Source organism: Alkalihalobacterium sp. TH-98, from assembly GCF_057473385.1.
The window spans coordinates 1-57,671 of sequence record NZ_JBYCKM010000039.1 but is presented as its reverse complement, the minus strand read 5'-3'; the positions used below and the strand labels follow the sequence as shown (position 1 = coordinate 57,671).

The window sequence follows — 57,671 nt, the reverse complement described above, 5'->3', positions numbered from 1 at the left end:
CCTTAAAAAATCGTAAACTAACATAATTCTGGTTGTTCAAACGAATAAATTCGCCTTCAAATACTTCTTTTTTATAAATAATCGGCTGATCAGAATGAAAGTATTCCACTTGTTCTTTTGATGGAAATGGGTAGATTGCTAGAATCGAACCTCCAACTACTAATAAAAAGAGGAAAGTACATCCTATAATATATATAAATTTTTTTTGATTTGATAGTCGACGCTCATCATTTTGTGACAAGAACTCCCCCTCCTTTTCTTATATCCATATTATAACGAACAAATAGAAGGTGTAGAGTTTGTAAATTATAGAAGGACAATGTATTGGGTGTCAAAGTTTAACTTTTAAGTCCAAAAAAAGCGATGGAATTTTCCCTTATATCCATCACTTTTGAATACATTTAGTTTCGTACTACCTCGTAATTACCTTTACATACGTACCTTCAGTGGATTTTTTCAAAGCAACATTGTTCATCATTTTAATTTTTTCAGATAAACAAGAGCCCTTCACTAATTGTCTTTCTATGTAAACAGATGGATCGATCAACCTTACTTTCTTTTTCATATGCACATGATAATCATCTTTATCTTCACAAACGTTAACTTGATCGTGAAGTTGCCCAATTAAAAGCTGTAATTCCTGGTCTGGAGATTTCTTCATTTTAGACATTATTTCTTCATCTGCACCTAACATATCATCTAAAGTTATTATGTTTTTCTTAAATGCGATCTTAATCACTTTCGTTAACAAGTCGTAACCGTAAACATTTAAAGGATCTAAAAAGAAATCGATGACTTCTTTGTAGTACGTTTCCACAAACCACTCAGCCGTTTCCAAATCGCGAATAAACATTTTTCCATTTACAACAGTAAGCTGTTGTAAAAAGCGTTCGATTTCATTACGGCTGATCTTCCCGTATTCAAACATATCTCGAAGTGTATAATCCACTCGATCTGCACAAAGCTCTGGAGCAGGCTGCTCAAGCAACGTCCATTTTCCATCATTAAGTAACAAGTCCTCATAATTGTACCCATGTCTCTTGAGAATTTTTGGAATATCAGAAGTTTCAACAACTTGATGAAATATTTTTTCGTGATAACTATCCTCTAATTGTTCAAGAACAAAATCAATCACATGAGAAAATGCGGTATGGGACACATCATGAAGTAAACCTGCGATCTGCTCTTCTATCGATCCTCCAAGCTTTCGAATGAGTAACATCACTCCTACCGAGTGGTCATACCTTGTCCCATTCCATTTAGGGTTAACCAAGTAACTAGCCCCACCTTGATGAATTTTTTTTAACCGCTGCACTGGACTAGAAAGAATGAGTTCTTCAAGGACTTTTTCTATTTCATAACTGCCGTAAATGGAGTCTTGAATAATCAAAATGCAATTCCTCCCCTCTTATTGCCTCATGTATCATAAATGAAAACAGCAATAATAACAATTAATTTACAACTTTATCCCTTGGGAATAATTTAAAGTGAAAGATGTCACACTAGAAAGATGAAAAGCACTTGGTTAAGCACGGGGGGATGTATATGAAATTTGTTGATGATCTATATGAGATGTATAAAAACCATTTAACAGGAGATGAGGAAGATGCCTACATTATTGTCGACGGCATCCTCCAGGAAATAAGCAAAGAAGATGTGAAGAAATTGATTGATGAGCTTTCAGATAACGAACGTTTTGAAATGTTTGGAATGTATTTATATGAAACCTTTCGCTTAAAAGTCGCACAAGAAGGAATCGGCGAGACCTTAAATGAAGACGATCAAGGAAAAGGTTACATTCATTAGACTATAATGTACGTCTACATATTTATTTAAATTGCCTCACGTAATCTTTGAGCGAACCCATGCTGAAAGTTGGGTAATATTCAATCCAACCGACATCGATTATCTCCTTACCTTCACCTCCATCAACGACAATTCTAACAGGGGATTGGAAAGTGGCCAACTGTTGGTAGCTTTCCATTTCCTTCGGTTGAATCGTAAAAGTAACTATTTCACCTTCTTCAAATTCTTTATTTTTTGAAGAACCTTCCCAGGCAAAAGTAAAGTAATCATAAACTTTATTTGGAAACGGAACAGCTAATGCCTCAATCATTTGAAATGATTTTTTTACTTTAAAGGTTAAACTATACCCACTCGCATCACTACTCCCACCTTGAAGTTCCATATACTTCGATGGATCTGTATTCAGTTCCGGCAATTCTAAATAATAGAATTGGCCATTATTTTGCAAACGATTACCGTTACTAAGCCTAAATTCACTGTTTAAAAGATCTTTTAATCCTTCGTGATCCCCTGTGCTGAAACGTAACTGACCAATCGCAAAATAGCCATCATAAAAAATCATACTTTCCTGTTCAAATTCCTTATAGAAGATAAATTGAGGTTCCATCTCATCAGGTTTACCGTTATGTACGTAGTAAACACTCGCATAATCGTCTCCAGTAGCTGCAATAAAAGCGGGAAGAAGTAACGGCTCCTCTAAACGCCATTGTTCAAGCCACAGCATACTTCCAGCCCATGATAAAATGATGACCACCAAAGCGGTTATCGATTGTTTCTTTCGTGTAACGTAAAATGGTTGGATCTGTTTCATTTCTTCTAATTCAACAAAAGCTTCCGTCTCAGCAATCTTTTTCATTCGATAAGCCGTCATTAAAACTCTAATAAACGCAATAAAGCTTAATAACAATAAAAAAATAAACAAGATCGGCAGCCAACCAGGAAAGAGAACTACAAATGGCATACTAAAAAGCAACAAACCATTTACTGCGACATAAAAATTCCTACGCCTAATAAAGGTCAAACCCCATTGTTCTTCACTCGAATGTTTAACCAATTGAATATAATAGTTCATTAACAATATTACAAAAACAAGGGTTAGTACCTGCTCCACACCATCTGCTATAAAGAATAGATCAATAATAGGTAAATCAATTGTAAGAAATCCAGCCTGTTGCTTCGAAGCCGGTACAGCATCGACTCTTATAAACGAAGAAAACCAGGCTATAGCCGATAAGACAATCAGGCCGTATGTCCATGGGACGAGTGAATTCATACCTTTATCTTGCTTTATTACCTCTCGAAGTCCTGATAATACGAGTAGAAATCCAACAAAGTTCGGTAATAACGATACCCCATTAATATCGAAGTTTAAGAATACAACTAAAAGTCCCCAAAAGATGGAAGATAGCCCCTGCTTATAATGAATCATTACTTACCTCCCCAAATTATAATTATTATTAATAAGTATTGATTATTTATTGAAACATGATATTATAATAAATATAAGATATATTTTTCTATTAAACTACTCTAATGAGCTAATCTTACCATTTTAACCCAGTAATGACACGAGCATATAAATAAACTCCATAAATTTAAAGAGGTGAACTCTATGCACAAAAAGCCCGTCTGCCCTAAATGCCATGCCGAAGTTAGACAGTTAAAGCATAGTACACTATGTAAATGCGGTGTGAAGTTTAAAAACATTAAAACCTTAGTTTAAGAATGCTTATCTTATATATTAAATTTAAAAATACATTCCTTGCCTAACAGGAAATTAAAAAAAGAACCTCGAGATATTTCTCGGGTTCTTTTTCATGCATATTATTAGCTATTATCGAGGCTAAGCCAGCATGTTCTCCTTTTAATACTATTTTATATTTCACTTTAACTAGCAACCGCACCTACTGTGGAAATGCCCCCATGAACAATCACACCTTCTCCAGGAGTGATGTCTTGGGAAGCAGTGATGGCGTCGATGCCAGTCACAGTGATGATGTCTGCGCCAGTGCCAGTCGCAGTGGTGATGTCTGTGCCAATCACAGTGATGGTGTCTTCTTCTACAATCACAATCGTGATGTCTTCTTCTACAATCACAATCATGATGGTGGTCTTTACAACATTCACATTTATCGTGATGCTTCTTATCCTTTTTATCGAAATCATCGATTCGTACTTCCTTACATTCACATTCAAGGCGAACTTTGTGCATATTAAAGCCTCCTTTCTATATTTATTATAAATTATTAAAAGCAAAGTATTTTTGTATGGTTAAACGAGGAGAAAGCTTGCCTATTTTATTTCTCTTTATATATTTTATAAATTACTGGACAGATAACTATCCGCGCCCTTCCTTAATTACATAGTTTAATATAGATGGAAAGGAGAGAATGATTTTGAAAACAATGGACGACAACTTGAGAATGACTGAAGGACGAGATGGACATTCAAAGATCATTAAGGGAATTTTATGTAATGCTGGTACTGATTTTATTGATGTTTTACTTAAAGATGATACGGTAGTAACTGTAATGAGGCATCATATTCGAAAGATTACTTGGCCTGATCCACATTGTAACCCTTGTGACTGTGGTACGTGTGATGATTGTAGAAAAGATTCCTCACCTTGTGTAGGTTTTGACTGCCGTTGTGATCGTTGTACCTCGAGGTCTCATCACTGTGACGAAGGACACCATGTCAGTCACTTGCATCATTGTGCTTGTGAAGGTATCGCCCCACACACATGTATCCCAGTATGTCGTGGTAGAGTTTCTCTGCGATTGGCTGGGTTAACACATCATCTAACATTCAATTTACATTCAAATTTAGGTTGCCCGGTTATTATCGAATGCTCTGCATAGTAAAAGTCAGTGAGATTTTTTTACTGCCCCTTACTTTTACTCTAAAAAAATAATCAAAAGCCAATCCCTATAAAATGAAGGGATTGGCTTTTGATTTTATATATCTATTTTATTTTTCTCTATTTTCAAGTAAGAGATTTCATCAAAGTTTATATGATCCTCTGTCTCTATCTTTTCAATACACAGCCCACCCTCGTTACTATCTACTAAGCAACCAACTACTTTCTCTCCATTGTCGAGAGTAATAACTAATTTACAGCCAACAAAATCAAGTAAAAAAACGTTTAAGTGTAACCCAAAAAATAAATTTAATAAAAATTGACTTTTAGAAACGACCTCCCCAAAATGTAGAACAAGATCTCTTCTAGAACACACATCAATTTCGGTTAGTTCACCCTCATGCAATTCATGAGCCTCATGATCTTCCTTGTGTTGAATGGAACATATCTTATCAAAGGAAATGAAGATGTAATAATCAAAATCATCCAACATGATAAAGTCTCTACCTACATCTTTCATAAGACCTTTTACCTTGGTCTCCTTATTCTCATTGCATAAAACTGTTATGCCTACATATTGACGTAATAGCGCTCGAAGTTTACGCCACAGCTCTAACCGATTATGCGCATCCGGCCTTCTCCCTAATGCAAGTAATAATTCATTGACTTCATGGATACACGCCTTTAACTCTTCATGCTCAATGTGCGGCAATACTCGCGTAGGTCCTGAGAATCGTGGTGTAGGAATCCGTTCTGGACACTCACAAGGTGTACAAAAATACTCATCATCACATGAATTGGAGGGAATACATAATGGGCAATGTTCATGAAAATGTTTTTTATGGCGATGATGTCCACTGTTATTCATCACAATCCCTCCAATTAACATTCATTAAAGGTGCTAAGCAAGGATCTTCTTCGCCTAATACACGCATGATCCCCCACATTCCAAGTTCGATATCCCACCGAACATTTCCAGAACGATACATATAGTCACCTGGGATATAAAATCGCCCGCCTGCACCATAGTGAAGTTCCAAATTGTCGTGGGTTCCGACAGTAACTCTTCCCCTAGCAGAAATCGTCTCAGATTGAACATCCTGAATACTTCGGTCCCAATGATGTCCATGAAGAACAATAGTATGAGCTCGCCCTTTGTCAGAAGGAAAGACGAACCTAATGGTTACTGGGTCCCCTTCATAAGCGTAAAATATTGGTGTTGCCGGATCCCCATGTACCTCAGAACTAAAGACCTTTGAAACATCAGGATTTCTTAACAATCGATGAATAAACCGTTCAGAGCGATAATTAAATCCTCTGGAACCTTGATCCTCAAAGTCGTCAATCTCTTCTTGTTCAATCCCAATCGGTTCTGGATCAAGGATAAGTTTTCCATCTTTGTCGACTAGACGAATCCCATCATGCATGACAATTACAAACTCACGAAACTCTCCTAATAAAGGATTAGAAATAATTACTTGTTCGCTGACGTTTTTTTCGTATCGAGTAACGGGATCTAAATAGACAGAGCCTTTTGGTTCTGTGATAAAAACACCAAATGCCCCGTGATGGCGGTGATTTCGAAGGTCGGCCATATCCCATAAATTACATGCTCCTACATGTTGGTCTACGTACCATCTGTAGGTTATACACTCACCTGGACCTATCGTTTGGTCTGGATTAAAGCCAACCGTCGCACCATCTGACCCTCTCACATCATAATTTAACAATTGTGGATGCAAGGAAATGCGGTTCGATGTTGGGAACGGCGCTTCGACCGGAACAAGTGGATACCCATGTTTCCCGTCATTGTGAAATGGGGCAAATAATTTATTATGAAGCGTAACCTCTATACAATCACCTACATTTCCACGTAAAATAAGTGGGTTTGGATTTAACTTCCCACTAAGGATTGCCTCTTCATCCTCAACTAAGGCAAATACGATTCCGTAAGGGTCATGATCACCCGCTTCGTTATAAGTGATATCTGTTTGGATCGCTACTACCTCATATTTTTTAATCGGTGTCCGTGGCGGACATGGCTCTCCTGGTGTTAATGCGACTGGTGGTAGATCACCAGTTACACAAGGTAGCGGCTTTGTTCGCGGCGGTGGACAAGGGCGGTCTGGTAGCGGCAATAAATGAGGTACTTCTTCTTGAAACGAACGAATGAGCCCCCACGCACCTAACCAAACATCATCTATACCACCATAGTGATACAACATATCGAAGTCACCTTTACCATCAATGAAAAACTCGGCAGTAAAGGCCTCAGAAATTCCAATATGTTGTTGCTGCGTAATTTCTGAATCTAGATCCGCTCGCTCACGGTTCCATCTTTGACGATGTAAATTAAAGCTATGCGATTCCTCATGTGCGCCGTCAAATAATCGTAAACGAACTGGATCCTGATTATACGTCTCTAGAATTGGTGTGACAGGATCGCCGTGTAAATAAGAACTAAATACGTAGGCTGGGTCGCACTCTGGTTTACTTAGTCTATATTGCAGCGGTTCATTTTTAAAGTTTACACCCATTACACCGGGGTCTTGTGCAGATCCAGGGAATGGGGGTGGATTGAGAGGACACCCGTTTTTATCAAAAAGAAGTGCAAAATCATAAATGAATAAAGCCATTTCACGGAAGTCCGGGATAAGTGGATTTGTTATAATAGCCTGCGTACCTACTTCTTTTTCTTCTCCTGTATACGGATCAAAAAACTTTGACCCTCGAGCCTGAATAAGAAGTCCTGCAAAAACCCCATGTTGTTGATGAGCGTTTGCAAATAAATGATCGTGGAAAAAGACTCCCTTTAATTCAACATCAGCAAGCCATTGGTACTCAATCGTTTGCCCAGGTAATACAGCAGAATCATAATTCCATCCAACATTTGCACCGTCAGCTACAACAACATCAAACTTAACAAAGTGCACATGCATTGCCGCTTCATACGTTCTATTAACTAGCTGAAATGCATTACCACCTAGTACTTCTGGTAATTTATTTGTAAATCGAATTCTTACACATTCACCAGCATTGGCACGAATAACTAACGGTTCTGGCTCTTTTTTTCCGGAACGAATATCTTCTTCATCTTCTGCCAATACATAAAATCGTGCTTCAGGGTCATTCCAACCGTCTTTATTATATTGGACAGGCATTTGCATCAAGACCACATCATAAAACCTCTCAGGCGTAACACCTTCAATACAAGGGTTGACATAAACTGCACCTGGGCGAGCATTTGGAGCAAATTGATTAACTTCCAATTCCGTAGGCTCTCGATCACATTCGATCCCTAACGGTGGACGCGGTGCTTTACAACCAACTATTCCTGGAATAAAGTTGGGATATCCTGGTCGCTCTGGTGTTGGTTCTGGTGGGAGCGGTCGTCCAGGCAATGGTTGAAGAGGGTCTATTGGTACACCATTTGGGTAACATTGACTCCCGTCTTGTAACGTATTAAAGGTTCTTTGCATTCCCCACATACCTTCTTCAAAGTGCGGATACAAATGACAGTGAATAATCGCATCACCAAATGAACCTTGAAAACTTCCTGCTCCATATAATGGAGAAATAGTATAAGAAGTTTGCGGGGAAATCGCTTGAGAATCTAATTGTTCTGAATCTTGATCCTCATTTTCAAACAGCCACTGATGAACATGGTAATGGAAGACATGAGTTTCTTTTACGCCTCCATGAATTAAACGAATTTTAATCGGGTCCCCTACATAGGCACGCAAAATAGGTGTTGCCGGATCACCAAAGGCCCAAGAGTCGTGGTGGACCTCCTCTCCTTCACAATCTCCACAGACCACCCCTGCTTCAATTAATCTTAATCGATTTCTCATGGGTTCTGCACGATAATTGATCGAGTGCTGCATATCCGGCATTAAAGTATGGGGATTGATCGGATGATTTCCTGTAATATCATTTGCCTCTTGTTCATCATGGAAAAACCAAGCATATTCGCGGAAGGAAGGTAAGAATGGATGATGAATATCCGCATATACCCCACTATTAATCTCTTCTCCCGTAATCGGATCAGTCCACCATGATCCTTTCGGCTGAACTAGCAATGCTCCGAACAAACCATGAACATTACTACCTAATTCACTTGATAATGGGTTTCCGAGGTCTGTAAAAAGATGAATTCCCTCAACTTCCACCTTCCACCGATATAACTGTGTACCACCTGGCGGACACGTTGGTGCAGTAGAGTCTTCATTACAACCTACAAACGCACCGTCTGACGTTTGTACATTGTATTCTGCCTTTTGAATGTGCATAGATGTAGCAAAATTCAATTGATTTTCAAATAGAACTTCAATCTCATCTCCAGCATTGGCGCGAATAGTAAGCGGTTGTACTAGATCTACTGTTGTAAAAGGATTACAGCGAACTTGTTCCTTAACAATCTCCTCTTTTTCTTTTAAAACATACATCATACCATTCGGATCATGGTCACCAAAATTATTAATGACAATCCGTATCGGTATGGCCACAATATGAAAGCATCTGCGCAATCTTTTTCACCTCACTATTAAATTTTTGGAATACATGGTCCTCCGTTCTCGATATAAAACACATCGATGTTCCCAATAAATAGATGCATTACTCTTCCCTCAAGTTCACTTATATGAGTTGTTTCTACACCAATGGAAACGAAATCTCCTTGTACATCAAGAATTTCACCTATATATAGAAAAGGAAATTCCGCTGTAAGGAAAAAAGCTCTCTGCCCAATATTATCTGATAATTCTTCTGCAACTTCTAATCGACGCAACGTAGCGATTGGTATAATAGTCTCATTTGTCATTTTAAACATCTCCTCTTTTTATGGAATTGGAAATTGAATGGAACAATCAAATGGAACAAAATTAGCTATTCTTTCAATTGGAAAGCTTAATGGCGTGGGAAACTTGTGGAAAGGCGCGTTGTTCATTTTGATAATAACTGGGTCTAACGTGATGAAGCCATTTGTAACCTCAACAACTCTTCCACAAAAAATAGGGCGAAACGTTTGGCCTAATAAATTCAGTTGGTCAGATCTTGTTGTCAGTAATATTTCCTCTCCAAGGACCTCAAGAAAAATTTGATTTTCAGGAAGAATACCCGCATCACTTCTACAATCCTTTTTATGCTCTTTTTTTATATCATCGTTTTTTTCAATATTGATATTTACATCGATTTCTTTTGAGAGGGGTTTTTGTTGTAACTCTTCTTTCTTTGAATCTTTTATGGATTTCCCCTCTTCTCTTAACATTTTTAGTTCTTTAACTAGTTCTAAGATGTTTACTGCTTCAGGCTTTGATAGATAAAATTCTTGGTTACTCAATTCTTATCACCTCTTAGGTCAGTACTTTTAGATACATAATAAAATATGGTCACATACCCTGATTGGTTAGCCCATATTTTTTCAAAAAAAAAGACTTACCTTCTACTAATGTAAAGGTAAGTCTCCGAGTTCCTTTTAATTGTTTTAACTATTGTAACTTAATCCCAACAAACTTAATGTCTGTCATATCTTCAACAGCATATTTTACGCCTTCTTTACCAACACCACTTAACTTAACGCCACCATATGGGTAGTTATCTTGACGGTAGGTAGACATTTCATTAATCCATACTCCACCCGTTTCTAACTCATCGGCCAAGCGCATCGCACGGTTAATGTCTTTTGTAAAGACACCTGCTTGAAGACCAAAGTCCGAATCATTCGCGTAACCTATTACTTCCTCTTCTGTTTCAAACGGAATAATCGATACGATTGGTGCAAATACTTCTTGACAAACGACTTTCATTTGTGGTTCAACATTTACGAGAACAGTTGGTTCAAATAAATTCCCTGAACGGGTTCCACCAGTTAAAAGTTTAGCTCCTTGACCTCGTGCTTCGGCTACCCACTCTTCTGCTCGAATGGCGGCCTCTTCAGTAATCATTGGTCCGATATCCGTTGTTTCCTCTTTTGGATTTCCTACTTTTAACTCTTTTACCTGTCTTACAAACGTAGTTTGAAATTGTTGAAACACGCCTTTTTGAACATATATTCGCTGAGCTGAAATACAAACTTGACCTGCAAAAGCAAATGCCCCTTTTACTAGACTAGTAGCCGCTGTTTCTATATCTCCATCACTAAATATAATATTAGGAGAGTTTGAACCTAATTCTAACGTTACTTTTTTAAGTCCCGCTTGGTTTTTAATCATTTTCCCTACTGTCGGGCTTCCTGTAAAAGTGATCTTACTAACACGATCATCCGTTACAAGCTTTTCACCCATCTCAGACCCGATACCCATTACAAGGTTTAATGCTCCTTTTGGGAGACCGGCTTCTTCAAATAATTTCGTTAACATATAAGAAGTAAACGGTGTTTTTTCCGCTGGTTTTAAAACAACGGTGTTCCCTGCTGCAAAAGCCGGGCCTAATTTGTGCAAGGCTAAGTTTAAGGGGAAATTAAATGGTGTGATTGCAACAACGACGCCTATTGGTATACGCCGAACCATACCGATACGGTTTTCACCGCCAACGGCACTATCCATTGGAACAAGCTCCCCTTCTATTTTTTTCGCTTCATCAGCAGCAAAGTAAAGTACCTGAACAGCACGGCCTACCTCACCACGTGCATCGCGAATTGGCTTACCGGCTTCTAGTGCTAAAACTTGGGCAAACTCCTCTGTTCTTTCTGCTAAAAGTTCACCTGTTCTCCTTAAGATTTCTGCACGGCGATGAGCAGGCATCCTTTTCATCGTACTTCGAAAAACATTTTGTGATGTTGCTAAAGCTAACTCAATATCTTCATCAGAAGCTAAGTCAATTGTTCCAATAACTTCACTATCAAAAGGATTTTTTACTTCTAAGCTTTTTCTACCCGAACCTTTTCGTTCTTCACCATTAATTAATGAGCCATAATGTAAAGGGGTACTAGGCATGTCTATCTCCTCCTAAACTTTTCTAATTTAAAAGAAAACCCGGCCTTTAACTATTTCAATTATCTACGCGTAAATCCTTTCCCTTCAATAAATTCCTTCATATATTGGCGCTTTGGATTAGACAGCATTTGTGCCATTTGTTCGGTCCACGTGTCCTTCCTCTTACCATTTGTCCTATTGTCATAATAGGAGGAAATTAACTCATTGTAATCTTTTAACTGGTCTTTTAAGACACTATTATTCTCATTATAGCTATCTTCATGATAAATATGTTCGAGCGGTAAGCGTGGTTTTACATCTGGAGATTGATCAGGATATCCAACCGCTAGACCAAACAACGGGATCACTTTTTTCGGTACATTCAAAAGTTGACACACCTCATTAAGATTATTCCGTATCCCACCAATGTACACGATACCAAGCCCCATTGCTTCTGCAGCAATAGAAGCATTTTGAGCAGCCAATGCTGTATCGATTAGAGAAACCATAAAGGTCTCTGTACTTTCTAGTGCGCCTGATAAATCTTTCCCTTCCATTTCACTAATAAGTTCATGGCGGTGTAAGTCAGCACAAAACACAAGGAAATGTCCGTTTTGGGCCACATACGCTTGATTTCCGGCCAATTCAGCTAACTTTTCTTTTTTTTGTTGATCTTTAACTCCAATGATTGAGTACGCTTGGATAAAGCTCGACGTAGAGGCTGCTTGAGCACTTTTTACAATCGTTTCAATTTGTTCTTTTGTTAGTGAACGCTCTTGAAACTTGCGGATGGATTTGTGATTAAGGATGGTTTCAATCGTTGAATTCACTTTGTTCAACTCCTTAAAATTAAATTGTAATGAACGACTTAACGGGATAAAGATACAAATACTCCTCCCCTGTTAATGAGGAGAGGAGTTCTCTGTTTAATCATTAGAATTGGTAAATTTCACCGTACTTTTTACGAAGATAGTTCACAAGATAACTTGAATTAATTCCTTCTCCAGTAATATCTTTTAAAATTTCAACAGGCTTTTTCATTTTTCCATATTGATGTACGTTATTCGTTAACCATTCTTTGATTGGTTGAATATTATTTTCAGCTAATAAATCCCCGTAATTAGGAAGGTCTTTATCCATTGCTGCTTTCATTTGTGCTGAGTAAATATAACCTAAAGCATAAGAAGGGAAGTAACCAAAAGCTCCACCTGACCAGTGCACATCTTGAAGCACACCTTCCGCATCATTCGTTGGACGGACTCCTAAGTACTCTTCCATTTTGTCGTTCCAAATTTGTGGAAGATCTTTCACTTCAATTTCATCACTGAATAAACCTTTTTCAATTTCATAACGTACAATAACATGAAGAGCATAAGTCATTTCATCTGCCTCAATACGAATAAGCGATGGGCCTGCCACATTAATTGCACGATAAAAATCTTCTAATGATACGTTATCAAACTGGCCATTTGAATGTTTTTGTAATAACGGGTAATTTGCTTTCCAGAAAGATGGATGACGTCCAATCATATTCTCAAAAAACAATGACTGCGACTCATGGATCCCCATTGACGTACCATCACAAAGCGGTGTGCCAATTAAATCTCTTGAAATGTTTTGTTCATACACCGCATGACCACATTCATGAATCGTACCAAAAATAGCAGTGCGGAAATCCTTTTCGTCATACTTTGTTGTTACACGAACATCATTAGGATTTAAACTAATTGCAAACGGATGTACAGTTTCATCCAGGCGCCCCGATTCAAAGTCATATCCTAAGTTATTTAAAATTTCCAGACTTAATTGACGTTGCTTTTCTTTTGGGAAATGTTCAAATAAAAAGTCTGTTTTCGGTTGCTGACTTGAGTCTTTTACAGCTTGAACTAGAGGAACTAATTCTTTACGTAAGTTTCCAAATACCTCATCTAGAATATCTACTGTAATCCCAGGCTCGTAATCATCTAATAATGTGTTGTATTTATGCCCTTCGTAGCCCCAATAGTCTAAAAAGCGCTTTTTCGTTTCCACAATTTTTTCTAAGTATGGTTGGAACATTGCAAAGTCAGACTTTGCTTTTGCTTGTTCCCATACGGCTTCAGACTTTGACTCAAGGATAACATACTCTTTATATTCTTTTTCAGGTATCTTTTTGTTACGGTCATAATTTTTCTTGCATTCCTCAACCGTTTTTCTTGTAATTTCTGAAACATCTTCACTTTCACTTAAGGCCTCTATGTATTCTTTCATTTGATCTGAAGTAGACATGTTGAAAATTTCAGTAGACAGTGTACCAATTACTTCAGAGCGTTGCTCGACACCTTTTCTTGGGGCTCCTGTGCGCAGGTCCCAAACCATTAACGAACGAGCCTCGCTAAAGTTTTCCATTTTTTTAACGTACTCTAAAAAATCTTTTTCGATTTCTGTTGTTGACATCTCTTATGCATCCTCTCTTATTTAACAATATTTCGAAAAATGAAATACACTTTTATTATAAATTTTCTTTTAACAAATGTTAACTATTTTCACTCGACAAAGAATTTTGTTATGATGTTCTGTATGAAAGAGGAGGTAACAACAATGAATGTAACTATTACACCTGAAGCGGCTCGCTTTTACAAACAAGAAGTTCTTTCAAATAAAAATCAACCACTACGACTTTTTGTCCGTGTTGGAGGAGTCGGCTCTGGCGGTTTTTCAGTAGGTGTGAGCAAAGAAAATCCGACAAGCAATTGCTATCAAACGACTATAGAAGGCATTACCTTCTTTATTACAGAAGATGATGCTTGGTACTTTAAAGGCATGACGATTGATTACAATGAAGATTTAAATATGATGATTTTTACTAATCCACAATTTGAAGATATTAACCACCCTAGACAATAGAAAGCGGCTGACTCATAATATCCCTTCTGTTCTATACATAGGTCTTTATTATGTATATACAGCGACGATGTTTAGAGTCAGCCTTTTCTAATTTATTTGTTTGTTGTAAATATTTGTCTTCTATATCATAAAAAAGGAGCACCAAAAAAAATGCTCCTTATTTCTTTGCTTCTTCCAATTGATGATCAATTTTCTCGATTAACTCAGATGAGATTTCAAAAAAGCGCTCATCTACACCGGTTTGATGCGACGCTGCAGTATAATATTGTTTCTTTGCTTGTTGCACCGCCTCAGTTGCCGCTTGTAACTGATCTTCATCCATACTCATCGTAGCTTGTCCCACCATACGTTCTGCTGCTTTAATTGCCATTTCTACTTGTTTTAAATCATTATACGGCTCTGACATACACTCTATTCCACCTTTCGTTCATATAGCCATATTGTATGTCTAAACCATTGAAAATATTCACGATATAGTTTACATAAAAATGTTATTGTAAATTAATAAATGCTATCAATTAATTGGATACAATTGTATTGTTGGGGAAAATTAACTTTAATAACTGAAGAAGATAAGGTGGAGCCGTTTCATGCATTTTGCATTAACATTAATCGTCATCATAGCCATTTGGGTTAAGGGTGATTATAAAAACTGGCATAAGTACCATACAACGATGCTTTATTATGCACTTGGTAACCTGACCTACAACTTCCTTTGCGCCAACTATTTACTTTGGAAGCTAGAACCGGACATTATGCCAAACCACTCAATGACTGAGATGTTGTATACGTTCGTTGTTTTCCCAGGAACGATATTAATGTTTTTACGACATTACCCTAAAACGTTAAAGAAACAAATTATCCATAATGGCATCTGGATTATCATTTATGTAGGAATCGAATATTTTTTCCTAATAACGGGACGAATATATTACCAATTTGGATGGAACTTAGGTTGGTCAGCTTTTCTCGTAGCGGTTATGTTTCCAATGTTTCGTTTACACCATAAACGACCACTCCTTACTTACGTCCTTTCAGTAATTATAACCATTTTCTTTGTTTGGGTTTTTGATGTACCTGTCGATGTACCGATAGAAGAGAGACCTGGGTATGATATGTGAATAGAAAAAAAGACGCCGAAGTAGTGGATTACTTTGGCGTCTTTTTGTTATTCGTTTGACGGGGCGCTAGGTTTAGGTGGTCGCGGTCCCCAATATTGATATAGATCTGTTCGGATTTTTCCATTGTATAACTTCCGCTTTTTAGTTGCTTTTTTACCATATAGCTCTTCAAATTGTTCATTTGAAGTTAACACATAAATCGACCATGTTGGAATATGCTCTTGAAAAATTTTTCCCATTTCTTTATATAATTGAGCGACTTGTTCCTTTTCACCTAGGCGCTCCCCGTATGGCGGATTAGCAATTACACAGCCATATTCTCGCTTGGCTCGAAGGTCGGTTACTTGCATTTGCTTAAAGCGAATAATATCGGTAAATCCAGCCTCAGCCGCATTATGCTCAGACAATTCAATCATTCTGTGATCAATATCTGTTCCAAGAATATCTAACTCTTGGTCATATTTGGCTAAATCTTCAACTTCCATTCTCGCTTGATTCCATTTATCCTGACCAATCCACCCCCACTGCTCGGAAGCGAATTCTCGCATAAATCCAGGTGCGATATTTTGTCCGATCATTGCTGCTTCAATAGGAAGAGTTCCAGACCCGCAAAACGGATCGATTAAAGGCTTGTCCGCTTTCCAATTTGTGAGCATGATCAGTGCTGATGCTAACGTTTCTTTTAAAGGGGCTTGGTTAGAGCGGTATCTATAGCCGCGTTTATGTAGACCATCTCCACTTGCATCTATCGTTAGCGTCGCTATATCTTTATGTATGGCAACCTCAATTCGATAAAGCGGACCATCTTCATTAAACCAATCTGTCCGATACTTCTTCTTTAAACTTTCGACGACGGCTTTTTTGACGATCGCTTGACAGTCAGATACACTAAATAATTGTGATTTAACTGATTTTCCTATCACTGGAAATTCTGCGTTTACTGGAATGAAATCAGCCCACGGAAGAGCTTTTGTTTTTTCAAACAACTCTTCAAAGCTTAATGCTTTAAATTCACCGACTCTCACTTTAATACGGTCAGCCGTTCTTAACCATAAATTCGAACGACAAATCGCCATCGGATCTGCTGTGTATATAATTCGTCCATTTTCAACGGTTACATCTTCATATCCTAAATCTCTTACTTCTTTTGCTACTAGCGCTTCAAGTCCCATTGTTGCCGTAGCGATTAACGTCACTTTATCCATTTTCAATCACCTACATTATAGTCTTTCCCTATTATAGACATGTTCAACCGAAATCACAAATAAGGATATTTGACCAACATTTCCCATTAAAAAAGGGCAAATAAAAAAAGCCCTTATACTGTGGGCTTAACAGTCATCATTTTAGCGTTCGATAAGCCATGTTTTGTCCCGTTGTACTGCAAGCGGTGATGAGCCTCGTACTCAGGGGGTAATCATCTATCTACAGGTGATGAGTCACCTGTCCCTCTCTCCGTTGAATTCCTTCAAGAGGGTGCCCCTACCATAGTTTGGGTTTCTCGCTCGAGGGGTTTACCCGTTCCACTCCACTTGTTTCCAAGCAGACTACGTCACTGTGGCACTTTCAGAAGCATCACACCATATCCAAAAGGACGTAGGTGCTTACCTCGCCGTTAGCCCAGTCAAAACCAGACTACCCTAGCTTATGAATTCGCTAGGCACGAACACTACGACCATCTCAGGTCGTGCGAGCATGGACTTTCCTCTATATCATCAAGTGATATAGCAATTACCTGAACGCTAAACGCTGTGCTGTCTTATCGACAAGTATTATTATATTACGATTATAGCTGTACGGTCAACTGGTACTACATTGAAGATCAGTTAATTTTTTCTAACAGCTTGTCTAGATAGTTCATCCGCATTTTTATTTTGATTACTTGGGATCCACTTCAAAAAGAACAAATCCAGTTCATCAATATACGATAATGCTTTCTCTAATAATTTTTGATAGTTCTCTTTTTTGACATAGCGCTTTTCAACCGCCTGATCAATGAGCTGCGAGTCCGTCCGAAACGAAACGGCAGTTAAGTTTTTTTCTTTGCATATTTCTAATGCCTTTATAAGTGCCATGTATTCCGCTTCATGGTTTGTCAGTTCGCCGAGTGGAATCGCAAAACGATCTTCGTTTCCATCCTTATAGTTAATATATATACCTGCACCAGATGGACCTGGATTGCCAGCACTTGCCCCATCAATATATACTTCGATCAATAGAGCCTCTCCTTTAATACCAAGTAGTGTGTCTACCTACATTTTTTGCTGACATCGCTTGATTATTCGTATAGTTTTCTACCAAATACTTCTTTTTCTAAGTTTGATAGACGTTGTAAAATATCATAGTTTGTACTTCCAACAGGTGAAGTTGCGGCTGTTGGTGCTTTTGGTTTTTGTTCTTGCGCGCGTTTAACTTCGCGACGAAGCTGTTGATTTTCTTGCTCAAGTCTTTCAACTGTTTCGTGAAACTTTTCATAATCTTGGATAATTGCATCTAAAAATTTATCTACATCATCTTGATTATATCCCTTAATGCTTGTTTTAAATTCTTTTTCTAAAATATCTTTTGCTGTAAAACGAATTTGACTCATATTAAATCCACCCCAGTTCTTAACTGTAGACTACTACTTTTACTATTTTTTCAGAATTAAGAACAATTGTCAATTTGTTCTTTTCGACTTATTCATCTAAAACTCGTCCATTTCCTCTTGTACTGTCGAATTAATATCATCTGGTGTGATGTAAAAAATAGGATAACCATCTCGTTCGTAACGCTTCAAAGCCGGTTCTATATAGAATTTCGGTGAACCTTCTTTCCATTCATCGTATAGAATGACTAAGGCATCACTTTTTTCGATCAGGTATTGATTTTTTACTCTCAACTGTGCAGGGCTTTCATACTCACGTTTTGAAATGCTGTCCACAAAATCAGCTTGTCCTAAAACATGACGGTAGTGCTCTTGGTTCGTTTCACTCCAATTTTTTTCTTGCTGTAAAAAGGGTGTCATTACAGCAAGTCGTAGCTGGGGAAATTCTTGTTTCATTTCAAATACGACTTCAGCTGTCCAAAGCTCCACACCTAATTGACCGCTGATAAGAACCCATTCTAACCCTTCATCTAACAGTGAACGAAGTTTTTTTTCAATTGTCTTTTTTATGTAAAGAATACCTTTATGCTTTTGATCAAAGATCCCTAACTCATGTCCTTTGTAACCGGTAAACACACAAACTTTTATCATATTCTCTCCTAAGCTTTTTGAAGGTTATATTTACATTTATACATAACCTATCCTAATACAAGTATCTGAAATTGAAAAGGAGAGCTAAACAGCTCTCCTTAATGATTACCAACCAAAACCTGGGCGTGGACGAGGGCCGAAACCTGCTGCTCCTACACCTGGACCACCAAATGGTGCCCCGGCTGCTCCTGGACCAAAACCTGGTGCTCCTGGACCAAAACCTGGTGCTCCTGGACCTGCGAATGGTGCTACTCCAGCTCCCGGTGATACAAAGTGCTGATGCGTAATTTGTTGCGATTGTGAAAATGTTTGAGGGAAACTGTGAACATGCTTGTAGTGATGTTGTGTGTTGTGATGGTGATGACTCGGATGAATTTCCGGAACAATATACTCACAGCACTGTTGAGAATGCGTAGTTTTCGTCGGGTGAACAACTGCAGGCATTACTTTTGTACATGGTCTATGCCACATTTTAAATTCCTCCTTTAATGTTATTCAATATTAACCTATGTAGAATACCCTCTAGATGTACTAGTTGTTTGCCCTAATTTCCTATATAAATTATGAGTTCGCCTAAAGATTATCTTTTTACCTTGTCCCCATATGTTTCAAAAATTTAAGAATAGGTCCATTTTTAGTAATAGTTGGAATATTTCGTCAAAATAAAACAAATCTATCTGCTCATTTGACGAAACACCTCTAATTTTGCGCTTGCTCGGGAAATACGTTTATTTGATTCAAGGGAATAAGGGGAATATAATAATAAAAAAGGAGGGATAATCATGGCAAAAATAACAGTTCCTGGCCACGATTCATTTGAAGTAACTGAAGGTACTAAATTAGTGCTAGCTTTAGAAGATAACGGCGTTGATATACTTCACCGTTGTGGGGGTAAAGCAAAATGCACAACCTGTAGAGTGGAAGTACTCGATGGTGAGTTTGGTGAACTAACGGATATTGAGAAAACCGCTTTTTCCGCTAAAGGAATAGACGCAAACTACCGTTTATCTTGCCAAGTATTTGTAGAAAGTGACGCTACTGTTAAGCCAATGATGACGGTTAGTGAATCAGGACTTGATGCAGGACCAAGACCGAGTGACAGTTAATTAAGGAAAAGCGTCTGACTGAAGTATGTACTTGTCGCCTCCTCTTACATAAAGGTATTGGTTACAGTATCTACTTATTAGTCAGTCGCTTTTTTTATTTTGTACTCTATTCTCTCGATCCGCTTTATTAATTCCTCAGTTTGCTTTGTCTTTGCTTTCTTCACTAATTTAGTTGTTTCCTTTAACCAGTTAAGTCCATTTACTGCAGCGTCTAATGCTTTTTCGTAATCTTTTACATGGTGTTCGTATAGTTTTGACAGTTCAATGGCTAACTCAGCTGAAGGGAAATGTCGGTTTTTAAAGGACTCTTCTAAGAGAGTGATTGCATCACTTTCTCGACTGGACTGTTTATATAATTTAGTCAGTAGTAAAATCCCGTCTTCGGATACATTTCTGCTGTCATCTTTCCAAAGTTGTTCAAGACAAACGAGTGCTCTCTCCTTTTCTCCGACAAACTCAAACCATTTCCCAATCTGTAATTTCTCATTCGTCGAAAGTTCTTTTCCATCATAATCTAATAAACAGCTTGAAATATGGACATATAAGGATATTAATGATAATACATCCCATTCATTGTGCGTTAAAACACCTTCAATATATTCTGGATCTGGTTCATGTAAAAAATCAAAATACAACATCGGTGCCATATATCCTGGTGTATCTTCTCCACGTTCAAATTTTAAGATTTCATTTTCAACGATGGATAGTTTGCAAGAAGGTAACGTTTCTTTCCATAATCTTCTAGCACCATGTAATAAATCAAAATGGCCAAACGCTGGCAATTTCGGTACTTCGTTTCTAACGAACGTATGCCTCGTCTTTACTTGTGGCCAATCAAAAGCTTTCCCGTTATAGGTCACGAGATTACTTAAATTCTTTACATCATGCAAGAAATGATAATACATGGCCACTTCATGTTCGGGTCCCGGTAGAAAATATTGTTTTACCTTTACCCCTTCTCTTGTTAATTGACTATAGCCAAGTAAAAAGATCGTACTTCCTGCTCCACTTGATAATCCCGTCGTTTCCGTATCAAAAAATAATAGCTCTTCTGGCGAGCGGCCAGAAGCCGATAGTGGGTGGTTAAAACTCGCCTCATGCCAGCGTTCTACAATATCAATTGCTTCAGCAAAAGTATATTTACCATGTATCGTTTTCAGATCATACTGTTGTTCACGTAAAATCGTATAATGATCATCGAGATGGATTGCTTTCGCATTAAGCTTCTTCCATTTCTCATAGAACGGAATTTTGATTGCAGAATGTTCAAGTATAGGTGTAGGTTTTATCGATGAGTCTTGTGATGTTTCAATCGATAAATGCTTTTTCATCCGTGACAGTTTTCCTTTAATGGACATGTACATCCCCCCCTGTCAACTTGGCAATAAGTTTACCCACTAAGCTTTTTCCTTTTTCTCCTGTTTCCACAGCCGGCCCTACACAAGACGGACACCCACTTTCACACGGACAGCCGCTCACCATTTTCTGAACTTCCCTTAATACTTGCGGAAAATTTTTGTAAATCTGTTCACTCAACCCTACCCCTCCTGGATAACGATCATAAAAGAAGATGGTCGGGTCTTCAGAGTGAATTGCTTTAATTTGCGGAATAACATGCAAATCATTGCGATCGCACATGACGAAAACAGGTGCAACGTGCTGGAATAAGTGAGCAAGCCCAGTTAGTGCTTGTTCAAGAGGTTCTTTACCTAACTCATCCAATACATCTTTTGAAAAACTCATCCACATCGCATTCGTATGAAGTTCCATTTCTGGCAAATGGATTGGCCCTGAACCGATATTTTCAAACGTTGACAGTTTAATCTTTTTAAAGATTGTCGCTTTCGCATTCACCATAACGTCTCCATACGATAATTTCGCTTCATCCATTGGTTTATGCTGATCTTCTTCCAATACTTTTAATTCAACAGCTAAATTTGCATCTGTAAAATACTCTACATCAACTTCTCGAACCCACGCCTTCTTCTCATCCCAGTCAAGTAATTCTACTTGATACTGTATTCCTTGATGAAGGTAGATCGCCTCATCATGTAGAAGTGTCATCGCACTAAATGTGTCCATCTCACCAATTACTTTTACATTTCCAACATTTGATTGATCAATTATGACGACATTTTCTTGAGAGGCTGAGCGCAGACTAATACCATGAGCTGGGAAACCATCATTCATCCAAAACCATTTTGACCCTTTATAGTGCAGGACTTGTTCTTCAGTTAAAAATTCTAGAACTTCTTCTATATCTTCACCATCAAAGGTTTCACCTTGTTTAAATGGCAGTTCGTAGGCTGCGCATTTTAAGTGATCCACCAAAATTATTAAATTGTTTGGATTAATACGTGCCGATTCAGGGTTTCGTTCAAAGAAATATTCAGGATGTTGGATCATATACTGGTCCATTGGTGTGGAGCTAGCAACCATAACAATAAGCGACTCTTCTTGTCTTCTTCCTGCTCTTCCTGCTTGCTGCCAAGCACTGGCAACAGATCCTGGGTACCCAGTCATGATACAAACTTGAAGCTGACCGATATCAACTCCTAATTCCAACGCATTTGTACTAACAACACCAATAATATCTCCTTTTCTTAACCCTCGTTCGATTTCTCGACGTTGTTTCGGCAGATAGCCTCCACGATAGCCTCTAATTGAAGCCGGTCCTAATTCTTTTTTTACAAGGTCCTGCAAATGACTTAAGATGACTTCGACACGAACACGACTTCTAGCAAAAATGATTGTTTGGATTTTTTCTTTTAGGAAAGTCTTTGCTAGCTTATTCACATCCACTGTTGCACTTCTACGAATATTTAAAGGTTCATTAACCATTGGTGGATTGTAAAATAAAAAATGCTTTCGACCTCTTGGTGCTCCGTTTTTATCAATTAACTTCATTTCTCTGCCTGTTAGCTCTTCAGCTAGTTCTTTCGGGTTCGCAATCGTTGCCGATGTACAAATAAATGTGGGATCACTGCCATAAAAACGAGCAATTCGTTTCAAGCGACGAATTACATTGGCAACATGACTGCCAAATACGCCACGGTAAGTATGTAATTCATCAATAATGATATATTTCAAGTTTTCAAAGAAAGCAACCCATTTTGTATGGTGCGGTAGAATGGCTGAATGAAGCATATCTGGGTTAGTGATAACGATATGCCCTGCTTTTCGAACCGCTTGACGGATATTAGGAGCGGTATCCCCGTCATACGTGTAACACTTAACATCCACACCGATTTCGTCAATCATTTCGTTCACTTCACTTTTTTGATCTTGAGCCAATGCTTTAGTCGGAAAAAGATAGAGAGCTCTGCTTTCTTCGTCCTCAATAATTTGCTGTAATACCGGCAAGTGATAGCAAAGACTTTTTCCGGAAGCTGTCGGTGTAACTGCGACAAAGCTTTTCTTTTGCACCCCTGAAGAAAACGCTTGTCCTTGATGACTATATAATGAATTAATCCCGCGATTTGTTAACGCGTTTTTTATCCGGTCATCTAACTTGCTAGGAAAAGAAACATACGAGCCGTCTTCTGGTTCAATTTCATGCCAGTATGTAATATTTCTTGATAATTCCTCATCCGTTCTTAAAAGTTCTAATACGTCTGATAATGATTTTTTCCCGAACATAATTTTCACCTCTACCCTATATTGTAGCGAATGTGTGTTTGTTAATAAAGAAAAAAGTAGCAGGGAAATATTTTCTATACTTCCCTGCTACTTCGCCATTTTTTGATTAATTGAATAGCCAGTGCTGCTAAACAAGTAACAGTAATAAATGAACCAAACAAAAAGTTTGGACTTATGATATATCCAAAAGTAACTTCATTTTGTAAATAAGCCACAGCTTCATAGGAGTCAACAATGTCAGGAACGTACGATTTCGTTAACATCACACCGTACACGATTTGACCAATAAAATAAAATGCGTGAATCACTAATGATATAAAAATAGATTGCACAAGTAGTTTCATAGATTCCCCCACAATGATTTATGTCTAGTCATCATATGATATCGCATTCACTATTTTTAGATTTTACCACTTAGTACTGCTAAGTGGTGTAACTTTTTATTTGTACTTATTACATATTCGTTGGAGTTAGTGTGATAATCCTGTTGCTCATATAATCTCTTGGAAGACAAAAAGTAAAACGACTCTTCAAATTAGGAGAGTCGTTTGGCTGCAAAGTTTCCCTTTTTATGAATTACCCATTTTCTTCATACGCTCTTCTTGATGTAAGAAATCACTAAATGTTTGAAAGGCATTCATAGGTTCAGATCTTACCTTTTCAATAAATTTATCTCTGGTGTAATCAGGTACAACTTCACTTTTCATGATTCTTTCTTTAATATAATTAATACTCGTATTATAGATTTCCTTATTTTGAAACTTCACTTCTTTGTATAGGGCCATCCCAACAGCACCTATCACCGAGAAAATAACAGTTAAAACCATGTTGCTTACGTGACCAAACAGTAGATAGTACAAATTAATAAATGATATAGAAATTAATGAAATAGAAGCAACAGTAAAAATCGTACTCTTCTTCACTAACGGTGAAATTCGACGTTGCATTTTCTCAAATTCTTTTTTTGTGTAAGAGGAGACATGATCCATCTTAATAGGTAACATATGTCATTCACTCCTTATAATCAATGATGTAATCATTACCTATTATAAAACATTTGTATGAACTGAATATGAATTCATGGAGTATTTTATTAGTTTTATAAAAAACTCCCCATTAAAATATAGAGACTCAAAGAATAAAAGCAGGCCTCACTAAAAAGGACCTGCTTTCATTCTATATATCATTTTGAATACGTCCATTTTCTCCATAATGCTTCAAGTGGCCCTTGCTTGTATTTTTTTAACCAGTAGTGACTGACTAACACTTGAAAAATAATAATAACCATTGCTAAACCGATTCCTCCTGCAACTCCTATAGAACCAAACAGTCCTAAGCCAAATCCGTAAAAGATGAAAACGCATATAATGGATTGAGCAATGTAATTGGTCAATGCCATTCTACCATATGAAGCAATCGGCATTAGCCTCTTCATACGGTCCTTGTTTTGTAAAGCTAATACAATAGATGATACATACCAGAGCATAAGAAGTGGACCACCGATAATATTAACGGTATACGCTAATGTATAGGACAACCAGTACGGTGTATTTAAACCGTTATAGAGTAAGAAAACGAATAAAACAGCTAAAAGACCGCCGCTCCAGAAAGAATGAATACGAACTTTTTTCCAAAGCGGGAGAGAACCTTCGATATTATGAAACATCCCCTTTTTCCCCATGTAAAGACCGATGAGAAACAATCCAAGTACGTTGGGCAGCGTAAAGATTAAGTTTAGAATCATAAATGAAACTTCATTTAAAAGACGGAATTCTAGTATTTCAGCATAAGTTCCATTCGATAAGATAATCATAGCTTGCTCAAATAGCTGTTGACGCGTAACTTGTAACTCGGAGTCAAATTGCATGAGAGCACCATATCCGAGAAGAGACAGAAACATGATCACCATCGAAACAAATACCAAGCTAATGGCCCAAATTAAAATCACTTTAGGCCTTTTATCAATAAAGAACATTAAAAACAAACCGGCTATTGCATAAGTATGCAGGATATCACCAGACCATATAAATGTAACGTGTAAAATTCCAATCAAAAGAAGAAACAACGCTCTTCTTGTAAAATAGCGATTTCCGTTTAATTCCTTTTGTTTCAAACGATCATAAAAAAGAAAAAAACCTAGTCCGAATAACAGTGAGAACATCGGATAAAACTTTCCATGGATGAATAAATGTAATAAATAATCCGCTATTTGATTAAATGTTCCTTCTACTAGTAATTTTCCTTCTAGGACAAAGTTTGCTTCTTGAAATACAGGTGTTTTAAATGCAACCATATTTGCCATTAAAATCGCCATTAAAGCAATTCCACGGATAATATCGATTATAATAATTCTTTTAGTATCACTTATAGGATTCCCCTTCATTTTCCGCTCCTTTTATTTGCAGTTTTATTTGTCTTGTAAATTAAATGATATGGACAGAACAATCATTACATATTTCTCCTGAAATGTTAAACCTTGTTTTTAATAAATAATAAAAAAGCGATACTATTGAAAGCATCGCATACTAGAGTATTATAATTTAGTTAGTTTTGCTTGTAATGTTGCTAGTTGCTGCATCAGATGTTCATATTCTTCTTGCTTGATATTACACGTTCGAATCGCTTCACTCACTTTTTGTGTAATATTTTCTTTCTCATCTATCCCTTTTTGTTGTAAGGAAATGAACACCTTGCGTTCGTCCTCTGTTGAGCGCAGCTTTTGAATCCAGCCGTTCGCTTCCATTCTTACTATCATAGGCGTTAACGTACCGGTTCCAAGATTAATCTTTTCCCCTAGAGCTTTCATCGTTACATGGTCCTTTTCCCAAAGAGCCAATAATACTAAATATTGTGGGTATGTTAGCCCAAAAGGCTTTAATATCGATGTATATAATTTATTAAATTTCGCTGCTGTTTCATAGATAGCAAAACATAATTGCTTATCTATCTTTAAGAAGTCATCCACATTTATCACCCATCAGTTAACGTATTACAATTCAGCAGCACATAGTGCTTAAGCTGTACTTTATAATAATTTTACTAAATCGTGTTCAATTATACTTGGCTTTATCGTTGGTCCGTAACGCTTGACTACCTGACCGTTCCCATCAACGAGAAACTTTGTGAAATTCCACTTTATTCTACTCGATAAAAGACCCTTCTTTTGCTCTTTTAAATATTTAAAAAGTGGATCAGTGCTGTTACCATTCACATCGACCTTTGCAAACATAGGAAAAGTTACCCCATAGTTCACTTGGCAAAAATTCATCGTTTCATCTATTTTAGCATATTCCTGATTATTAAATTGATCACAAGGAAAGCCTAGAATTTCTAAACCCTGGTCATTATACTTCGAATACAATTCTTGAAGTCCTTTAAATTGTGGGGTTAAACCGCATTTACTGGCTGTGTTTACGATTATTAATGGTTTTCCCTCATATTCTCGCAAAGACTTTTTTTCCCCATTTGTCATTTTTACTTGGAAATCATACACCGTTTGCATAGTACTTCCTCCTTCAGTTCATCTATTTATTTAATCAATCATACACAATTAGATCGTACACGATTTAATTCATAGGAAGCAACATATTTGCTTGCTATTCTGGAGAAAGAAACCTTAAATGATATCATTTAAGGTTTCTTTTACTTATAAACTTGCAAAACCACTAAACAATTGAACTAGAAAAAATACGATAATAGACATTTCATTTTGAAAACCTCTCTTCAGAACTAGTGGAAACCTGTAAATTTGATTGTGGTTTATCGATGACCACAATTACCTCTTCACCTGGACTACATTGTTCTAAGTTATTAGAAGTGGTATTTAAACGAGTATCACTATCATGGCCAGATGAGTTTTGACCCAACACTATTGAAATACTTACTCGGTTTGGCTCTTTAAATAATGAAACTGGATAAAACCTGGGTTGTACAGGTGATAGGATTCCCAGCAACCGATCAAACGGTAACTCACAGGCTTCGTATTTTTCCAGAAGATCAAGGATGGTGATTTGTTTTTTTACGATTTGTTCATCGTATACTGAATCTTCTATGCATGCTTCAAGCTCAATTTTATGCGGTGGACAGGTTGTATATTTAGCCAATTCACGTATTTGTTCTTTAGTAACCACTTCCTGTAAATCTACACTATAGCGAAGAAGCCTATTGAGACTAACTGTTTGATTCAACGGAAGATGCGGGTTGCTCTCTTCATCCCCCGATAAGATAACGTGATCCCAATCATTCCATCCATAACGGTTCAATAAACGGTTAATATCTTCTTCGCCGTTTGTACGAAAGATACCGATTTCTTCACCTTCTTTGTAATCGATATTTTCCAGCAAAGATATATCAATTCTTCTTTTTAGTTGAAGAGTACCTGTTTTATCTTCTATATGATTACCAATAATCTTTCCATGAGAAACAACTTTATATGATCGAGCAAGAGGAAAATGAGCAGTACTATTAACAAATTTAATATTTATTTTACTAGCTTCTTCTTTCACATGTTCAGTTATGCCCAAAGAAAATATGGCATCTGACCACATTTGTTCCACCCATTCATCTAATTGCTTTTCATAATCTCCACTTGCATCGACTTCACCACGTGCTGTAAATCTTTCAGCTCCCTTTGATACTAGTTGTTCATCTATTAATCGCGGAACAGCCTGATACGTACTTGCCCAGTTACGATCTCCACAGCCTAATACGGAAAAGCGAACGTCTGTTAATCGACCGGGCTCCACTGCTTCTATCCATTTGACAAATTGCAGAGCATTTCTTGGCGGTTTTCCATTATAAGAAGAAGTGATGATTAGAACTAGTTCATCTTTAGGTAATTGATCTATATGATCATTTAAAGTTGCTACTTTACTTTGGATACCATACTGAAGAGCCTGCTCCGCTAAGTCTTGAGCGATACTTTCTGCTGTTCCCATATTCGATCCATAAAGAATAAGAAGTGATCCTTTCTTATTTTTTACCCTTAATTCTCGTTTAGAATGACTTTCAACTACAGGAACATGTGTAACCATTTCACTAACATTTATTGATTGATTATGATGCACTTGCTTTTCCCGCAACTTGACACGAATTGTAAAATCATCGGGTTTTAAAGTTAGAGTTTGTTTAATTTTCAACTTATAATCCGTATGATCCATGAATTCAAAGTTTTGAAGTATCATTCCTAATACTAACGTTGCTTCGTGCAAAGCAAACTGCATCCCAATACAGGCTCGCTGTCCATTACCAAATGGTTTATAGGCCCCATCTGGTATTTTACTCATGTCTTCAAATCGTTCTGGACGAAATAGTTCTGCGTCTTCACCCCAGGCTTCTTTGTCCCTATGAAGTTGCGGCAACAGAATTGTGATGTCCGTTTTCTTTTTTATCAAATACTTTCCACCGATCGTTACATCATCTTTTGCAAAAAGTGAAAACTCCGGAGCTGTCGGATATAAACGCAACGCTTCATTTAAAATCATTCTGATATATTTGAGCTCGAGCACTTGTTGATATGTAGGTATCCCATTTACCACCACTCGATGCACTTCTTCGTAAGCCTTATTTAGAACATCCGGATGCTTTAATAGAAGACATAAGGCAAACGATAATAGACCACTTGTTGTTTCGTGCCCGGCAATAAGGAACGTTATTATTTGATAACGGATGTTTTCATCATCAAGTCGTTCACCCGTTTGAGGGTCCTTTGCATTAAGCATTCTAGCAAGTAAATCCGTTTCACCATCATCACCATTCTCCTTACGCTCAGCGATGATTTGATCTACTAGAGAAAACATCATTTGCAAATCACGTTCAAATTGTCGTTTCTTTTTTATTGCGAGTTTGTTTTGGATAGGTAATCTTGTACCACGATACATCGCTTCTTCCAGCGAACGAACCATACTTAAGATAAAAGGGTGAGAAGTTTCTTTATAAAAACTATTAAAACGATAGTTAAATCCGCATAATCCGATTGTGTCAAGCGTAAGTCGAGTCATATCATCTGGGACATCAATCGTTTCATTAGGGTTTAGCCGCGCCCATTTTTGTACTAGTTGTGATGCAATATCTACCATCATTGGATGGTAACCTTTCATTGCCTGTTGGCTGAAAGAAGGCATAAGTATATTATGAGCCTTTTGCCAGTTTGCCTCCTTCGTTCGACTTGTAAATAAGCCATCTCCTCCGATCGGACGCACCGAAATTAGACTGGCAATACTTTTGTCAAAACGATCGTCATTACATACTTCAGCTACTAATTTATGACCCGAAAGAACGACAGTAGAATAACCAAAAGCTTCAAAGCGATAAATGGGCCCGTACTCTTCAGCTAACTTACAAAAGGATAAAGTAGGGACTTCTTTATTTATTAACGGCAGGTTCCCAAGGGGACCGTACGTCTTAGGTTGTGGGATATTCGATGAGTTTTCCAAAACCAGATCTCCTTTCGAGCATAGTAATCTTTTTACCTCATCTAAGATAAAAGGATAATTAGTATCAGCGAAATTTCATTTACATTAAGTATTCATAAACAAATACAACACCTTTTTTCATTTTACCACTTAACCTCAAATATTTTAGACTGTTTTTTGAATTTTCAATCAAAAAATAATAATGTAAGTATATTATTTTTCTATTAATTAATACCCATTCAATTTACGACTGTTGTTACTCCCTTTTAAAGGGTTTCAATGATCACGCTATATATAAGGAATGTAATAAATTGAAAGGGGTGTCCACAGTGGATGCAATATGGATTGTAGCTGAGGATAAAATTAAGGTTGCCATCAAAAATGGGGAACTCGATAACTTGAAGGGCATGGGGAAACCGATCGTGTTTAAAGAGGTTCTGCCAGGAATGCCCCAGGAAACAAAGATGGCTTATCAAATGTTGTGGAATGCCAGGTTTGATCTTTTAGAAGTTTAAAAAGAAATTGAGGAGCAAACAAAAGGTACGAAGTTAGACGACTTTTTAGAGGAACGACAGACAAAAGAAACCAAGTCGTTTAAACAGTATGCTAAAAAAAATCTTCAATAAATTTTTTAAGTAGGACAGCGGATCCGCCTGTCCCTTATATATGATCGTCTGTCTCCACTTTTAGGGGGGAGGCTTTTTTTATTGGAATTCATAAGATAAAAATCGTTGCTGTGAGCGCCGGCCTTTTTACTCAATTGGTGACTGTAGATCAACCGGACTCACAGGCCCTTATTTTCATTAAAATTAGTAGTTTCTATACTTAGCGGACTCCAGGGCCCTTATTTCTTAATTCTCCACTTAAAATCACATGTATTTGAACAAATAAGGGCCTCTCAGTCCGCTTAACTTCACAACCAGTCGGTTTTCCGCTAAATAAGAGCCTCTCAGTCCGCTTAGCATTAACTGCACCTATCTTTCAATCTACTAGATTAGATGCGGCACAAAGAAGATCTTCAAGTTACTTGTCACCAGATATAGTTCCATAATTTTTTCAATTTTTTTATTACGACCCATTTCAATGCGCCTGTGCTCGATATCAATTTATGATATTAGTTTTATTCTAAGACATTACAAAAAAAAAACCGAGCACATGCGCTCGGTTGTTATGCCTCTTTTAGTTGGCTTTCTTCATTAATCTGATGATTTTGCTCTCTAATTTTAAATAGATGATATTGGTCCTTCTCAATTTGGAACAAATCATACGTTGGACCGTTTGCGTTTATATATTGATAAACATCAGTTCTAACTTCATTTGCCAGTATATTGTACGGCAGTTTTTGGGCAGCTTTAATAGACCTAATATTTTCTTTCCGAATTCTCATGAAAACAGTTTGGATATCCAGCTCAAAAAAGAGCTCACTAAAAAAAGCATTTTTTGCTAACTGATTATAACCTTTTCCAAAATAAGGTTTACCGATCCAAGTACCAAGAAAACCAGTACCATCTTGAACGTCAAATAGATTGATGGTTCCAATCGGACTTCCCCATTCATCAGTAATTGTACGTGAAATAAGCTCACCACGTTCCTCAGCCTCAATCGTTTGTTTCGTTAAAAATAGGTACTCCTCATATGATTTGGCCTTGTGACGAACAAAAGGAAAAACAGCAGGGTCAATCATTAGATCATATAACTCATGACAGTCCGATAGTTCGCGTTTTCTTAGCATTTGAATCCCTCCTTAGTATAGAGGGCAGTCCTGTAGTATAAGACCCACCCTCGAAGTTGTTTAAAATTCGGGGTGGGAATCGAACCCACTAGAACCAGTATGAACTGGTGGCGCACCAATTGCCTTCCCATTTCCTTATAATCAGTGAAAAAACGCCGAATTTTCTTTTATTTCATTAATATTAACAACAATGCTTGTGATATGACTGAAATACTTTTAAATATTCATATTTCCTCCATCACCTTCTATATAATAATCGATTTATAGTAAAAAGGGAACCGGTTTTTTTATTTATTTTTTGTAAATAATTTCCCCATTAATCATGGTCATCATCGGGGTAGCAAGGTAGTGGAATGGCTGTTCTTTCCACAGTACGATGTCAGCGTCCTTACCAACTTCTAGACTTCCTACTTTGTGATCAATTCCAAGGTTTTGCGCTGGATTGATCGTAATCCCTTCTAGCGCTTTTTTCTCATCTAACCCTTCACGTACTGCAAGTGACGCACAAATGTTCAAGTATTGAATCGGTGTATATGGATGGTCGGTCGTTATTGATACATTAATACCGTAATCTGTTAAAATTCGATACGTCTCCCAAGTTTTATTTTTCAATTCAATCTTTGAGCGTCTCGTCAATGTCGGTCCAACCGTTACATGCAGGTTACGACCACTTAGCTCTTCGGCGATTAGGTGTCCTTCTGTGCAATGTTCAATCCGTAAGTCCAAGTTAAATTCCTCTGCAAAACGAACAGCTGATAAAATATCATCCGCACGATGAGCATGAATTCTTACAGGAATCTCCCTTCTTAAGGCAGCTACCAAAGGAGCTACTCTTAAGCTTTCTGGCTCATCACTATTTTTGGCGTGAATAAACGCTTCACGGAGCATTCCCATGATGCCCATTCTCGTTATGGAATCGTTGTTTGTGGACCGGCTATGAATTCGTTTCGGGTTCTCACCCAATGCGATTTTTAAACCGGCAATTTCTTTAATCATCATTTTCTTTATACTCTTACCGTGCGTTTTAATGACGGAAGTTGTCCCACCAATTACATTCGCACTTCCAGGCATTACGTGGACCGTTGTCACCCCGTATTTGACGGCATCCTTAAACCCAATATCAAGAGGGTAGACTCCATCGATTGCTCGAATATGTGGCGTAGTGGCCTCAATCGTTTCATTTGCATCATTTCCTGCCCAACCCGTTCCTTCATCATAAAGACCAAGGTGAGTATGTGCATCGATAAAACCAGGAAGCAAGTGAAGCCCTTTCCCGTTTAAAACTGTCATCTGTGACGTTTGTTCTATGTCTGTTCCAATTGCAGCTATTTTACCTTCTTTTACTAAGACATCTCCGTTTTCTATTTTTTCTGACGTGATCGGATATACTGTTGCCCCTTTGATTAAAATCACTGCCTAAAACCTCCTTATTGGCCAAATGAAACGAGTTTTTATTTAATTGATTTAATCATAGTCAACAATGCCTTCATTTATGTAATTGAATATTGTAAAATTCTAGATTAAATCATTCATCTTTTACCGCATAAGATGTTCTAACCTTCCTACATTCAGTGTACCTATTATTGACAGGCTATATTCTTACGAAAAGGCAGGGTGGGATTTAGGCTGCAGTAATTCTAACGATAAAAAAGAACCCTCACCGATATGAGAGCTCTAGACCTTTGCTATCAATTTGCTATCAAAATGATAGATGGTTGCTACACGTTACTTTAGGGTTAAATCAGTGGTAATGAATACCTGCTATAACCATCACCTTCATAATTGTACCTTTCACAGATTGTGTATTTCTGATCTCCTGGTGATGTTTTGAGGTTCCTTTCATGAATAAATTGTTCTATTTTCTCCCCAGCTATATCAAAACAACGGTCACTATTATCATTTGCCACTACACACTTTTGTGGTGCTAATGTTGTTTTAAAGAACCATTCAGGAATTCCTTCAAAGGATGAAACCTCTACACATAAAATGTAGACATGCGTTTCAGGATTATTTTGCATTTCACATTGGGGCCAAATTCCATAATGCACTGCCTCGTTTACAATATGAGGGAGATGCTTAGATGCAGATAATAAACCTTCTTTAGCATTTTGATATTTACTTGGCATCTCCTTTAAGCTTACACATGGGATACCGACTAATTTTAATTCCTTATGTTCTACAATTTTTGCTGTCATTTATATGCCCCTTTCATCCTAAAGGATCGCCTTTCTTCTTTTGCCTTATATTTATGTATAATACCTTAAAAATCTCTTCTACTTGGTGACTTATTTAAATATTAAGATATTTTAAAAGATTTTTTTGAATTATATATTAGAATTCAACTCAATTTCTATTCCTAGCGATCACTCACTCGGTTAGTGCGGTTGACAAACCATAATAACATGATCATCCGGATCTAGAATAGTAAAAAATGTTACGTCTCCGTGACCTTCTTTTTCTGTAAGTACCTCAATACGGTTTCTTTTAACATATGAATAAGCTTCATGAATATCATCCGTCTCCAACATAAATCGAACTTTATAATTATCACCATTCAGAAAACGATTATTATCTAGTAATATATTCGCACCCTTTTCACTTTGTATTTCAACAATGGTCTCCTTCGGGTGGATCAATCGTGGTGGGATATCTAATACATCAAAATGCCATTGGGCTGCTTTTTGTATATCGGAAACGTTTACAAAAACAGCTGGTATTCGGTTATGAATAGGTGAAGGAGCTGCTTTTTCTATTGGCATTTCGTTATCCTCACAGCTACAAACCATAAAAACATTACCGTCTAGATCTTCAAAGTTGAAAAAAGTTAATCCTTCATGCGGGGTCTCGATTTCAAGAGTAATATTAACCCCTTTTCGTTTAAGGCACTCGTAGGCTGTGGTCACGCTCTTTGCACTATACATATATAATGGGGCATTGTCTTTACTCCATTCACCTCGTGCTATATTTACACTATTATCATCTAAAATTATTCCAGTAAAATTCTCAAGTTCCATCCAATATACCGGCCCACCATTGAAACGATCTTCTAAAACCTTCAACCCAAGTAACGTACTGTACCACTCAGCCGAACGTTGAAGATTACTAACATGAACAAAAACACTATTAATCGAATTTTCAATGAAATGACTCATTAATGTTACTCCTCCAATTTGCAAATCATATCTTTTTATAGTTCACCTTTAAACATTCTTTTCCTTCTATTACTTCTGACTTTTTCCTAGGTTAAAAGTTGTTTTTTTAGAGGAGGTTTTTTGTTGTTTTAGTTAAACTACTTCATTCGTCCTGACACTATATTCGTATGTCATGAAAGATCTTTTGAGTAGGTATCCTTCTAACGATTTCACTTCCTATTTGCAAAGATGCTGTTGCTGCAGGTGATGGAGCATTACACACATGGATACTTCGTTTGCCTGTAATGATGTAAAAATCGTCTACTAAACTCCCATCTGATTTTAACGCTTGTGCCCGAACTCCAGCTGGCGCAGGTTCAAGATCATTGACTGTAATTTCTGGAATGAGTTTTTGAACGCTTTGTACAAATTTACCTTTATTTAACGACCGGGTCATTTCCTCAAAACCTTCCTTAACATTTTTTTGAGCCAACTTCCAAAATCCTCGGTATTTCATCACCTCAAAAAAGTCAACTACATGAATATCTGTCTTTTTGTATCCCTCTCGTTTTAAACTTAGTACAGCATTCGGACCTGCTTCAACACCACCACCTATCATTCTCGTAAAATGAACGCCTAGAAAAGGAAAAGACGGGTTAGGTACAGGGTATATCAAATGTTTAACTAAATCTCTTTTTTCTTGCTTTAACTCAAAATATTCACCGCGAAATGGAACAATTTTCATATCCATATAATAACCCGTTAACTTTGCGATACGGTCACTATGCAGCCCAGCACAGTTAATCATCACTTTTGCTTGAAACGTTCCATTATTGGTGTCTATTTCTACATCACTGCCTTTTTCCTTAACCTTTTCTACACTCGTTTTTAATTTTAGTTCTCCTCCACGTTCCCGGATGAGCTTCGCCAACGTCTCACTTACTTTTTTGTAGTTAACGATTCCTGCCATCGGGACATGGATTGCAGCTTTCCCACTTACATGTAGCTCGATCTCTTTTAATTGATCACGACATATTTTCTTAATTGCTAATTGATTATCAAGACCCCGCTTGTATAAGTTCTCTAGTAACGGCAGCTCTTCATCATTTGTTGCCACAACGACTTTTCCACAAACTTCATGTTCAATCTGATGTTCCTTACAAAACGCCACCATAGACTCGTTACCTTGTCGAGCAAACTTCGCCTTTAAACTTCCGGGTTTATAATAGAGGCCTGAATGGATAACACCGCTATTATGACCAGTTTGATGTGACGCCCATTCCTTTTCCTTTTCTAGAACGATCACTTTCACACGCGGAAACTTCTCTAGTAACGCTTTTCCAACCGGTAACCCAACAATACCCCCACCGATAATAGCAAATCATACATTCTTATTCCCCCATGAATGAGCTTTGAAAAACTTCATCAAAATAGCCTTAAACCAACGATAGTTTAAGGCATTTTCGTATCTCTTTCTTTTATAATAGTTTAACAAAAGATTGATCATATTTGTTTAATAATTTTAAATTTTTTATATTTTTCATTTTCTTCATTTAGTTTTCCTTAACATCCTAATAATTGTATAAATGGATACTGTAGACAACACGAGCATCCCCCCGATAACAAATTGATAAGCTGGTATAAACGAGAACACCCCTGCAGAGAAAGAACCACAAATGACACCTAATGAAAAGAATGCATAGAAAAGACCAAATGCTTTTCCTCTTTCTTTCTCCCTTGTTCGTTCTATGACTGTTCCACTTGCTGACGGAAAAATAAGCGCGAATCCAATTCCGTAAATAACCATAGCAACAACCATATGTGATAACGTCACAGCAAAGGCTAAATAGAACAGTGCAATGGATATAACGATTAGACCACTTTTCATTAGTCTAGATTTATTCCACTGATCAAATATCCTATTGGTTGGGAGTACAAAAATTATTATCGCTACCAAACCGAAGACGCTTAATAAAATCCCTGTCAGTTCTGTAAATAAATTGAGGTCGATTACTTTCAAAGGTAACGAATACGTTAATAAACCTAAAGAATACATTAACAAAAAGATGGATAAATAGGCAGGTACAAGTTCTTTGAATTTAGGAAATGTATTATTCTTTACTGCAGAAGTTCTTAATTTACTCTTTTCTCTTAAAAAGACAGTTGCTAGAACACCAAACACTATCATTAAACTCGAGATCAAATAAAAAAGAATATCATAACCAAATCGTCCACTGACAATTGCACCTATTGCTGGTCCTGCAATCGCAGCGATACCGACACCTGCACCTGAATAAGCCATGGTTCTTCCGTTCTCCGCCCGTTCACCTCTGGAACCTAAAAACGTAAAGGCAGCAGGAACAATTAGACCTCCTGCCATTCCATGGAAAAATCGAATGACTAACAATTCATATGCATTACTGACCGTTGAATAGAAAAAGATGATTACACCAACCGTAAGCATCCCAACATATAAAATCCGTTTAGAACCGATACGGTCAATCCAAACACCTGATAACAAATTCCCAAGCAGATTTGCAAACGAATACATTCCAATAATAATTCCAACTAAGAACGGACTGGCACCTACGTCAATGGCAAAAGGTGCAATAATCGGAAGTTGGGAAAACGTATCAATAAATGCAACCGCGATGATGATATAGATTAAGAGCATTTCATTCCACCTTCAAACAACCAACTAAAGTAGCAATAAAACCGCTATGGAACGAAAGCCATTGCGGTTTTAGTAATGAGTTTTATCCGTAAATATTAAACTTCCCCTTGATTGTACGTTTTACTTATCTTACTTTTCTAAATCACCAGCTGGACCGAAAAACTCAAAATGGATTTGTTCCTCAGGGACTCCCCAATCTTTTAATGACTGATTAATTACTTTCATAAATGGAACAGGTCCGCAGAAATAGAATTCTGCATCGTTATTAGGCACCACTGTTTTTAACCAATCAAGATCGATAAATCCTTCTTTCTGATAGGTTTGGGCTGTTCGATCTTCCTCTGTTGGTTGTTCATAAACAAGAAAATAGTCAATATTATTACTTTCTGAAACAACTGTTGCTACTTCCTCTTTTAATGCGTGATAGTTTCCATTTATCGCTGCGTGAATATAAGTGATTTGCTTTTCTGGAAGTTGAGATAACGTTTTTAACATGCTGATCATTGGCGTTTGGCCCACACCACCACTTATTAAAACGACAGGACGAGTTAATTCGGTGTTTAGAACAAAATCACCGGCTGGAGCTGTTATTTCAAGAACATCGCCTTCGTTCACTTCGTTATGCATATACGTTGAAACGATTCCAGCTGGAATGTCTCCACGTGCGACTTCACGTTTTATGCTAATACGATAATAGTCCTTCCCTGAAACATCCGATAAACTATATTGTCTAATATGGTTATATTCTTCCCCATCAATAAGGGCTTTAACTGAAATGTATTGCCCAGGCAGATAATCCGAAATCTCCTCACCATCTAAAGGCTTCAAATAGAAGGAAGTAATAACGTTACTTTCCTGTACTTTTTTAGCAACTGTAAATGGACGAAATTCCTTCCAACCGCCCTCTTTTTGCTCAGCTTCATTATACATCTCTTTTTCAACTGCAATGAACACATCCGCAATTACTCCATAAGCATCTGCCCAGGCATTAATAATTTCATCTGATGCCGCATCCCCTAACACGTCTTTAATGGCCAACAATAAATGTTTCCCAACAATTGGATAGTGCTCTGCTTTCACATTTAAACTTCTATGCTTATGTGCAATTTGCTTAACGACAGGAATAATAGCTTCCAGATTATCAATATGAGCAGCCGCAGCGTATACCGAATTAGCCAACGCTTTAGGTTGCTTTCCTTGCTTCTGATTTGCGTGGTTGAAAATATGTAACAACTCTGGATGGTTTTCAAACATCATTTGATAAAAACGCTTAGTAATCGCTTCCCCGTGTTCTGCAAGAACTGGAACTGTTGATTTAATAATTGTAATCGTTTCTTGACTTAATGTTTTTGTAGTGGTCATTTCCGATCATCTCCCCATAAATATCAAAACATATATTTAAAATACATCTTTAATTTAAGCACGGAAGGATTTAAAAAGCAATATTTGAAATACATCTTTTCACGAAATAGACAAAACTAAAATAAAATACTCTTTTATGCTACTATGATAAAATATAAGTATAATACTCGTTGATATATTGAACGGAGGGGTTGGCATGCAGTTAACAACTTATACAGATTACTCTCTTCGTGTTCTTCTATACTTAGGCACTCTCTCTAAGGACAAACTGGCTAGTATTAAAGAGATATCTACAGCTTACGGGATATCAAATAACCATTTAAGTAAGATTGTTTACGAACTAGGCAAACTCGGATTAATAGAAACGATTAGAGGGCGGAATGGCGGGATCAGACTTGCTAAATCTCCAAGTGAAATTAACATTGGAAGTGTTGTGCGACAAACAGAAGACTTAGAAGTAGTCGAATGTTTTGATGCGGAGCGAAACATGTGTATGATTAGTTCAGGGTGCCGCTTAAAACATGTATTGAATGAGGCTATGAAAGCTTATTTACAAGTACTGGATGGATATACACTAGATGATATGTTAGTGAATAAGGATTTTTTACGATCCTTATTATCCAAAGGGTAAAAATGTATTTCTATTGATTTATAATTGACTATACTACTGGTCAGGATGGCTCCTTAGTAAAAAAGGATACCCTGACCTTATTATTTTGCACTAAACTACTGTTGTTGTTTATACCTTAACTAGCTTCTTTAAGAACTCTCAATCTCTTTCTATACATTATTTTCGAAATACTAATACTTATTTCATAAAGTAAAATGAGAGGTGCCATAACGATAAGAGCTGATATAAAGTCAGGCGGTGTAACGAGCGTGGAAACAATCGTTAAGATTAGATAAGCAATTTTTCTTGTCTTTGCCAGCATGACAGGGTTAATGATACCAACCCTTGTTAATAACATGATAATAATTGGCATTTCAAACAAAAATCCAATAGGTAAAGTTAAGTGTAATAAAAATTTAAAATATTTTTCTGCTGTATACATCGTATTCAGTTGGTCGGCCGCTAATGTTTGTAAAAAAGATAAAACACTTGGGAATAAAACAAAGTAACCAAATGAAATTCCACCCGTAAAACAAATAAATAATAGTGGAAGAAACAGAAAAACTGCTTTACGCTCTTTTTCATTTACGGCGGGTTCTACAAACTTCCATACTTGATAAAGAATAATCGGTGTCGTTATGATAATCGCACACGATCCAGCGATCATAAAATAGATCCATAAAATATCACTTGGACCTAAAATCGTTAAGTTTTGATCGGCAGCAATAATAAGCCAGTCATAAATATCTTCAACAAATGCAAACGACACGATTAGGGCAAGAAGGAAAAAGCTAATGACAATAATTAATCGTTTTCGCAACTCTTCTAAATGGTCGACTAAATTCATTTCTTTTACCGTCATATGATCACATCCTTTATACAAAAGGAGATGTAAACAATTGTTTACATCTCCTTTTTAAATTTATCGCCTCAGCTTTTCACTTCTTTCGACTTTTCCTCTTCGGAATCATTTCCATTGACTAGATCTTTCGTTGCACTTTTAAATTCACTTAACGTTCTTCCAGCTGCTCTTCCAATCTCAGGGAGCTTGGATGGGCCGAAAATCACAAGCGCGATTATTAATACTAAAATTAAACCGGGAACTCCGATGTTTTGTAACATGAACTCATCTCCTACTCAATTGTTTTTATTTATTTTCCTTTTCCTGGGTTAATGCTTTTGTAAGCGACTTCTGCTTCGATTTCAATTAGCCAATCTGAGTTTACTAGACCTTCAACTCCAACCGTTGAACGAGCGGTTTTTACAGGGTTTTCTTCTGTATTAAAGTATTTTGCATAGGCATTGAACCAACCTTGATAGTCAATTTCACCAGGATTTTCTGGATGTTCTGGATCTGGAACCACATATACACGTAAATAAGTGATGTCTGACATCGATAATCCTTTTCCTTCTAAATCTTTTTTAAATCGCTCTAAGATTGTAATCGCTTGTTCTTCTGTATTCCCATACCTTTCATAAATAGTTGAACCATTTCTATCTTTTACAACCGGAACCGTCCCACTGAAATAAAGTTTATTATAATTATGTGGTATCGCTACTGAACTAGATATGGAAGAAGTCTGGCTTCCGAAAAATACGACATCGTTTCCTCTTATCAGTTTAGCCATATCACCATTTGCTGCAGTAAACGTAACCCCTGCTAATAAGCTTGTCCCAACTATTGCGGATGCTACAACTTTTTTTGAAAATTTTTTCATCATTTATTCCTCCTCTAATTTCTATACTTTTTTTAATAGTTTCGTTGTTATTATTCCTTTGTTATGAGGCAACACTTGGACTTTTCATCACTTCTTCATGGATAGCACCTACAGCGATCAATGCGGATTCAATAGCTCCTGACATCCAGCCTGTCATATAACTTAAATGTTCACCCGCTAGATGAATACGCCCATCTGGTTTGTTCAAAATAACGTACTCATTCTGCCTTTGTGTAGCATTATAATTTGCCCATCCACCTTCGCTATACTCAATTTTATGCCATGCTAGAGAAAAGCCAGCTTCTAACTCTTTCTTATAATTGGCTCCATGAATTTTCGCTCCTTGTGCTAAAGCATGTGCTTGGCGCTGAGCAATTGACATATCCCCAAGAGCCACAGCATCATTACCAAAATTGTAGTAACCAACAATAGTTCCTTTTTGTGTTCCATAACCTGATGAAGGATACCAAATTTGATTAATATCAAGATTCGTTGTTGTCATCCCACCATACACACGCTCATCTTCCTCCCAGAAACGGCGTTTGTATTGCAGACCAATTTTACCTGTCGTCGCATAACTGATACTTCCTATGGCACGTTGCATTTCTGAAGAAAAATCAGCAGGGATCTTCGTCAATACCGGTAGAGGTATTGTGCAAATACAGTAGTCTCCCGTAATTTCTCTTACGTTACCGCTTCCTGCGCCGTTCCCTTTTCCTTTTCCAGTATATAAAATTTTTACACCATCAGGTGATTGACGAATCTCTTTTACTTCAGCACCAAAGGTGATTTTGCCAGGAAGCTGTTCTTCAAACGCCTTCGGTATCGCATCCATCCCACCAACAGGCTGGAACATGTTTGGTTGTTGATTAAATGAATATTCACCACTAATACTATTAGGCATACCAGACGCAAGTAATTGACTTAAAGTATATGGATCACCAACTTTTCCTGGCTCTAATCCTGCTGCTGGAAAAATATCATATCCACGAGCACTTGACCCTGTATATTGATAGTTCGCATTTAATCCACCCTCACCACGAAGGTAAGTTAGTATTCTTTCTTTATCTTCAGCAGATAGCTCGCTATCTAACGCCGACTGATTAACTGCCTTTGCTAATAACTCAGAAACTTGCCCTCTAATATCTGCTTTAATCATTTGCTTTCTAATTTTCGTATTAGCTAGAGCACCGACATTTTCACGGTAATAGTAAGCATGTTCGTTTGTATTTGTAAAAATCTCAAGCGGTACACCTAGCTCACGGCAATAGTCCATCGTAATATGATGCTGCGGGATTCTTGCTGGCCCAGCGTTAAAGTATTCCCCTCTTGCAAATTGAGCAGTTTGATTTACACCCCCAATTTCTGTTTCAGTTGTTCCTGCGCGTACGGTCCAATTTCGACCACCTACACGATCACGCGCTTCTAGAATTTTGCAATTATAGCCTGCCTTTGACATTTCGTAAGCGGCACAAAGCCCAGCAATCCCTGCTCCTAGGATAATGATCGTCTTACCATTCTTTCCATTAGGTAAGTCACCTTTTTTTGGAAGGTTGAAATCACTTTTCATAGCATATGTAGGTGTTCCGAATAACCCTAAAGTATCCATTGCACCAAATACAGCTACAGCGCCACCTAGCCTTCCTACTTGATTTAGAAAGTCTCTTCTTGTCATATTTTTGTTTGGTTTCTCCACTCTCTATATACCTCCTCTGTTTTGATAACTAAATAGTACAAGCATTCTCTAAATAAAATAACAACTTTGACAGAAAATTTAACGGAATATTTTGAATAGTAAAATAGTTGTGTTATAATTGGTTGTTAATTTAGAAAAGAACATGAATTATCTATTTTTTTGTCGGAAAAGAAAGAATATCTGTGTATTTTTATACAGGACCGTGTGAAGTAATTTTACATTTAATGACAAACTACAACCTTTATTACTAAACCTATATAACCATATAGATATTCATTTTAGTATTTGGATACAATTTGTTACGTTAATAAGACAAAAAAAAAAAACGATCCAATATCTAGGATCGTTTTTGGGTTTTTAATTTGTATATTACTATTTTTTCTACATCTGTTGATTTTCAGCTGGTTCACATCTTGCAATAAAAGGTGAAGCAAATAAAGTAATTGCGAGTAGAATTGCACCTACTACAAACGTTTGAGGTCCTGATAACCCAATCGCTGTGGATAACAATAATACAAAGAATACAATTGGAAATGTAACTAGCATCGCAATGATTAGTTTTGAAATTTGTTGCACTAAATGAACTTTACCGCAATTACTACAAGTAATGGGACTGTACCCTTTTAATAGTGACTTGGTAATTTCTTTTCTCGTAATATCGTGCCCACAACTTTCACATTTTTGTTGAGCCATTGTTAAGCCTCCTTACACAAGCTATTCTCTATGAAATACGTATAATTACTACTCATATCTTACCATTAAAAGTAGAACTTTATAAGTAAATAGAAACAAACATGTTTCAAACCTTTTTTATTTCAATAAGCAAGTGACATTGCTCTTCTCATATTGTACTATATTTTACTCTTTTATATAGTGACAATATAAGTAAAACTGAGGATCATTGAGCTCAAAATAAAAAGGATGACTAAAGTATATGACTAACACCTCCAATAAAAAAGATCTATGCATTTTTAAAATACATAGATCTCTGTGACACCGAGGAACTTGAATTCCTGAGTCCTCCTATATAATATATTAAACTTTTGATGCAAACGAACTATTACTTACTAATTGAGCCGCTTGCTGGTATTCTTCTTTCATTTCACGAACAACTTCTGCAATCGGTTGAACTTTCTTAATCGCCCCAACCCCTTGTCCAGCTGACCATACATCCTTCCATGCTTTTGCTTCGTTTTCATGGTGATCAGCGTGAGCTACATCTATTTTATCAGGTCTTTGTAAATTATCTAGATCAAGACCCGCTTTTTGTAGACTCGGAATAAGGAAGTTTGCATTAACACCGCTAATTGCATCGGTATAAAGAATATCATCCACATCTGATTCAACTAACATCTCCTTATACCCTTCACTCGCCATTGCTTCCTTTGTAGCAATAAAGCGAGTACCCATATAAGCAAAATCTGCTCCAAGTACTTGGGCTGCAAGCACATCTCTTCCACTCGAGAGGCAACCTGCTAAGATTGTAATACCATTCCAAAATTGCTTGACTTCAGCAACAAAGGCAACTGGGTTAATCGTACCACCATGCCCTCCTGCTCCATTACAAACAAGAATTAACCCATCAACCCCACAAGCTGATGCTTTCTTGGCATGTGTCGTCGAAATTACATCTGAAAACACAAGGCCGCCATATGCATGAACAACTTTCACTACTTCAGCAGGATTTCCTAGTGAAGTAATAACAATTGGTGGCTGGTATTTTTTTAATACCTCTAAATCCGTTTCAAATCTTTTATTGGAACGGTGAATAATGAGATTAACTCCCCACGGGGCAATTTTTCGGTTTGGTTCTTCATTTCTTGCTTGGTCTAGCTCTGCATTGATTTGGTTCATCCAGTCTTCTAAAATTTCTCCAGTACGAGCATTTAATAGTGGGAAAGTCCCAATAATTCCTGCTTTGCAACCTTCTATGACCATTTCCGGCCCAGAAACTAAAAACATCGGTGCTGCAATGACTGGTAATTCGACTTGATCTGTAATATTCACAGATAGTTGACTTGACATTCTTAACCATCCTCACATTTCATAGTTTATTTATCTATTTGCAATTAATTAAAATCACTTAGAACCTAACTGATTTTAACGAGTTGCTTACCGAGGTTATCACCTCTAAATAATCCTAGAAATGCATCTGGTGCATTCTCTAAACCTTCAACGATATTTTCTTTATATTTAATTTTGCCTTCACTTAACCATTTCGCTAAATCACTAACGCCTTCTCTATATTGATCTGCATAGTCTGAAACGATAAATCCTTTTAGCAGAACACTTCGCTTTAAGAAATTCCCTAAGAAACGCGGACCCATTTCAATTTGTGTATCATTATAGTGTGCAATTTGACCACAAAGTGCGATACGAGCGTGAAAATTTAATAGTGAGAATACAGCATCTGAGATTTCCCCGCCTACGTTATCAAAGTACACATCAATTCCATTCGGGCATGCTTCTTTTAATGCTTTGCGAATGTTATCAGTCGTTTTATAGTTAATAGTCGCATCGAAGCCTAGTTCCTCTGTTAAATACGCATTTTTTTCATCAGAACCAGCAATACCAACAACACGACATCCTTTGATCTTAGCAATTTGACCGACGATCATCCCAACAGCACCAGCTGCACCTGAAACGACGACAGTTTCTCCTTCTTTTGGTTGACCAATATTGAGTAATCCAAAATACGCTGTTAAACCTGGCATTCCTGTAACGTAAAGAGCAGTAGTAATTGGTGCACGACTTGGGTCTATTTTTCGAATTTCATTTCCGTTGATAGCTGTATAGTCTGCCCAATCAAGGAGTCCGGTTACTGTATCACCAGGATTAAATTTGGGATGTTTTGATTCAATAACAGTACCAACTACTCCACCTTGCAGAGGTTTGTTTAGTTCAAATGGCGCTGTATATGATTTCGCATCACTCATCTTTCCTCGCATATAAGGATCTACCGATAAATATTGAGCTTTTACGAGAACTTCATCTGGTTCTAATGAAGGGATCTCCGTTTCCACAAAGCTATATGTTGATTCGTCTGGCAATCCATTTGGTCGTTGTGCTAGTAAAATTTGTCTATTTTTACTTACCACGTTCTCACCTCTTTTTTGAAATAATAATAGATACATTGCTTCCTATTCTTTTATAATTCTATATTTCTTTGAAAAATCCTTGAAAAAATCATTATTTTTTTTAGAATTTTCCAATAAGATATGGTTCAATAGAGGTATCAAGAATTATTCGAGAAGAATATTTATTCTTTATTATTTTTCTCGAGCATCATACTAGATTTATTATCTTTACATAATCGTTTCACTAATATCTGTATTGGAGGAATTGAAGATGACATTAGATCCGCAAGCCAAATTCTTTTTAGACCAACTGGCCACTGCAAAAACTCCACCTGTAAATGAACTTTCCGTGAAGGAAAATCGCTTAAACACACAGAAGTTCAAATTTTTAGGTGGACTGCCTGAACATGTCGCTAAAGTGGAAAACACTTCTGTTCCTGTTGACGGCGGGGAAATTAACATTCGTATTTACACACCTGAAGGCGACGGCCCATTCCCTGTCTTCATATATTTTCATGGTGGCGGATGGGTTATAGGAGATTTAGAAGTGGTCGATCCACCACTACGAGCTTTAACAAATCGCGCGGAAGCCGTAGTCGTTTCTGTCGATTACCGGCTTGCCCCTGAACACCGCTTTCCTATAGCGACTGAGGATTGCTATGCCGCTACTAAATGGGTAGCCGAAAATATTACCCGTTATAACGGTGACCCAAGTCGGATGGCTGTTGGTGGGGATAGTGCAGGTGGAAATTTAGCTGCCGTCGTAACATTGATGGCTAAAGAACGAGGTGGCCCTACTATATCTTATCAAGTACTTATCTACCCAGCCACTAACTTTGCTAATGATACATTATCCCACCGTGAAAATGGTGAAGGGTACTTTTTAACCAAAGGAGCGATGGACTGGTTTGCTCAACAGTATATAAAGGAAAATGAAAAGGAATTACCTTACGCTTCACCGCTTCTAGCGGAAGACTTAACTGAGTTACCGCCTGCTCTAGTGATTACAGCAGAGTATGATCCGCTACGAGATGAAGGCGAAGCCTATGCTAACAGACTTAAAGAGTCGGGCATCTCGGTGGAAGTCACAAGGTATGATGGGATGATCCACGGTTTCTTCTGGATGGCAGGTATTATAGATCAAGGTAAAAATGCGATTGATCAGATTGGTAGTGCTTTAAAGAAAGCCCTTTCTTCTTAATAAAGAATAATAGAATTGAGGTGTAAAATGACCGAACGTACTTTAAACGAGATCCCGACGCTAGAAACCGAAAACTACTTTCTTCGAGGAATGACTAATGAAGACGGTTCTGACTTATTTGTATTTATGAGTAATGCCGAAACGATGAAGTTTATAACCCCACACCCCGTTCAATCAGAACAAGAGCTCCAGGTAAACATTGAGACAAGCCTTAAGAATTTTAAAGAAGAAAAAGAAATTCCTTGGGTAATCATTAACAAACAAAGTGATGAAATCGTTGGAATGTTTCGCTTTCATAAGTTAAACATGTGGCATAAGAAAACGGAGATGGGTGTTGTTATTCGGAGAGACTTCCAAAGGCGTGGTGTGATGTCAGAAATATTAGCTAGTGTGCTCCCGTATGGCTTCAATACACTAGGATTAAACCGCATCGTTGGCGACATCTTTGCCAAAAATAAAGGCTCTGAAAAATTACTAATGAATTATGGATTTAAAAGAGAAGGTACATTAAGACAAACCGATTTCGACGGGACTCAATACCACGACACGGTCGTATTCTCTTTGTTAAAGTCTGAATTCATTCAAAGACAAACGTCTGTCTAATGTAAATAAGAACAGTGGTACCTGGTACCAATAATAATTGGTGCCAGGTACTTTTATTTTTTTTAACATGCTATTATTGGTTTTCTAACAGATTTAATAATAAATCAGGTCGATCTGTAATAATACCGTCTGCTCCTTGATCTAATAAAAATTTCATCGTTTCTTCATCATTGATTGTCCAATAATGAACTTCCATACCTTGTCGATGTGCTGCTTTAATTAATCTGGAACTCGTTAGATCAAAGATGCTTTCTTCGGTTGGAATTTGTACGGCATCTACATTCGGTCTATAGAGTCCGTTTAAAAACAACTTATTAAAAACTACGAAGTTAGTAATCTCTTCTCGGCCTCCACTTATTGCTACTCTTCCACCTGCCAACTCATCGAACCCTTCAATAATAGAGTGATCAAATGAGGCAATTAATACACGATCTTCTAGCTCATAGTGTTGAAGAAGATCCCATAACAATTCAATCATCACCTGATGAGTGCCTGGTGGATTAGTCGCTTTCAACTCGATAACCATCTTCATTTCAGAAAAGTTGTCAAAAATTTCTTCCACTGTAGGTATCGTTATTCCTCTTCCTCTAAAACTGTGTTCACCATCTAGGTCTTGGAAGTAATGTCCTGCATCAAGCTGTTGAATTTCTTCTAAACTGAGTTCAGCCACACTCCCCTCGCCATCCGTTGTACGATCAACCGTTGAATCGTGAATAGCAACAAGTTGCTCATCTTTCGTAATATGTACATCAAACTCGATGACGTCTACACCTAATTGCCTAGCCTGTTCAAATGCCACGATTGTATTAGAAGGCGCCAAATGCTCTCCACCTTGATGTGCAATCACCATTGGACGATCACTTTCGAAGAACGGCTTCGCTGCTCGTTCTTGTACAGGTAAAAAATTAAGAATTATCCACACACCTATGATTACTAAAATAATAGTAACGAATACAGTTAACAAACGCCGTTTTTTCTGTTGATTTGTTGCTAAATTCGCCATTCGTCTCTTCCTCTCACTATATGATTACTAATATGAATTCGCCTCTAGTTATTTATTCCCCTTTAATTTCTTTACCTATACTAAGCTACTATTAATTATGTTAAGTTTGCGTCATAAAAAATACGCAGCACGATTTGCGCTACGTAAAAAATACTGTCAATATCATCTTACTGTCTTAACAATAAAAGAACTGACTTCTTTTTCATCTTCCATCTTTTCTTCACTAAAAATGGTATTTGTTTGCGGGTCAAATACGACAGCTTTAAAACATTTTTCTTTCTCATTATAAAAGAGTTCAACTGCATCACCAAAATCTTCAGGAGGTCTACTGATATTAAAGGTCTCACTTTCTACCTTACCGCTTTTAACATTGTCAATTTTGTCCTTCATCGCTTCTTTTAGTTCTTCCTTATTCATATAGTTCTCCTTTCCAAAGGACTATTTTGTTAGTATCAAACTGTAATCCCATTCTATTCAAGCTTTTCAAGAACAGAGTAAAAGAGCATCTCTAACAACGATGCTCTCTTACTCAAAGAATTTATATTTTCTCAATATCTACGCGTCCAGAGAAAAATGTTGCTCCCCCACCCATGTCTGCTACTCGATCGGGTGCGAGTGAATTAACGAAATATTTCTTTCCAGGCAAATCAGCCCATAATCCCTGACTAACGACTACACCTGGTAAAACATTTTCTCCAACTGCTGCAACCAGTTCGCATTCCCCGCGGTCATTCCAGACTCGAACTGTATCGCCATCTTCAATGGAGCGTTTTTCTGCATCTTTGCTATTTATATGCAGCCGCGGATACTTTTCTAAGGAAATATGCTTTTCATTGTTGGAAAACGTTGAATTTAAAAAGTTATGATTCGGTGCTGGAATAAATAAAAATGGCAAGTCACCGTCATTCACAATCGGAGTATACGTTGGCAGTCCTGGATATCCATCTCGTTCCATTTGCTCGGAATACAATTCAATTTTTCCACTCGGGGTTGGAAGGTTATTTAAAAGATCAATCCTTCTATCTGCCTTTACATATTGTTTTTCAATTAGTAATTCATAGGTAATGTCCTTTACGTACGGATTATCTACATCGTCAATTGACTGGCGGATTAATTGTTCATCAGTATCCTTGAATGCCTCCTCTTGAAACCCAAAAGCGTTAGCGATCAGTCGAAAAACATCAGGATTTGATTTACTTTCCCCGTACGGTTCGATAACAGGCTGCTGGATTTGCATATAATGATGCCAATATGACGTATAAAAATCTGTATTCTCAAACGAAGAAGTCGCTGGTAATACAATATCTGCATACATCGCCGTCTCTGTTAAAAACAAATCATGAACAATTAAAAATAAATCATCTCTTGCCAACCCTTGACGAACTTTATTCCCTTCTGGTGTAACTACTGCAGGATTACTGTTATAAACATACATAGATCGAATTGGTTCGTTCGTCTCCAATAATGCTTGCCCGATCAAGTTCATATTAATAACACGAGCGTTTTTATTCTGTCTTAGTTCAGGGCGTTGGAGAGCTCTAACATTGTGATTTAAAAAGGCACCATTTCCTTTAATTGCACCGCCGCCTCTTATCACCCATTGGCCAGTTAAGGCAGGCAGACACGCGATTGTCCGGACCGCCATTCCGCCGTTATCATGATGCTGTAATCCGTTTCCGATCCGGATAAACGAAGGTGACGTCTGACCATACATTCGTGCAAGTTTATATATATCCTCAACAGGAACTCCCGTAATATTAGATACCGTATTGGGATCGTACTGCTCCACGTGATCTTTCAATTCTTCGTGCCCAACTGTATACTGTTTTAAAAAATCATGATCGGTCATGTTCTCAGCAAACAAAATGTGCATAATTCCAAGCGCCAGTGCCCCGTCGGTACCAGGTAAAATGGGAATGAACCAGTCCGCTAAGCGCCCTGTTTGATTTTTATGGACATCTATTACGACGATTTTCGCTCCATTTTTTCTTGCCTTCTGTGCAAGTGCTACTTGATGCATATTCGTACTTACAGCATTTACACCCCAGAAAATAAATAATCTCGTATCGATCGTCTCCTCAGGATCAGTACCATAGCTTCCACCCATCGTATAACTATACCCTTTGGATCCAGCTGCCGAACAAATCGTTTGATCCTGAATACTTACACCTAATCGATTAAATAAGCGACGGTCCATTCCTTCCGCACTAATTCTTCCCATGTTTCCATAAAACCCATAAGGAAGAATGCTTTCAGGGCCTTTACTATCAATCAGATTAGTCCAGCGATCCTTAATTGCATTAATTGCCTCTTCCCAGCTAATTCGTTCAAACTTCCCTTCCCCTTTACGACCTACTCGCTTTAGTGGATACTCTAATCGTTTCGGGTCATAAATTCTGTCGGTCATATGACGAACTTTGTTACAAATGTTTCCTTGTGTCACTGGATGGTCAGGATCACCAACTACTTTAATAATTTTTCCGTCTTTTTTATGTAGCAGCAGGCCACATTGATCAGGACAGTCAAGTGGACATACTGCTGGAAAAACACCATTTTGTTCTTTTGTATAGGCCATATAAATATCCCTTTCATCTCATTAATCTATTTTTTAATGCTAGTTTTGTAAGAGAATCGTATTCAAGTAAAAAGAAAACATAATAGTAGAGTACCATTTTTTTTTTACTATCGCATCTAATTCATATGGAAATAGTTTAGATTATCGAAATAATTTTGTCCATAGTCGAGATCATAGTTTTTCTTCTAGTCACATTCCAATATTAGGATATAATTTGTTAAAGATGAGCACGTAATATGATTGTTTTTTTTATTTCATTTCTGTTGATAAGGGGTGGTTTATATGAAAAGAAAGGTCGGTTTTTTATTAGCAATAGTATTACTGTTAACAGCCTGTTCCTCCAAAGTTAATAACAATAATACTCCAGACTTTCAATCTAGCTTTTTACCTAATTTTAATGAAGATGCAAATGAAGAGATTATACTTGCTACGTAGACGATAATATAACTGATGAAGAGCGTGGTCACTTTATATTCCATAAAGAGTTTCATTTTATATGATCACGAAAAAATACTTCTTAAAACAGCTCATATATATGGGATTTTAGAATACCTATACAATAATAATTAATGAAAAGGTGTCAACGAAAAAAAGACAAATATGTACTAGAAAGCCAGTCCCCCATAACATATGGGTGAACTGGCTTATTTCGTCTTCTACCACTATCCTTATTTTCGACTAGCATTCTGATACGCTTCTTTATTCGAGCAAAGAGGTTATTTCTTTCTTTTAAAATCTTTAATGACTTGATCAAACAGGTCTGGATAATCCGTAAAAATCCCCGTCACTCCCCAGTCTAATGCTTTCCTCATATTTTCCTCTGTGTTCACAGTATACGGATGAATGTGTAAACCATTATTTCTAACGCGCTCAACAAAATCTTGATTAATCCGATTTAAGTTTGGTCCCACACCAATCGCATATTGTTTGATACTATTTAATTGTGCCTCCGTTGCCTCTCCAAGTAAAGGAGTGGAAATAAGCTGAACAAGCGGGATATTTCGGTTCATTTGATTAATCATTAGTAAGCTATCTGGATGAAAAGATTGAATGATGACTTTTCTTGAACGACCATTCTCTCCTGTTAACCGGTATGCATCCATTAACTCTAGCAACTTATCTTCCATTCCAGGATATAAAGTTGGCGATTTTGTCTCAATGTAGTAATTGGTGCTCCTGCCGAACCGCTGAAAAATCTCTTCTAACGTTGGTACCTTAAGTCCAACATATTCCTCCTTTGCCTTCCCTGGGTTTCTAGTATTAAACCACGAACCTGCATCTAGAGATTTAATCTCTTCAATCGTTAAATCTTTTACCCCGCCTGTCCCATTAGTCGTCCTATTAACCGTTGTATCATGCATGGCAATTAAGGTACCGTCTTTCGTCATTTGTAGATCAATTTCAATGTAATCTGCTTTCATTTTTAAACCAAGTTCGTATGCAAGCATCGTATGTTCAGGAGCATGTCCAGATGCACCACGATGAGCCACGTTTACAATTTTTTGTTCTGGAACTGGAAAGCTTGACTGACTTGTCGCTAACGACTGACTAGGTACAAATAACTGTGTGACCAATCCTAAACCTACAACTAACATCGCTGTTCTTTTCAACCACTTTTTCATTTGAATCTCTCCCTTCACTTTAACAAATTTACTATAAGAGAGAAGTATTAAAGTAAATCCCTATTTTTGTAAATATTAGTGAGAAATAGTCAAATGAGTATATAGACATAATCTACTATAATTATTTTTTCTTAGTATTTACACTTTATTTGGATACTAGTCTGCTTAAAACCGGTATAAACACGTCTTTATTATTAGGTCTTACGTATAGAATTAATAGCCGGGTCACTCCTGAAGTTCAATTCTAAATAATATTCTGTTATATTTTTTACGATAATTGAGCTAATTTTACCAATTATTCATTAAAATCTAAAAAATATATCTAATTAAAGGAGCTTTTTAATAAAAGATATAGGAATGTCTATCTATTTAATTATTCAGAAAATTAGTTCTTTCGTTATTCGAAATACACTTTTAATTACCTTATCATTTACACCATAGATTAAAAAAAGGAGGTAAAAACCAGAATTTATTCAGAAAATCGTAGTAGAACAATATTTCTATTTAAAAAATCGTAACTAAAAGGAGTTTTATGATGCAAAACACACTTAAGAAATCTATTATCGGATTCCTTACTCTAGTATTAGCCCTTTCATCATTTAGTTTTAGTGCATTTGCAAATGGGAAAACTGAGGTTAATTCAAGTTCGGAACGTTTACTAGTCGTATTCAAATCTGAAAGTCTACCAAATAACGTAGAGCAAATCATTTCAAATGCTGGTGGAGAAGTTACATATGAGGTTCCTCAAATTGGAGTTATTGAGGTTACAACGGATACACCTGCTACTTTCCTAAAAGAAATGATGAACAATCGTCATGTATTATCAATCGGTCCTTCTCAAGAAGTAACGCTTGATTTACCTGAATTTGAAGTTGCCAGTGAAGAAGTTGCTTCAGCAGCTCCAATTCAAAACATTTGGGAGTCTGGCTATCAGTGGGATATTGAGCAAGTAACGAATAACGGTGCTAGCCACGATATCTACAAAGATGCTAGAAAAGATGTAGTCGTTGCTGTTATTGATAGTGGTTTTGACTTTGATCATCCAGATTTAGCACACGTTGTTGACGAGGAGGGCTCAAAAACTTTCGTACCCGGTACTACTGACTCTTGGGATTTTAACAGTCATGGTACACACGTAGCTGGAACAATTGGAGCAGACGGTAATATGAAAGGTGTAGCTCCAGGAGTAACATTACGTTCTTATCGTGTGTTTGGTGCAACAGGTGGCGCACAACAAATTTGGATTACTGATGCCATTATTGCAGCTGCTAACGATGGTGCTGATGTAATTAACATGAGCTTAGGTGGTACTCGTTTACTTGGTCAATGGTTCTACACAGATCCCGAGACTGGCGAAAAAATTCGCGGTGGAAACAGTGCTGCAGACTATGTTGCTTATAACCGTGCCATTCGCTATGCAGTAAACCAAGGAGCTACAGTAGTTGCTTCTGCTGGTAACTCTGCACAAGATTTAAAGAGCCCAGCAAAAGTTGCAGATTGGCAAAATGCTAACCGAAACGACGGTTGGGAAGCTCGTGGTGCAGTATTCTTCGTACCAGCACAAATGCCTGGAGTAATTACAGTTTCCGCAACTGGTGGCGGTTTTGGAACGGAAGATCGTTTAGCTTTCTACTCTAACTACGGAAATGGTGCGATCAACTTAGGTGCACCTGGTGGAGATTTAGGACCAGATAGACTAGGTGGAAGTAAATACTTAGTATTAAGTGCAGTTCCAACTTACATGCAATTTGGAGGCCGTGGGCCAGAAGCCGAAGCATTATTTGGAAATGGATATGGTTGGAAAGGCGGTACTTCAATGGCTGCTCCTCAAGTTTCAGGTGTAGCAGCAGCATATATCGCACAGGAGCTAGCAATAACAGGTAAAAAACCATCTCCAAGCCAAGTACAAACTCGCCTTCAACAAACAGCAGTTGATGCTGGTAAAAATGGATATGACGAGCTTTATGGACATGGTATCGTTAACGCTGAACGTGCATTATTAAACATTAGAAAATAATTATATTTAGTAAAAGAGGAAGGCACATGTTGTGTCCTTCCTCTTTTTTTGGAGTCAATAGGCTAATTTATTCTTACATTAATTCAAATTGCATGGTTTCTATATTTATAATATCTCGTCTAACGTGCACAATAATAAAAAAGTTCCTTAATAGCTGGTTGTAACTTAAGTACTTAGCAATTATAAAACTGTTTAATGCTCTTATTCCTTTTAGAAATAGAGTGTATTTCTATGGATGACACAGTTGAAAGGAAACAAATATGATTACAGATATGCAATTGGTCTTTCTAATTTTAATCATAACTACCATCTGTTTTCTAATTCCACGTTTTAGAGCAGATTTAGTTGCCATCAGTTCTCTTTTAGCCTTATTATTAACAGGTTTAATTGATGTACCAGAAGCATTTGCTGGCTTTTCTAATAGTGTAGTCATCATGGTTGCCGCTTTATTTATTGTTGGAGCAGGTGTTTTTCAAAGTGGACTAGCTCAAAAAGCCGGAGATTTATTAGTTAAAAGTACAGGTAATAGTGAATGGAAACTAACCATTTTTATGCTTGCTTTAGTAGCTGTTTTGAGCGGCTTTATAAGTAATACTGGGACGGTCGCTATTCTCCTACCTATCGTTGTTAGTTTGTGCAGGCAAATGCAACTTCACCCTGGAAAGCTTTTAATTCCTCTAGCTTTTGCTAGTAGTATGGGCGGAGCTTTAACCCTAATTGGTACTGCACCAAACTTAATCGCAAGTCAGAGCTTACATGATGCTGGATATGGTGCACTTAACTTCTTTTCGTTCACACCGATTGGACTGATTATGCTCTTAGGAGGCATTCTTTATTTATGGTTTATTGGGCGAAGAATGCTCGATAAACCTGTTGAAAATAAAGATGGTACAACAGGTACGTTTGATGCAGCTGAGCTAGTTGATCAATACGGAATAACAAATTTCATTTTTTCTGTGAAAGTACCTCAAGAAAGTAGCATCATAGGCCATACGATCAAACAGCTTCACTTACCAAGTACGTATCATATTACCGTTCTAGAATTAATTAAAGAAGGGGCCCCTTCCCTATTAAACCTTGCGGGACGTGCACAATCTCAAAGAATAACGGTAGAGCCTAGCTATGTAGTTGAAGCTGGAGATACTTTTCTTATATTTGGTGAAGAAGATGCCGTTATAAAATTATGTAATGAGACCGGAATGACTTTATATAAAGGAGAACCATATCAACTTGAGGATTCTCATTTAGCTGAAGTCATTTTAACGCCTCAATCAAGATTACTTAATCAGACCATTAAGGAAGTTAATTTTAGAGAAAAGTACGGATTAACGGTATTAGCAATGAAGCATCAGTTTAGACCAGCCAAAAAGGCGACTGCTGACGAAAAATTACTATACGGGGATTCGATTCTCGTTCATGGGAAGTGGAAAGATATCAATCTTCTTTCTGCTGAAAAGAACGATACCGTTGTACTCAAATCGTCTGCTGAGGATACGGATCCAGCGAATACTACTAAAAAAAGCAGGATTGCAGGTGTCATCCTATTTTTCATGTTACTTGCGATGGTGTTTGAATGGGTTCCAGCAGTTGTCGCCATTGTCGTTGCTGCCTTACTTATGGTATTTACAGGGTGTGTGAGACAAACAGATCAGGCGTACCATGCTATTAACTGGCAAACTGTGATTCTTATTGCCTGTATGCTTCCAATGGCTACAGCATTAGAAAAAACAGGCGGGGTAACCTTTATGTCTGAAGGCCTCATCCAAAGTTTAGGAGCGATTGGACCTATTGCTGTCCTTGCAGGTCTGTATGCTATTACTTCAGTGTTTAGTCAATTTATTAGTAACACTGCTACAGCTGTTTTGTTATTTCCAGTTGCTATTTTAACAGCCGAACAATTAGGAGTTAGCCCTTTTCCTATGGTGATGGCCGTTGCCTTTTCTTCGAGTATGGCATTTGCTACACCAGTAGCTACACCTCCTAACGCGATGGTTATGGCCGCAGGGAAATATACATTTCTTGACTTCGTAAGAGTAGGTATACCTTTACAACTCCTCATCGGCTTAATTGCGGTCTTGTTGCTGCCGTTTTTCTTTCCTTTTTGATATAAAAAGTTAGTTAACAAGGAAGGTCTTCTATTCAAATAACGTAACATAACATGACCTTCCTTTTACACTTCGCTTTATCCGCTCTTCCCCTGCCAAGAAGCTGCTCATCCGTTTTCATACAAAAAAGTAAAATTTGTTTTAGTGCATGTTAAAGCAACTTTAGAGAGTACGTGGGAAAAGGGACCTGAGAAGCCCTTATTTATACAAAAATCATCGTTTTGATGACTTATGAGGACTGAGAGGATCTTATTTACATAAAATCATGTGATATTTACCAACTTTTCATGCAATAAGGGCCTGTGAGTCCGCTAAATTGACCAAAAGGGCATATTGTTCATAAATAAGAGCTTCTGAGTCCTCTTAATACATAAAGGAGTATCTACTCAGCTCTTTGAAAAGAAAAATTAAATAATCATAAACAAAGTGAATCTAAAAAAGCACAACCCATTTGGATTGTGCTTTGTGACTAGCGACGTCCTACTCTCACAGGGGGAAGCCCCCAACTACCATCGGCGCTGAAGAGCTTAACTTCCGTGTTCGGCATGGGAACGGGTGTGACCTC

General features: G+C 37.3%; 55 protein-coding genes, 1 rRNA gene and 1 other RNA gene (1 of these 57 running past the window's edge). 12 read left to right on the top strand and 45 right to left on the bottom strand.

Annotated features, from left to right (window positions below):
- On the bottom strand, window positions 1–241 hold the 5' end (the start) of the coding sequence (locus AC2VNP_RS14150) for a glycosyl hydrolase family 18 protein (RefSeq protein WP_486917948.1). Its footprint begins 1,502 nt before the window's first position; 241 of the gene's 1,743 nt are visible here — the first part of the coding sequence; its start codon is at window positions 239–241; its stop codon lies beyond the left edge, outside the window.
- A 171-nt stretch (window positions 242–412) separates the two neighbouring features.
- A complete protein-coding gene (locus AC2VNP_RS14145) occupies window positions 413–1,390 on the bottom strand; it encodes an HD domain-containing protein (RefSeq protein WP_486917947.1) in 978 nt (325 codons plus the stop codon).
- Window positions 1,391–1,545: 155 nt separating this feature from the next.
- Between AC2VNP_RS14145 and AC2VNP_RS14140 the strand changes: the two genes are divergently transcribed.
- Complete coding sequence (locus AC2VNP_RS14140; protein WP_308447226.1) at window positions 1,546–1,806, top strand: DUF6154 family protein; 261 nt, start codon at window positions 1,546–1,548, stop codon at window positions 1,804–1,806.
- Between the two features lie 22 nt (window positions 1,807–1,828).
- Here the strand turns inward: AC2VNP_RS14140 and AC2VNP_RS14135 are convergent, their stop codons facing one another.
- Together AC2VNP_RS14135 and AC2VNP_RS14130 are read right to left on the bottom strand one after the other, a co-directional pair.
- Window positions 1,829–3,235, bottom strand: coding sequence for a hypothetical protein (locus AC2VNP_RS14135; RefSeq protein WP_486917946.1), 1,407 nt, complete (start codon window positions 3,233–3,235; stop codon window positions 1,829–1,831).
- A 458-nt stretch (window positions 3,236–3,693) separates the two neighbouring features.
- Window positions 3,694–3,972 (bottom strand): hypothetical protein, encoded by a 279-nt coding sequence (locus tag AC2VNP_RS14130; RefSeq protein ID WP_486917945.1) that lies wholly within the window; start codon window positions 3,970–3,972, stop codon window positions 3,694–3,696.
- Between the two features lie 230 nt (window positions 3,973–4,202).
- Between AC2VNP_RS14130 and AC2VNP_RS14125 the strand changes: the two genes are divergently transcribed.
- On the top strand, window positions 4,203–4,667 hold the full coding sequence (locus tag AC2VNP_RS14125) for a hypothetical protein (protein WP_486917944.1): 465 nt from the start codon (window positions 4,203–4,205) through the stop codon (window positions 4,665–4,667).
- A gap of 96 nt (window positions 4,668–4,763) precedes the next feature.
- On the opposite strand, the gene AC2VNP_RS14120 is transcribed toward AC2VNP_RS14125, so the two are convergent.
- The 7 genes from AC2VNP_RS14120 to AC2VNP_RS14090 all read right to left on the bottom strand — a co-directional run bounded on the left by AC2VNP_RS14120 (window position 4,764) and on the right by AC2VNP_RS14090 (window position 14,013).
- The gene (locus AC2VNP_RS14120) at window positions 4,764–5,534 is read right to left on the bottom strand and encodes a hypothetical protein (protein WP_486917943.1); all 771 of its coding nucleotides are present in this window, start codon (window positions 5,532–5,534) and stop codon (window positions 4,764–4,766) included.
- Window positions 5,527–9,192 (bottom strand): multicopper oxidase domain-containing protein, encoded by a 3,666-nt coding sequence (locus AC2VNP_RS14115; protein WP_486917942.1) that lies wholly within the window; start codon window positions 9,190–9,192, stop codon window positions 5,527–5,529. The genes AC2VNP_RS14120 and AC2VNP_RS14115 overlap by 8 nt, the downstream gene beginning before the upstream one ends.
- A 17-nt stretch (window positions 9,193–9,209) precedes the next feature.
- Window positions 9,210–9,485 carry a hypothetical protein gene (locus AC2VNP_RS14110; protein ID WP_486917941.1) on the bottom strand — a complete coding sequence of 92 codons (276 nt, stop codon included), beginning with the start codon at window positions 9,483–9,485 and terminating at the stop codon, window positions 9,210–9,212.
- An 18-nt stretch (window positions 9,486–9,503) separates the two neighbouring features.
- Window positions 9,504–10,004: a hypothetical protein gene (locus AC2VNP_RS14105; RefSeq protein WP_486917940.1), complete on the bottom strand. Its 501-nt coding sequence runs from the start codon at window positions 10,002–10,004 to the stop codon at window positions 9,504–9,506.
- A gap of 148 nt (window positions 10,005–10,152) precedes the next feature.
- A complete protein-coding gene (locus AC2VNP_RS14100) occupies window positions 10,153–11,598 on the bottom strand; it encodes an aldehyde dehydrogenase family protein (RefSeq protein ID WP_486917939.1) in 1,446 nt (481 codons plus the stop codon).
- Between the two features lie 59 nt (window positions 11,599–11,657).
- A complete protein-coding gene (nfsA, locus tag AC2VNP_RS14095; RefSeq protein WP_486917938.1) occupies window positions 11,658–12,407 on the bottom strand; it encodes an oxygen-insensitive NADPH nitroreductase in 750 nt (249 codons plus the stop codon).
- Between the two features lie 103 nt (window positions 12,408–12,510).
- The gene (locus AC2VNP_RS14090) at window positions 12,511–14,013 is read right to left on the bottom strand and encodes a carboxypeptidase M32 (RefSeq protein WP_486917937.1); all 1,503 of its coding nucleotides are present in this window, start codon (window positions 14,011–14,013) and stop codon (window positions 12,511–12,513) included.
- Window positions 14,014–14,157: 144 nt separating this feature from the next.
- On the opposite strand from AC2VNP_RS14090, the gene AC2VNP_RS14085 reads away from it, so the two are divergent.
- Window positions 14,158–14,463, top strand: a complete 306-nt coding sequence (locus tag AC2VNP_RS14085) for an iron-sulfur cluster biosynthesis family protein (RefSeq protein ID WP_486917936.1) — start codon at window positions 14,158–14,160, stop codon at window positions 14,461–14,463.
- 157 nt (window positions 14,464–14,620) lie between these two features.
- On the opposite strand, the gene AC2VNP_RS14080 is transcribed toward AC2VNP_RS14085, so the two are convergent.
- Window positions 14,621–14,869, bottom strand: a complete 249-nt coding sequence (locus AC2VNP_RS14080) for a DUF2564 family protein (protein WP_216829576.1) — start codon at window positions 14,867–14,869, stop codon at window positions 14,621–14,623.
- Window positions 14,870–15,053: 184 nt separating this feature from the next.
- Here AC2VNP_RS14080 and AC2VNP_RS14075 point away from each other — a divergent pair, with 184 nt between their 5' ends.
- Window positions 15,054–15,584: a CBO0543 family protein gene (locus tag AC2VNP_RS14075; RefSeq protein ID WP_486917935.1), complete on the top strand. Its 531-nt coding sequence runs from the start codon at window positions 15,054–15,056 to the stop codon at window positions 15,582–15,584.
- A 47-nt stretch (window positions 15,585–15,631) separates the two neighbouring features.
- Here AC2VNP_RS14075 and AC2VNP_RS14070 read toward each other — a convergent pair whose 3' ends face one another.
- From AC2VNP_RS14070 to AC2VNP_RS14045, 6 genes are all read right to left on the bottom strand, one after another.
- A complete protein-coding gene (locus AC2VNP_RS14070; protein ID WP_486917934.1) occupies window positions 15,632–16,789 on the bottom strand; it encodes a THUMP domain-containing class I SAM-dependent RNA methyltransferase in 1,158 nt (385 codons plus the stop codon).
- 147 nt (window positions 16,790–16,936) lie between these two features.
- Window positions 16,937–17,327, bottom strand: an RNA gene (rnpB, locus tag AC2VNP_RS14065) — RNase P RNA component class B.
- Between the two features lie 83 nt (window positions 17,328–17,410).
- Window positions 17,411–17,800, bottom strand: a complete 390-nt coding sequence (locus tag AC2VNP_RS14060; protein ID WP_486917933.1) for a reverse transcriptase-like protein — start codon at window positions 17,798–17,800, stop codon at window positions 17,411–17,413.
- A 62-nt stretch (window positions 17,801–17,862) separates the two neighbouring features.
- Window positions 17,863–18,174 carry a cell division regulator GpsB gene (gene gpsB / locus AC2VNP_RS14055; protein WP_486917932.1) on the bottom strand — a complete coding sequence of 104 codons (312 nt, stop codon included), beginning with the start codon at window positions 18,172–18,174 and terminating at the stop codon, window positions 17,863–17,865.
- Between the two features lie 96 nt (window positions 18,175–18,270).
- Window positions 18,271–18,819, bottom strand: coding sequence for an SLOG family protein (locus tag AC2VNP_RS14050; RefSeq protein WP_486917985.1), 549 nt, complete (start codon window positions 18,817–18,819; stop codon window positions 18,271–18,273).
- A gap of 108 nt (window positions 18,820–18,927) precedes the next feature.
- Window positions 18,928–19,293 (bottom strand): CotD family spore coat protein, encoded by a 366-nt coding sequence (locus tag AC2VNP_RS14045; RefSeq protein ID WP_486917931.1) that lies wholly within the window; start codon window positions 19,291–19,293, stop codon window positions 18,928–18,930.
- Window positions 19,294–19,604: 311 nt separating this feature from the next.
- Between AC2VNP_RS14045 and AC2VNP_RS14040 the strand changes: the two genes are divergently transcribed.
- Window positions 19,605–19,928 (top strand): 2Fe-2S iron-sulfur cluster-binding protein, encoded by a 324-nt coding sequence (locus AC2VNP_RS14040; protein ID WP_486917930.1) that lies wholly within the window; start codon window positions 19,605–19,607, stop codon window positions 19,926–19,928.
- A 77-nt stretch (window positions 19,929–20,005) separates the two neighbouring features.
- Here AC2VNP_RS14040 and AC2VNP_RS14035 read toward each other — a convergent pair whose 3' ends face one another.
- From AC2VNP_RS14035 to AC2VNP_RS14000, 8 genes are all read right to left on the bottom strand, one after another.
- Window positions 20,006–21,286: a ribonuclease H-like domain-containing protein gene (locus AC2VNP_RS14035; protein WP_486917929.1), complete on the bottom strand. Its 1,281-nt coding sequence runs from the start codon at window positions 21,284–21,286 to the stop codon at window positions 20,006–20,008.
- Window positions 21,276–23,567, bottom strand: coding sequence for a DEAD/DEAH box helicase (locus AC2VNP_RS14030; protein ID WP_486917928.1), 2,292 nt, complete (start codon window positions 23,565–23,567; stop codon window positions 21,276–21,278). The genes AC2VNP_RS14035 and AC2VNP_RS14030 overlap by 11 nt, the downstream gene beginning before the upstream one ends.
- A gap of 74 nt (window positions 23,568–23,641) precedes the next feature.
- Window positions 23,642–23,911 carry a hypothetical protein gene (locus AC2VNP_RS14025; protein ID WP_486917927.1) on the bottom strand — a complete coding sequence of 90 codons (270 nt, stop codon included), beginning with the start codon at window positions 23,909–23,911 and terminating at the stop codon, window positions 23,642–23,644.
- Window positions 23,912–24,136: 225 nt separating this feature from the next.
- Window positions 24,137–24,571 (bottom strand): DUF5392 family protein, encoded by a 435-nt coding sequence (locus AC2VNP_RS14020; RefSeq protein ID WP_486917926.1) that lies wholly within the window; start codon window positions 24,569–24,571, stop codon window positions 24,137–24,139.
- Between the two features lie 179 nt (window positions 24,572–24,750).
- Window positions 24,751–25,950 carry a DUF418 domain-containing protein gene (locus AC2VNP_RS14015; protein ID WP_486917925.1) on the bottom strand — a complete coding sequence of 400 codons (1,200 nt, stop codon included), beginning with the start codon at window positions 25,948–25,950 and terminating at the stop codon, window positions 24,751–24,753.
- 150 nt (window positions 25,951–26,100) lie between these two features.
- A complete protein-coding gene (locus tag AC2VNP_RS14010; RefSeq protein ID WP_486917924.1) occupies window positions 26,101–26,532 on the bottom strand; it encodes a MarR family winged helix-turn-helix transcriptional regulator in 432 nt (143 codons plus the stop codon).
- 60 nt (window positions 26,533–26,592) lie between these two features.
- On the bottom strand, window positions 26,593–27,069 hold the full coding sequence (locus AC2VNP_RS14005) for a glutathione peroxidase (RefSeq protein ID WP_486917923.1): 477 nt from the start codon (window positions 27,067–27,069) through the stop codon (window positions 26,593–26,595).
- 202 nt (window positions 27,070–27,271) lie between these two features.
- The gene (locus AC2VNP_RS14000; protein ID WP_486917922.1) at window positions 27,272–30,001 is read right to left on the bottom strand and encodes a cytochrome P450; all 2,730 of its coding nucleotides are present in this window, start codon (window positions 29,999–30,001) and stop codon (window positions 27,272–27,274) included.
- A 308-nt stretch (window positions 30,002–30,309) separates the two neighbouring features.
- On the opposite strand from AC2VNP_RS14000, the gene AC2VNP_RS13995 reads away from it, so the two are divergent.
- Window positions 30,310–30,495, top strand: coding sequence for a DnaJ family domain-containing protein (locus AC2VNP_RS13995; RefSeq protein WP_486917921.1), 186 nt, complete (start codon window positions 30,310–30,312; stop codon window positions 30,493–30,495).
- 653 nt (window positions 30,496–31,148) lie between these two features.
- On the opposite strand, the gene AC2VNP_RS13990 is transcribed toward AC2VNP_RS13995, so the two are convergent.
- The 7 genes from AC2VNP_RS13990 to hmpA form a co-directional block, all read right to left on the bottom strand.
- Window positions 31,149–31,712: a GNAT family N-acetyltransferase gene (locus AC2VNP_RS13990; RefSeq protein ID WP_486917920.1), complete on the bottom strand. Its 564-nt coding sequence runs from the start codon at window positions 31,710–31,712 to the stop codon at window positions 31,149–31,151.
- 291 nt (window positions 31,713–32,003) lie between these two features.
- On the bottom strand, window positions 32,004–33,125 hold the full coding sequence (locus AC2VNP_RS13985) for an amidohydrolase (protein WP_486917919.1): 1,122 nt from the start codon (window positions 33,123–33,125) through the stop codon (window positions 32,004–32,006).
- Between the two features lie 323 nt (window positions 33,126–33,448).
- Window positions 33,449–33,907: an effector binding domain-containing protein gene (locus AC2VNP_RS13980; protein WP_486917918.1), complete on the bottom strand. Its 459-nt coding sequence runs from the start codon at window positions 33,905–33,907 to the stop codon at window positions 33,449–33,451.
- A gap of 180 nt (window positions 33,908–34,087) precedes the next feature.
- The gene (locus tag AC2VNP_RS13975; RefSeq protein ID WP_486917917.1) at window positions 34,088–34,864 is read right to left on the bottom strand and encodes a VOC family protein; all 777 of its coding nucleotides are present in this window, start codon (window positions 34,862–34,864) and stop codon (window positions 34,088–34,090) included.
- A gap of 157 nt (window positions 34,865–35,021) precedes the next feature.
- On the bottom strand, window positions 35,022–36,218 hold the full coding sequence (gene lhgO / locus AC2VNP_RS13970) for an L-2-hydroxyglutarate oxidase (RefSeq protein WP_486917984.1): 1,197 nt from the start codon (window positions 36,216–36,218) through the stop codon (window positions 35,022–35,024).
- Between the two features lie 174 nt (window positions 36,219–36,392).
- Window positions 36,393–37,517 (bottom strand): MFS transporter, encoded by a 1,125-nt coding sequence (locus AC2VNP_RS13965; RefSeq protein ID WP_486917916.1) that lies wholly within the window; start codon window positions 37,515–37,517, stop codon window positions 36,393–36,395.
- Window positions 37,518–37,646: 129 nt separating this feature from the next.
- Window positions 37,647–38,879 (bottom strand): NO-inducible flavohemoprotein, encoded by a 1,233-nt coding sequence (hmpA, locus tag AC2VNP_RS13960; protein ID WP_486917915.1) that lies wholly within the window; start codon window positions 38,877–38,879, stop codon window positions 37,647–37,649.
- A gap of 196 nt (window positions 38,880–39,075) precedes the next feature.
- Here hmpA and AC2VNP_RS13955 point away from each other — a divergent pair, with 196 nt between their 5' ends.
- Window positions 39,076–39,510 (top strand): Rrf2 family transcriptional regulator, encoded by a 435-nt coding sequence (locus AC2VNP_RS13955; RefSeq protein ID WP_486917914.1) that lies wholly within the window; start codon window positions 39,076–39,078, stop codon window positions 39,508–39,510.
- A gap of 115 nt (window positions 39,511–39,625) precedes the next feature.
- Here AC2VNP_RS13955 and tatC read toward each other — a convergent pair whose 3' ends face one another.
- The 7 genes from tatC to AC2VNP_RS13920 all read right to left on the bottom strand — a co-directional run bounded on the left by tatC (window position 39,626) and on the right by AC2VNP_RS13920 (window position 46,037).
- Complete coding sequence (gene tatC / locus AC2VNP_RS13950; RefSeq protein WP_486917913.1) at window positions 39,626–40,351, bottom strand: twin-arginine translocase subunit TatC; 726 nt, start codon at window positions 40,349–40,351, stop codon at window positions 39,626–39,628.
- A 68-nt stretch (window positions 40,352–40,419) separates the two neighbouring features.
- On the bottom strand, window positions 40,420–40,611 hold the full coding sequence (locus AC2VNP_RS13945; RefSeq protein WP_275118999.1) for a twin-arginine translocase TatA/TatE family subunit: 192 nt from the start codon (window positions 40,609–40,611) through the stop codon (window positions 40,420–40,422).
- Between the two features lie 29 nt (window positions 40,612–40,640).
- Window positions 40,641–41,210 carry a Rid family hydrolase gene (locus AC2VNP_RS13940; protein ID WP_486917912.1) on the bottom strand — a complete coding sequence of 190 codons (570 nt, stop codon included), beginning with the start codon at window positions 41,208–41,210 and terminating at the stop codon, window positions 40,641–40,643.
- Window positions 41,211–41,268: 58 nt separating this feature from the next.
- Window positions 41,269–42,903, bottom strand: a complete 1,635-nt coding sequence (locus AC2VNP_RS13935) for a flavin monoamine oxidase family protein (protein ID WP_486917911.1) — start codon at window positions 42,901–42,903, stop codon at window positions 41,269–41,271.
- Window positions 42,904–43,284: 381 nt separating this feature from the next.
- The gene (locus AC2VNP_RS13930) at window positions 43,285–43,596 is read right to left on the bottom strand and encodes a TIGR04104 family putative zinc finger protein (protein ID WP_486917910.1); all 312 of its coding nucleotides are present in this window, start codon (window positions 43,594–43,596) and stop codon (window positions 43,285–43,287) included.
- A gap of 342 nt (window positions 43,597–43,938) precedes the next feature.
- Window positions 43,939–44,928: an NAD(P)H-dependent flavin oxidoreductase gene (locus AC2VNP_RS13925; protein ID WP_486917909.1), complete on the bottom strand. Its 990-nt coding sequence runs from the start codon at window positions 44,926–44,928 to the stop codon at window positions 43,939–43,941.
- Window positions 44,929–44,993: 65 nt separating this feature from the next.
- Window positions 44,994–46,037 (bottom strand): NADP-dependent oxidoreductase, encoded by a 1,044-nt coding sequence (locus AC2VNP_RS13920; protein ID WP_486917908.1) that lies wholly within the window; start codon window positions 46,035–46,037, stop codon window positions 44,994–44,996.
- Window positions 46,038–46,251: 214 nt separating this feature from the next.
- Here AC2VNP_RS13920 and AC2VNP_RS13915 point away from each other — a divergent pair, with 214 nt between their 5' ends.
- Window positions 46,252–47,181, top strand: a complete 930-nt coding sequence (locus AC2VNP_RS13915; RefSeq protein ID WP_486917907.1) for an alpha/beta hydrolase — start codon at window positions 46,252–46,254, stop codon at window positions 47,179–47,181.
- 27 nt (window positions 47,182–47,208) lie between these two features.
- Window positions 47,209–47,784 carry a GNAT family N-acetyltransferase gene (locus AC2VNP_RS13910; RefSeq protein WP_486917906.1) on the top strand — a complete coding sequence of 192 codons (576 nt, stop codon included), beginning with the start codon at window positions 47,209–47,211 and terminating at the stop codon, window positions 47,782–47,784.
- 73 nt (window positions 47,785–47,857) lie between these two features.
- Here the strand turns inward: AC2VNP_RS13910 and AC2VNP_RS13905 are convergent, their stop codons facing one another.
- The 3 genes from AC2VNP_RS13905 to AC2VNP_RS13895 all read right to left on the bottom strand — a co-directional run bounded on the left by AC2VNP_RS13905 (window position 47,858) and on the right by AC2VNP_RS13895 (window position 51,362).
- Window positions 47,858–48,787, bottom strand: coding sequence for a glycerophosphodiester phosphodiesterase family protein (locus AC2VNP_RS13905; RefSeq protein WP_486917905.1), 930 nt, complete (start codon window positions 48,785–48,787; stop codon window positions 47,858–47,860).
- 162 nt (window positions 48,788–48,949) lie between these two features.
- Complete coding sequence (locus AC2VNP_RS13900; protein ID WP_486917904.1) at window positions 48,950–49,204, bottom strand: hypothetical protein; 255 nt, start codon at window positions 49,202–49,204, stop codon at window positions 48,950–48,952.
- A 121-nt stretch (window positions 49,205–49,325) separates the two neighbouring features.
- Window positions 49,326–51,362, bottom strand: coding sequence for a molybdopterin-containing oxidoreductase family protein (locus tag AC2VNP_RS13895; protein WP_486917903.1), 2,037 nt, complete (start codon window positions 51,360–51,362; stop codon window positions 49,326–49,328).
- 282 nt (window positions 51,363–51,644) lie between these two features.
- On the opposite strand from AC2VNP_RS13895, the gene AC2VNP_RS13890 reads away from it, so the two are divergent.
- Entirely contained in the window at window positions 51,645–51,797 is a 153-nt protein-coding gene (locus AC2VNP_RS13890; RefSeq protein WP_486917902.1) for a hypothetical protein, read from the top strand.
- Window positions 51,798–52,078: 281 nt separating this feature from the next.
- On the opposite strand, the gene AC2VNP_RS13885 is transcribed toward AC2VNP_RS13890, so the two are convergent.
- Window positions 52,079–52,984, bottom strand: a complete 906-nt coding sequence (locus AC2VNP_RS13885) for a glycerophosphodiester phosphodiesterase (RefSeq protein WP_486917901.1) — start codon at window positions 52,982–52,984, stop codon at window positions 52,079–52,081.
- A gap of 532 nt (window positions 52,985–53,516) precedes the next feature.
- Here AC2VNP_RS13885 and AC2VNP_RS13880 point away from each other — a divergent pair.
- Together AC2VNP_RS13880 and AC2VNP_RS13875 are read left to right on the top strand one after the other, a co-directional pair.
- The gene (locus AC2VNP_RS13880) at window positions 53,517–55,001 is read left to right on the top strand and encodes a S8 family serine peptidase (RefSeq protein ID WP_486917900.1); all 1,485 of its coding nucleotides are present in this window, start codon (window positions 53,517–53,519) and stop codon (window positions 54,999–55,001) included.
- A 260-nt stretch (window positions 55,002–55,261) separates the two neighbouring features.
- Window positions 55,262–57,106, top strand: a complete 1,845-nt coding sequence (locus tag AC2VNP_RS13875) for an SLC13 family permease (protein ID WP_486917899.1) — start codon at window positions 55,262–55,264, stop codon at window positions 57,104–57,106.
- Between the two features lie 467 nt (window positions 57,107–57,573).
- Here AC2VNP_RS13875 and rrf read toward each other — a convergent pair.
- Window positions 57,574–57,671: ribosomal RNA gene (rrf, locus tag AC2VNP_RS13870) — 5S ribosomal RNA — on the bottom strand; the annotation flags it as partial.

Bases quoted from the DNA above. Each gene is read 5' to 3' on its own strand.
- AC2VNP_RS13945 (WP_275118999.1), bottom strand. From the start codon at position 40,611: ATGTTACAAAACATCGGAGTTCCCGGTTTAATTTTAGTATTAATAATC.
- AC2VNP_RS14025 (WP_486917927.1), bottom strand. From the start codon at position 23,911: ATGAAACTACTTGTGCAATCTATTTTTATATCATTAGTGATTCACGCA.
- AC2VNP_RS14030 (WP_486917928.1), bottom strand. From the start codon at position 23,567: ATGTTCGGGAAAAAATCATTATCAGACGTATTAGAACTTTTAAGAACG.
- AC2VNP_RS14080 (WP_216829576.1), bottom strand. From the start codon at position 14,869: ATGTCAGAGCCGTATAATGATTTAAAACAAGTAGAAATGGCAATTAAA.
- AC2VNP_RS13875 (WP_486917899.1), top strand. From the start codon at position 55,262: ATGATTACAGATATGCAATTGGTCTTTCTAATTTTAATCATAACTACC.
- gpsB (WP_486917932.1), bottom strand. From the start codon at position 18,174: ATGAGTCAAATTCGTTTTACAGCAAAAGATATTTTAGAAAAAGAATTT.
- AC2VNP_RS14090 (WP_486917937.1), bottom strand. From the start codon at position 14,013: ATGTCAACAACAGAAATCGAAAAAGATTTTTTAGAGTACGTTAAAAAA.
- AC2VNP_RS13975 (WP_486917917.1), bottom strand. From the start codon at position 34,864: ATGAGTCATTTCATTGAAAATTCGATTAATAGTGTTTTTGTTCATGTT.
- tatC (WP_486917913.1), bottom strand. From the start codon at position 40,351: ATGACGGTAAAAGAAATGAATTTAGTCGACCATTTAGAAGAGTTGCGA.
- AC2VNP_RS14015 (WP_486917925.1), bottom strand. From the start codon at position 25,950: ATGAAGGGGAATCCTATAAGTGATACTAAAAGAATTATTATAATCGAT.
- AC2VNP_RS14100 (WP_486917939.1), bottom strand. From the start codon at position 11,598: ATGCCTAGTACCCCTTTACATTATGGCTCATTAATTAATGGTGAAGAA.
- AC2VNP_RS14040 (WP_486917930.1), top strand. From the start codon at position 19,605: ATGGCAAAAATAACAGTTCCTGGCCACGATTCATTTGAAGTAACTGAA.
- AC2VNP_RS13880 (WP_486917900.1), top strand. From the start codon at position 53,517: ATGATGCAAAACACACTTAAGAAATCTATTATCGGATTCCTTACTCTA.
- AC2VNP_RS14120 (WP_486917943.1), bottom strand. From the start codon at position 5,534: ATGAATAACAGTGGACATCATCGCCATAAAAAACATTTTCATGAACAT.
- hmpA (WP_486917915.1), bottom strand. From the start codon at position 38,879: ATGACCACTACAAAAACATTAAGTCAAGAAACGATTACAATTATTAAA.
- AC2VNP_RS14130 (WP_486917945.1), bottom strand. From the start codon at position 3,972: ATGATTTCGATAAAAAGGATAAGAAGCATCACGATAAATGTGAATGTT.
- AC2VNP_RS13930 (WP_486917910.1), bottom strand. From the start codon at position 43,596: ATGGCTCAACAAAAATGTGAAAGTTGTGGGCACGATATTACGAGAAAA.
- AC2VNP_RS13955 (WP_486917914.1), top strand. From the start codon at position 39,076: ATGCAGTTAACAACTTATACAGATTACTCTCTTCGTGTTCTTCTATAC.
- AC2VNP_RS13890 (WP_486917902.1), top strand. From the start codon at position 51,645: ATGAAAAGAAAGGTCGGTTTTTTATTAGCAATAGTATTACTGTTAACA.
- AC2VNP_RS14110 (WP_486917941.1), bottom strand. From the start codon at position 9,485: ATGACAAATGAGACTATTATACCAATCGCTACGTTGCGTCGATTAGAA.
- AC2VNP_RS13980 (WP_486917918.1), bottom strand. From the start codon at position 33,907: ATGACAGCAAAAATTGTAGAACATAAGGAATTAAAATTAGTCGGTATC.
- AC2VNP_RS14085 (WP_486917936.1), top strand. From the start codon at position 14,158: ATGAATGTAACTATTACACCTGAAGCGGCTCGCTTTTACAAACAAGAA.
- AC2VNP_RS14140 (WP_308447226.1), top strand. From the start codon at position 1,546: ATGAAATTTGTTGATGATCTATATGAGATGTATAAAAACCATTTAACA.
- AC2VNP_RS13910 (WP_486917906.1), top strand. From the start codon at position 47,209: ATGACCGAACGTACTTTAAACGAGATCCCGACGCTAGAAACCGAAAAC.
- AC2VNP_RS14135 (WP_486917946.1), bottom strand. From the start codon at position 3,235: ATGATTCATTATAAGCAGGGGCTATCTTCCATCTTTTGGGGACTTTTA.
- AC2VNP_RS13905 (WP_486917905.1), bottom strand. From the start codon at position 48,787: ATGGCGAATTTAGCAACAAATCAACAGAAAAAACGGCGTTTGTTAACT.
- AC2VNP_RS13885 (WP_486917901.1), bottom strand. From the start codon at position 52,984: ATGAAAAAGTGGTTGAAAAGAACAGCGATGTTAGTTGTAGGTTTAGGA.
- AC2VNP_RS13915 (WP_486917907.1), top strand. From the start codon at position 46,252: ATGACATTAGATCCGCAAGCCAAATTCTTTTTAGACCAACTGGCCACT.
- AC2VNP_RS14005 (WP_486917923.1), bottom strand. From the start codon at position 27,069: ATGCAAACGGTGTATGATTTCCAAGTAAAAATGACAAATGGGGAAAAA.
- AC2VNP_RS14075 (WP_486917935.1), top strand. From the start codon at position 15,054: ATGCATTTTGCATTAACATTAATCGTCATCATAGCCATTTGGGTTAAG.
- AC2VNP_RS13925 (WP_486917909.1), bottom strand. From the start codon at position 44,928: ATGTCAAGTCAACTATCTGTGAATATTACAGATCAAGTCGAATTACCA.
- AC2VNP_RS13940 (WP_486917912.1), bottom strand. From the start codon at position 41,210: ATGATGAAAAAATTTTCAAAAAAAGTTGTAGCATCCGCAATAGTTGGG.
- AC2VNP_RS13920 (WP_486917908.1), bottom strand. From the start codon at position 46,037: ATGTATCTATTATTATTTCAAAAAAGAGGTGAGAACGTGGTAAGTAAA.
- AC2VNP_RS13990 (WP_486917920.1), bottom strand. From the start codon at position 31,712: ATGCTAAGAAAACGCGAACTATCGGACTGTCATGAGTTATATGATCTA.
- AC2VNP_RS13895 (WP_486917903.1), bottom strand. From the start codon at position 51,362: ATGGCCTATACAAAAGAACAAAATGGTGTTTTTCCAGCAGTATGTCCA.
- AC2VNP_RS13965 (WP_486917916.1), bottom strand. From the start codon at position 37,517: ATGCTCTTAATCTATATCATCATCGCGGTTGCATTTATTGATACGTTT.
- AC2VNP_RS14070 (WP_486917934.1), bottom strand. From the start codon at position 16,789: ATGGATAAAGTGACGTTAATCGCTACGGCAACAATGGGACTTGAAGCG.
- AC2VNP_RS13900 (WP_486917904.1), bottom strand. From the start codon at position 49,204: ATGAATAAGGAAGAACTAAAAGAAGCGATGAAGGACAAAATTGACAAT.
- AC2VNP_RS14045 (WP_486917931.1), bottom strand. From the start codon at position 19,293: ATGTGGCATAGACCATGTACAAAAGTAATGCCTGCAGTTGTTCACCCG.
- AC2VNP_RS14035 (WP_486917929.1), bottom strand. From the start codon at position 21,286: ATGTCCATTAAAGGAAAACTGTCACGGATGAAAAAGCATTTATCGATT.
- AC2VNP_RS14020 (WP_486917926.1), bottom strand. From the start codon at position 24,571: ATGTTACCTATTAAGATGGATCATGTCTCCTCTTACACAAAAAAAGAA.